General features: G+C 48.3%; 56 protein-coding genes, 1 riboswitch and 1 other annotated feature (1 of these 58 running past the window's edge). Of the genes, 10 read left to right on the top strand and 46 right to left on the bottom strand.

All coding sequences use genetic code 11. The annotated features are described in order from the left end of the window. From mtaB to hemW, 8 genes are all read right to left on the bottom strand, one after another. Window positions 1–1,065 carry the 5' portion of a tRNA (N(6)-L-threonylcarbamoyladenosine(37)-C(2))-methylthiotransferase MtaB gene (mtaB, locus tag C7R92_RS17065; protein ID WP_106835072.1) on the bottom strand. Its footprint begins 294 nt before the window's first position, so only the first 1,065 of its 1,359 coding nucleotides appear in the window; the start codon lies at window positions 1,063–1,065; its stop codon lies off the left edge, out of view. A gap of 101 nt (window positions 1,066–1,166) precedes the next feature. Continuing rightward, window positions 1,167–1,925 carry a 16S rRNA (uracil(1498)-N(3))-methyltransferase gene (locus C7R92_RS17060; protein WP_106835071.1) on the bottom strand — a complete coding sequence of 253 codons (759 nt, stop codon included), beginning with the start codon at window positions 1,923–1,925 and terminating at the stop codon, window positions 1,167–1,169. Window positions 1,926–1,943: 18 nt separating this feature from the next. Continuing rightward, entirely contained in the window at window positions 1,944–2,885 is a 942-nt protein-coding gene (prmA, locus tag C7R92_RS17055; protein WP_069850298.1) for a 50S ribosomal protein L11 methyltransferase, read from the bottom strand. Window positions 2,886–2,984: 99 nt separating this feature from the next. Continuing rightward, window positions 2,985–4,112, bottom strand: a complete 1,128-nt coding sequence (gene dnaJ / locus C7R92_RS17050; RefSeq protein ID WP_106835070.1) for a molecular chaperone DnaJ — start codon at window positions 4,110–4,112, stop codon at window positions 2,985–2,987. A gap of 150 nt (window positions 4,113–4,262) precedes the next feature. After that, the gene (dnaK, locus tag C7R92_RS17045) at window positions 4,263–6,089 is read right to left on the bottom strand and encodes a molecular chaperone DnaK (protein ID WP_017247716.1); all 1,827 of its coding nucleotides are present in this window, start codon (window positions 6,087–6,089) and stop codon (window positions 4,263–4,265) included. 51 nt (window positions 6,090–6,140) lie between these two features. Then, on the bottom strand, window positions 6,141–6,683 hold the full coding sequence (gene grpE / locus C7R92_RS17040; RefSeq protein WP_106835069.1) for a nucleotide exchange factor GrpE: 543 nt from the start codon (window positions 6,681–6,683) through the stop codon (window positions 6,141–6,143). Window positions 6,684–6,741: 58 nt separating this feature from the next. Continuing rightward, window positions 6,742–7,767 (bottom strand): heat-inducible transcriptional repressor HrcA, encoded by a 1,026-nt coding sequence (gene hrcA, locus C7R92_RS17035; RefSeq protein WP_069850302.1) that lies wholly within the window; start codon window positions 7,765–7,767, stop codon window positions 6,742–6,744. A gap of 152 nt (window positions 7,768–7,919) precedes the next feature. Continuing rightward, complete coding sequence (gene hemW / locus C7R92_RS17030) at window positions 7,920–9,062, bottom strand: radical SAM family heme chaperone HemW (protein ID WP_106835068.1); 1,143 nt, start codon at window positions 9,060–9,062, stop codon at window positions 7,920–7,922. A gap of 394 nt (window positions 9,063–9,456) precedes the next feature. Between hemW and ycaC the strand changes: the two genes are divergently transcribed. Then, window positions 9,457–10,089 carry an isochorismate family cysteine hydrolase YcaC gene (ycaC, locus tag C7R92_RS17025; protein ID WP_069850307.1) on the top strand — a complete coding sequence of 211 codons (633 nt, stop codon included), beginning with the start codon at window positions 9,457–9,459 and terminating at the stop codon, window positions 10,087–10,089. 158 nt (window positions 10,090–10,247) lie between these two features. Here ycaC and C7R92_RS33160 read toward each other — a convergent pair whose 3' ends face one another. Together C7R92_RS33160 and lepA are read right to left on the bottom strand one after the other, a co-directional pair. Beyond that, a complete protein-coding gene (locus tag C7R92_RS33160; RefSeq protein ID WP_279629820.1) occupies window positions 10,248–10,376 on the bottom strand; it encodes a hypothetical protein in 129 nt (42 codons plus the stop codon). Window positions 10,377–10,635: 259 nt separating this feature from the next. Next, window positions 10,636–12,453, bottom strand: a complete 1,818-nt coding sequence (lepA, locus tag C7R92_RS17015) for a translation elongation factor 4 (protein WP_017247703.1) — start codon at window positions 12,451–12,453, stop codon at window positions 10,636–10,638. Window positions 12,454–12,741: 288 nt separating this feature from the next. Between lepA and C7R92_RS17010 the strand changes: the two genes are divergently transcribed. Continuing rightward, window positions 12,742–13,620: a GNAT family N-acetyltransferase gene (locus C7R92_RS17010; RefSeq protein WP_106835067.1), complete on the top strand. Its 879-nt coding sequence runs from the start codon at window positions 12,742–12,744 to the stop codon at window positions 13,618–13,620. Between the two features lie 54 nt (window positions 13,621–13,674). On the opposite strand, the gene C7R92_RS17005 is transcribed toward C7R92_RS17010, so the two are convergent. From C7R92_RS17005 to C7R92_RS16955, 11 genes are all read right to left on the bottom strand, one after another. Further along, complete coding sequence (locus C7R92_RS17005; protein WP_106835066.1) at window positions 13,675–14,679, bottom strand: hypothetical protein; 1,005 nt, start codon at window positions 14,677–14,679, stop codon at window positions 13,675–13,677. Next, the gene (locus C7R92_RS17000; protein WP_106835065.1) at window positions 14,649–15,197 is read right to left on the bottom strand and encodes a sigma-70 family RNA polymerase sigma factor; all 549 of its coding nucleotides are present in this window, start codon (window positions 15,195–15,197) and stop codon (window positions 14,649–14,651) included. The genes C7R92_RS17005 and C7R92_RS17000 overlap by 31 nt, the downstream gene beginning before the upstream one ends. A 14-nt stretch (window positions 15,198–15,211) precedes the next feature. Next, complete coding sequence (locus C7R92_RS16995; RefSeq protein WP_244195765.1) at window positions 15,212–16,267, bottom strand: methyltransferase domain-containing protein; 1,056 nt, start codon at window positions 16,265–16,267, stop codon at window positions 15,212–15,214. A 6-nt stretch (window positions 16,268–16,273) separates the two neighbouring features. Continuing rightward, a complete protein-coding gene (locus C7R92_RS16990; RefSeq protein WP_106835064.1) occupies window positions 16,274–18,448 on the bottom strand; it encodes a CocE/NonD family hydrolase in 2,175 nt (724 codons plus the stop codon). Between the two features lie 24 nt (window positions 18,449–18,472). Beyond that, entirely contained in the window at window positions 18,473–19,516 is a 1,044-nt protein-coding gene (locus C7R92_RS16985; RefSeq protein ID WP_106835063.1) for a dipeptidase, read from the bottom strand. A gap of 22 nt (window positions 19,517–19,538) precedes the next feature. Then, the gene (locus C7R92_RS16980) at window positions 19,539–20,189 is read right to left on the bottom strand and encodes a helix-turn-helix transcriptional regulator (RefSeq protein WP_106835062.1); all 651 of its coding nucleotides are present in this window, start codon (window positions 20,187–20,189) and stop codon (window positions 19,539–19,541) included. Window position 20,190: 1 nt separating this feature from the next. Then, the gene (locus C7R92_RS16975) at window positions 20,191–20,658 is read right to left on the bottom strand and encodes a RidA family protein (protein WP_106835061.1); all 468 of its coding nucleotides are present in this window, start codon (window positions 20,656–20,658) and stop codon (window positions 20,191–20,193) included. A gap of 179 nt (window positions 20,659–20,837) precedes the next feature. Further along, window positions 20,838–21,653 carry a heme ABC transporter ATP-binding protein gene (locus tag C7R92_RS16970; protein WP_106835060.1) on the bottom strand — a complete coding sequence of 272 codons (816 nt, stop codon included), beginning with the start codon at window positions 21,651–21,653 and terminating at the stop codon, window positions 20,838–20,840. After that, on the bottom strand, window positions 21,650–22,708 hold the full coding sequence (locus C7R92_RS16965) for a FecCD family ABC transporter permease (RefSeq protein WP_167403218.1): 1,059 nt from the start codon (window positions 22,706–22,708) through the stop codon (window positions 21,650–21,652). Before C7R92_RS16965 ends, C7R92_RS16970 begins: the two co-directional genes overlap by 4 nt. A gap of 24 nt (window positions 22,709–22,732) precedes the next feature. Further along, window positions 22,733–23,752, bottom strand: coding sequence for an ABC transporter substrate-binding protein (locus C7R92_RS16960; RefSeq protein WP_106835059.1), 1,020 nt, complete (start codon window positions 23,750–23,752; stop codon window positions 22,733–22,735). Between the two features lie 171 nt (window positions 23,753–23,923). Continuing rightward, window positions 23,924–24,123, bottom strand: a riboswitch (cobalamin riboswitch). Window positions 24,124–24,136: 13 nt separating this feature from the next. Next, window positions 24,137–25,231 carry a M24 family metallopeptidase gene (locus tag C7R92_RS16955; RefSeq protein ID WP_244195766.1) on the bottom strand — a complete coding sequence of 365 codons (1,095 nt, stop codon included), beginning with the start codon at window positions 25,229–25,231 and terminating at the stop codon, window positions 24,137–24,139. 118 nt (window positions 25,232–25,349) lie between these two features. Between C7R92_RS16955 and C7R92_RS16950 the strand changes: the two genes are divergently transcribed. Then, on the top strand, window positions 25,350–26,126 hold the full coding sequence (locus C7R92_RS16950; protein WP_412679005.1) for an alpha/beta fold hydrolase: 777 nt from the start codon (window positions 25,350–25,352) through the stop codon (window positions 26,124–26,126). 58 nt (window positions 26,127–26,184) lie between these two features. Here C7R92_RS16950 and C7R92_RS16945 read toward each other — a convergent pair whose 3' ends face one another. The 8 genes from C7R92_RS16945 to gpr form a co-directional block, all read right to left on the bottom strand. Continuing rightward, a complete protein-coding gene (locus C7R92_RS16945) occupies window positions 26,185–27,081 on the bottom strand; it encodes an ABC transporter permease (protein WP_106835058.1) in 897 nt (298 codons plus the stop codon). A 16-nt stretch (window positions 27,082–27,097) separates the two neighbouring features. Next, window positions 27,098–28,108 (bottom strand): ABC transporter permease, encoded by a 1,011-nt coding sequence (locus C7R92_RS16940; protein ID WP_106835057.1) that lies wholly within the window; start codon window positions 28,106–28,108, stop codon window positions 27,098–27,100. 92 nt (window positions 28,109–28,200) lie between these two features. Next, window positions 28,201–29,856 (bottom strand): ABC transporter substrate-binding protein, encoded by a 1,656-nt coding sequence (locus tag C7R92_RS16935; protein ID WP_069850333.1) that lies wholly within the window; start codon window positions 29,854–29,856, stop codon window positions 28,201–28,203. A 129-nt stretch (window positions 29,857–29,985) separates the two neighbouring features. Beyond that, a complete protein-coding gene (locus tag C7R92_RS16930) occupies window positions 29,986–30,957 on the bottom strand; it encodes an ABC transporter ATP-binding protein (protein WP_069850335.1) in 972 nt (323 codons plus the stop codon). A gap of 18 nt (window positions 30,958–30,975) precedes the next feature. Beyond that, complete coding sequence (locus C7R92_RS16925) at window positions 30,976–31,944, bottom strand: ABC transporter ATP-binding protein (RefSeq protein ID WP_017247685.1); 969 nt, start codon at window positions 31,942–31,944, stop codon at window positions 30,976–30,978. A gap of 313 nt (window positions 31,945–32,257) precedes the next feature. Next, window positions 32,258–32,566, bottom strand: coding sequence for a YqxA family protein (locus C7R92_RS16920; protein WP_007727739.1), 309 nt, complete (start codon window positions 32,564–32,566; stop codon window positions 32,258–32,260). 5 nt (window positions 32,567–32,571) lie between these two features. Beyond that, window positions 32,572–33,750, bottom strand: coding sequence for a stage II sporulation protein P (gene spoIIP, locus C7R92_RS16915; protein WP_017247684.1), 1,179 nt, complete (start codon window positions 33,748–33,750; stop codon window positions 32,572–32,574). A 141-nt stretch (window positions 33,751–33,891) separates the two neighbouring features. Next, a complete protein-coding gene (gene gpr / locus C7R92_RS16910) occupies window positions 33,892–34,992 on the bottom strand; it encodes a GPR endopeptidase (RefSeq protein WP_069850339.1) in 1,101 nt (366 codons plus the stop codon). A 177-nt stretch (window positions 34,993–35,169) separates the two neighbouring features. On the opposite strand from gpr, the gene rpsT reads away from it, so the two are divergent. Beyond that, window positions 35,170–35,445: a 30S ribosomal protein S20 gene (rpsT, locus tag C7R92_RS16905; protein ID WP_005833151.1), complete on the top strand. Its 276-nt coding sequence runs from the start codon at window positions 35,170–35,172 to the stop codon at window positions 35,443–35,445. A gap of 64 nt (window positions 35,446–35,509) precedes the next feature. Here the strand turns inward: rpsT and holA are convergent, their stop codons facing one another. The 4 genes from holA to C7R92_RS16885 form a co-directional block, all read right to left on the bottom strand. Beyond that, complete coding sequence (holA, locus tag C7R92_RS16900) at window positions 35,510–36,547, bottom strand: DNA polymerase III subunit delta (protein WP_017247682.1); 1,038 nt, start codon at window positions 36,545–36,547, stop codon at window positions 35,510–35,512. Between the two features lie 241 nt (window positions 36,548–36,788). Next, on the bottom strand, window positions 36,789–37,652 hold the full coding sequence (locus C7R92_RS16895) for a hypothetical protein (RefSeq protein WP_106835056.1): 864 nt from the start codon (window positions 37,650–37,652) through the stop codon (window positions 36,789–36,791). Further along, window positions 37,652–38,197: an RNA polymerase sigma factor gene (locus tag C7R92_RS16890; RefSeq protein ID WP_012685711.1), complete on the bottom strand. Its 546-nt coding sequence runs from the start codon at window positions 38,195–38,197 to the stop codon at window positions 37,652–37,654. The genes C7R92_RS16895 and C7R92_RS16890 overlap by 1 nt, the downstream gene beginning before the upstream one ends. Before the next feature lie 53 nt (window positions 38,198–38,250). Then, complete coding sequence (locus tag C7R92_RS16885) at window positions 38,251–40,653, bottom strand: DNA internalization-related competence protein ComEC/Rec2 (protein WP_106835098.1); 2,403 nt, start codon at window positions 40,651–40,653, stop codon at window positions 38,251–38,253. A gap of 204 nt (window positions 40,654–40,857) precedes the next feature. Here C7R92_RS16885 and asnB point away from each other — a divergent pair, with 204 nt between their 5' ends. From asnB to comER, 3 genes are all read left to right on the top strand, one after another. Beyond that, on the top strand, window positions 40,858–42,783 hold the full coding sequence (asnB, locus tag C7R92_RS16880; protein WP_017247679.1) for an asparagine synthase (glutamine-hydrolyzing): 1,926 nt from the start codon (window positions 40,858–40,860) through the stop codon (window positions 42,781–42,783). Window positions 42,784–42,901: 118 nt separating this feature from the next. After that, window positions 42,902–43,606: a helix-hairpin-helix domain-containing protein gene (locus C7R92_RS16875; RefSeq protein WP_106835055.1), complete on the top strand. Its 705-nt coding sequence runs from the start codon at window positions 42,902–42,904 to the stop codon at window positions 43,604–43,606. A gap of 74 nt (window positions 43,607–43,680) precedes the next feature. Further along, window positions 43,681–44,514, top strand: a complete 834-nt coding sequence (comER, locus tag C7R92_RS16870; RefSeq protein WP_017247677.1) for a late competence protein ComER — start codon at window positions 43,681–43,683, stop codon at window positions 44,512–44,514. A 93-nt stretch (window positions 44,515–44,607) separates the two neighbouring features. Here comER and leuS read toward each other — a convergent pair whose 3' ends face one another. The 9 genes from leuS to C7R92_RS16825 all read right to left on the bottom strand — a co-directional run bounded on the left by leuS (window position 44,608) and on the right by C7R92_RS16825 (window position 52,562). Continuing rightward, entirely contained in the window at window positions 44,608–47,025 is a 2,418-nt protein-coding gene (gene leuS, locus C7R92_RS16865) for a leucine--tRNA ligase (protein ID WP_106835054.1), read from the bottom strand. 68 nt (window positions 47,026–47,093) lie between these two features. Further along, window positions 47,094–47,339: a binding site (T-box leader), on the bottom strand. A gap of 38 nt (window positions 47,340–47,377) precedes the next feature. Beyond that, window positions 47,378–48,127: a class I SAM-dependent DNA methyltransferase gene (locus tag C7R92_RS16860; protein WP_106835053.1), complete on the bottom strand. Its 750-nt coding sequence runs from the start codon at window positions 48,125–48,127 to the stop codon at window positions 47,378–47,380. A gap of 6 nt (window positions 48,128–48,133) precedes the next feature. Beyond that, complete coding sequence (rsfS, locus tag C7R92_RS16855) at window positions 48,134–48,490, bottom strand: ribosome silencing factor (protein WP_017247674.1); 357 nt, start codon at window positions 48,488–48,490, stop codon at window positions 48,134–48,136. Then, window positions 48,490–49,080, bottom strand: coding sequence for a bis(5'-nucleosyl)-tetraphosphatase (symmetrical) YqeK (gene yqeK, locus C7R92_RS16850; protein ID WP_069850351.1), 591 nt, complete (start codon window positions 49,078–49,080; stop codon window positions 48,490–48,492). The genes rsfS and yqeK overlap by 1 nt, the downstream gene beginning before the upstream one ends. Beyond that, window positions 49,064–49,657 (bottom strand): nicotinate-nucleotide adenylyltransferase, encoded by a 594-nt coding sequence (locus tag C7R92_RS16845; RefSeq protein ID WP_106835052.1) that lies wholly within the window; start codon window positions 49,655–49,657, stop codon window positions 49,064–49,066. Before C7R92_RS16845 ends, yqeK begins: the two co-directional genes overlap by 17 nt. A gap of 14 nt (window positions 49,658–49,671) precedes the next feature. Continuing rightward, window positions 49,672–49,962, bottom strand: coding sequence for a ribosome assembly RNA-binding protein YhbY (gene yhbY / locus C7R92_RS16840; RefSeq protein ID WP_007727776.1), 291 nt, complete (start codon window positions 49,960–49,962; stop codon window positions 49,672–49,674). Between the two features lie 30 nt (window positions 49,963–49,992). After that, window positions 49,993–50,844 carry a shikimate dehydrogenase gene (locus C7R92_RS16835; protein WP_069850353.1) on the bottom strand — a complete coding sequence of 284 codons (852 nt, stop codon included), beginning with the start codon at window positions 50,842–50,844 and terminating at the stop codon, window positions 49,993–49,995. A 75-nt stretch (window positions 50,845–50,919) separates the two neighbouring features. Then, a complete protein-coding gene (yqeH, locus tag C7R92_RS16830) occupies window positions 50,920–52,041 on the bottom strand; it encodes a ribosome biogenesis GTPase YqeH (RefSeq protein WP_017247670.1) in 1,122 nt (373 codons plus the stop codon). Then, a complete protein-coding gene (locus C7R92_RS16825; protein WP_017247669.1) occupies window positions 52,038–52,562 on the bottom strand; it encodes a YqeG family HAD IIIA-type phosphatase in 525 nt (174 codons plus the stop codon). The genes yqeH and C7R92_RS16825 overlap by 4 nt, the downstream gene beginning before the upstream one ends. 214 nt (window positions 52,563–52,776) lie before the next feature. On the opposite strand from C7R92_RS16825, the gene C7R92_RS16820 reads away from it, so the two are divergent. The 3 genes from C7R92_RS16820 to C7R92_RS16810 all read left to right on the top strand — a co-directional run bounded on the left by C7R92_RS16820 (window position 52,777) and on the right by C7R92_RS16810 (window position 55,092). Further along, the gene (locus tag C7R92_RS16820; RefSeq protein WP_017247668.1) at window positions 52,777–53,325 is read left to right on the top strand and encodes a TetR/AcrR family transcriptional regulator; all 549 of its coding nucleotides are present in this window, start codon (window positions 52,777–52,779) and stop codon (window positions 53,323–53,325) included. 106 nt (window positions 53,326–53,431) lie between these two features. After that, entirely contained in the window at window positions 53,432–54,649 is a 1,218-nt protein-coding gene (locus tag C7R92_RS16815) for an MFS transporter (protein WP_106835051.1), read from the top strand. Further along, entirely contained in the window at window positions 54,646–55,092 is a 447-nt protein-coding gene (locus C7R92_RS16810) for a GNAT family N-acetyltransferase (RefSeq protein WP_106835050.1), read from the top strand. Before C7R92_RS16815 ends, C7R92_RS16810 begins: the two co-directional genes overlap by 4 nt. Window positions 55,093–55,143: 51 nt before the next feature. Here C7R92_RS16810 and C7R92_RS16805 read toward each other — a convergent pair whose 3' ends face one another. The 4 genes from C7R92_RS16805 to C7R92_RS16790 all read right to left on the bottom strand — a co-directional run bounded on the left by C7R92_RS16805 (window position 55,144) and on the right by C7R92_RS16790 (window position 57,411). Continuing rightward, on the bottom strand, window positions 55,144–55,332 hold the full coding sequence (locus tag C7R92_RS16805) for a hypothetical protein (RefSeq protein ID WP_048032230.1): 189 nt from the start codon (window positions 55,330–55,332) through the stop codon (window positions 55,144–55,146). 13 nt (window positions 55,333–55,345) lie between these two features. After that, window positions 55,346–56,398 carry a DNA polymerase IV gene (locus tag C7R92_RS16800; protein WP_017247664.1) on the bottom strand — a complete coding sequence of 351 codons (1,053 nt, stop codon included), beginning with the start codon at window positions 56,396–56,398 and terminating at the stop codon, window positions 55,346–55,348. A 73-nt stretch (window positions 56,399–56,471) separates the two neighbouring features. Then, a complete protein-coding gene (locus C7R92_RS16795; protein ID WP_106835049.1) occupies window positions 56,472–56,912 on the bottom strand; it encodes a peroxiredoxin in 441 nt (146 codons plus the stop codon). Between the two features lie 22 nt (window positions 56,913–56,934). Next, the gene (locus tag C7R92_RS16790) at window positions 56,935–57,411 is read right to left on the bottom strand and encodes a hypothetical protein (protein ID WP_106835048.1); all 477 of its coding nucleotides are present in this window, start codon (window positions 57,409–57,411) and stop codon (window positions 56,935–56,937) included. Between the last annotated feature and the right edge of the window lie 260 nt (window positions 57,412–57,671).

Below are 57,671 nucleotides of genomic sequence, written 5' to 3'. Positions count from 1 at the left end.
ACGCTCGTTCTTTTTCTCTTCAGGAATTTGATCCGTCATACGCGCTGCTGGTGTACCTGTACGCATGGAGTACGGGAATACGTGCATCTCGGCAAAACCGATTTTCTTCATAAACTCGTATCCGTTCCAGAATTGCTCTTCGGACTCACCCGGGAAGCCTACGATGACGTCTGTTGTAATCGCTGCTCCTGGCAATGCTTCGCGTACTTTGACCATTCTTTCGTAAAACTCAGCCGTCGTATACTTGCGGCGCATGCGTTTCAACACTTCGTCATCGCCCGCTTGCAGCGGTACATGCAGATGGCGCACGACACGATCGGAATTGTTGATGACCTCGATCACTTCATCGGTGATTTGGCTCGCCTCGATCGAACTGATACGGATGCGCTTGAGGCCTTCTACTTGATGAAGGTCAAGCAACAGCTTGGCCAAATTGTAGTCTTCCAAATCCTCGCCGTATCCACCCGTATGAATCCCAGTCAAAACGATTTCCAGATAGCCCGCTTCCACCAGCTTTTGGGCCTGTTCGACGACGCTTTCCGGTTTGCGGGAACGCATCAGACCGCGCGCCCAAGGAATAATACAAAACGTACAAAAGTTGTTGCAGCCCTCTTGAATCTTGAGGGAAGCACGTGTGCGATCCGTAAAGTTAGGAACATCCAGCTCTTCGAATTCGCGGGCTTTCATGATGTTGCCAACTGCATTGATCGGCTGGCGCTCTGTACGAATTTGATCCACGTACTCGATCAGCTTCTCGCGCCCTTGTGTACCTACTACGATATCCACACCGGGAATTTGCGCAATCTCACTTGGAGAGGTTTGCGCATAGCAGCCAGTTACGGCTACGATCGCCTCAGGATTACGACGAATCGCACGACGAATCACTTGGCGACTCTTCTTATCTCCCGTGTTCGTCACGGTACAAGTATTAATGACGTAAACATCTGCATCATCTTGTTCAAAGTCGACTCTCTCGTAGCCGTCTGCCTTGAACAATTGCCAGATGGCCTCTGTTTCATAGCTGTTTACTTTGCAGCCCAATGTATGAAAAGCAACGGTAGACATTGCCATTCCTCCTTTTCCGTGAAAAACGTCTCGATGTTTTTCATAAAAGTGGATGTGACCGCTTGCGGTCAACCAAACGGTCATAACCGTTTGATTCCTGCTCATCCTTTGCGAAGTGATGAAGCCTTTCGTTCAAACTGATAGGAAGCGCAGGCCAAAACGTACTGGCTTGCCGTTTCCGTGCGCAAAATGCGCGGGCCGAGAGAAACTGTCAGGAACCCTTTGCTCTCTGCTTGTGCCACTTCCTCAGGAGAGAAGCCTCCCTCCGGTCCAACGAGGACGAGAAGTGAATCGTCCACAGTCATCTCTTCTAGCACTTGATGAATCGTCGTACTGCCTTCTTTTTCATAGGCAATGGCGCAATGCGTATAAGACTGGCCAGCTTGAAGTATCTCACGAAATGAAACAGGAGATAAAAGCTCTGGCAAAACAGTGCGATGAGACTGTTCAGCAGCCTCTTTGACAATCTTGCGCCAACGCTCCAGTTTTTTTGCTTCTTTTTTGGCATCCAGCTTTACGATGGTTCGCTCAGAAGAAAACGGGAAAAAAGAGTACGCCCCAAGTTCCGTCCCCTTTTGCAAAATCCACTCCAGCTTCTCGCCTTTTGGAAGCCCCTGACCAATTGTGATCCGGATCGGCAGTTCTCGTTCTTCTTGAAGCATTTCCATTACTTCTGCCCGCACTTCCTTGGCAGAAAGGTAGACAAGTTTGGCCCGTGCAGACCTGCCCGCTCCATCAGAAACGATGATTTCTTCGCCTTCCCGAGCACGCATTACATTTACGATATGGTGTACATCGTCTCCGACAATCGTTAGCTCATTCTCACTAAAGGAATGTGGCTCGACAAAATATCGTTGCATCTCGCCAACCCCACTATTCTATCGTTTTTTTGCTACAATTGCTACCCAGTCATCGATGAAAATGGTTTCCACGACCTCAAGACCTGAAGCCGCCAACGCCGCTTTTACATCCGCTTCACGTGCAGCAATAATACCTGAAGAGATAAAGGTACCACCTGGCTTCAACACGCGGAATACATCGTCGGTGAAACGCACGATGACTTCTGCCAAAATGTTAGCCACGACCACTTCCACCTGCTCCTCGATGCCGTCGAGCAAGTTGTTTTGTCTCACGTTGATATGCTCATGCACACCATTCAGTTCGGTATTGGCCTGTGCAGAGCGTACGGCTACTTCATCCAAGTCCATCGCCAGCACATCTTTTGCTCCGAGCTTGATAGCAGCAATACTCAAAATAGCTGTGCCTGTCCCAACATCATACACCTGATCGCCTTTTGCCATGTACTTCTCGAGTGCACGCAGACAAAGGATGGTCGTCGGATGTGTACCTGTTCCAAATGCCATGCCTGGGTCCATCTCGATAATAATCTCATCGGAATTCTTCGGTTCGTACTCTTCCCATACTGGCTTGATGGTCATGCGATCAGACACATGAACCGGTTTGTAATATTTTTTCCAGGCGTGGGCCCATTCATCTTCGTGGACATCGTTTACAGCAATCGATGCCTTGCCGATATCCAGACCATACTCGATCAACTGCGCCAATTGCTCTTTCAGCTCTTCTACTACATCAAGCAGCTCGCTGCTGTCAACCGGCAGGTATGCTTTAACGAATACGCCCTCGGCTGGAAAATCATCAGGAGAAAGCTGGTAGATTTCGCCAAAGGGGGTATCCCACTCACGATAAAGCACCTCCGGGTCTTCAATTACGACACCATTGGCACCCAATTCATACAAGAGGCTCGACACCGCCTCCGTAGCCTCCGCTGTAGTATGGATACTGATTTCTGACCATTTCACGAATCTACCACTCCCCACATAAGCTCCCAATCGGGCTTTTCATTTAATCGACTTCGCTACATGAAACTTTAGGCAGAAAGCGGACAAAACCGCGACGGATTACTCGCCGCGGAATGCCCGTTTCATTTTTTCGAAAAAGCTTTCGTCTTCTCCCCCATGCTGCCCTGGCTTTTCTCCAGACAGTTCGGCGAGCTCACGCAACAATTCCTTTTGTTTATCGCTTAGCTTGGTCGGTGTAATGACGCGCACTTTCACATGCTGATCACCACGGCCGTTTCCACGCAAATGCGGAACACCTTTACCACGCAAGCGGAAGAATGTTTCTGTTTGGGTACCCGCCGGGATCTTCAACTTCACGCGACCATCGACAGTCGGCACTTCGATCTCATCTCCAAGTGCTGCCTGTGCGTAAGTAAGCGGAACCTCACAGTAAATATCATTTCCTTCACGCTCAAAAAACTCATGACTCTTCACACGCAATACGACGTACAAATCTCCAGGAGGTCCACCGTTTGCGCCCGGTTCTCCCTCGCCTGTTACGCGCAATTGTGCTCCATCGTCCACACCTGCTGGGATGTTGAGATGAATTTTGCGGCGTACCTTGACACGTCCATTGCCACGGCAAGTTGAACATTTTTCTTTGACGACTTTCCCTTTTCCTTCGCAAGTCGAGCAAACACGGCTATTGACGATTCGGCCGAATGGCGTGTTCGCCACCACTTCTTGTTGTCCAGTTCCGCTACAAGTCTTACATGTATCTACACCGGAACCAGGCTTCGCGCCAGAACCAAGGCATGTATCGCATTCTGCTTCTTTTGGAATTTCCACGTCGGTTTCTTTTCCAAAAATCGCGTCGATAAAGTCAATGCTGAGGCCAAATTGCAGATCAGATCCTTTGCGTGGTGCATTTGGATTCGAACGTCTGCCGCCACCACCGAAGAACATATCAAAAATATCTCCGAAGCCGCCCATGCCTGATCCATCAAAACCTCCGCCACCGAAGCCCTGATTCGGGTCTTGGTGACCAAAACGGTCATACTGCGCACGCTTTTGTGGCTCGGACAGGATGTCATACGCATCCTTTACTTCTTTGAACTTTTCTTCCGCGTCAGCCTCTTTATTTACATCCGGATGGTACTGGCGAGCCAGCTTGCGATACGCTTTTTTAATTTCATCAGCGTCCGCGTCCTTGGCAACGCCTAGAACCTCGTATAAATCACGTTTCATCTCCTACATCACTCCCATGACAGTCAACTGTTATCATAGCATGTGACAGACTTGAAAAAAAGTCAAAGTCAGCATTCCGTGACTTTGACTTTCATGGGTCACATCGTGGGAAGTGAGGGAAGAAATCTCTCCCCTCACAGTTCCAGCGTGTTACTTTTTATCGTCTACCACTTCGTAGTCAGCATCAACAACATTGTCTTTCTTCGGCTCTTGACCTTCAGCGCCGCCTTGTGCTGCTTGCGCTTGAGCAGCCTGCTCGTAGAGCTTCACAGAAATTTGTTGGATGATCTCGGACAGTTCATCTTTCGCTGTCTTGATCTCTTCGATGTTGCCGCCTTCCAGAGCAGCTTTCACTTTATCTTTCGCAGCGTTAGCGCGGTCGATTTCAGCTTGATCGATCTTGCCTTCTACTTCTTTCAGTGTTTTCTCAGTCGTGAATACAAGCTGATCCGCTTCGTTACGAACTTCCACTTGCTCTTTGCGTTGTTTGTCCGCTTCTGCATTCAACTCGGCATCTTTTACCATGCGATCGATATCATCGTCGGACAGGCCGGAGTTGGAAGTAATCGTGATACGTTGCTCTTTTCCTGTACCCAGGTCTTTTGCACGTACATTTACGATTCCGTTCGCGTCAATATCGAAGGAAACTTCGATTTGCGGGATGCCGCGTGGCGCTGGCGGAATATCAGACAGGTTGAAGCGACCGAGAGATTTATTGTCGTTCGCCATTTGACGCTCCCCTTGGAGAACGTGGATTTCTACAGATGTTTGGTTGTCAGCAGCTGTAGAGAACACTTGGGATTTGCTTGTTGGGATCGTCGTGTTACGATCGATCAACTTGGTGAATACGCCACCCAATGTTTCGATACCGAGGGACAGTGGAGTTACGTCGAGAAGAACGACGTCTTTCACGTCACCAGTCAGTACGCCCGCTTGAACAGCCGCTCCCAGTGCTACTACTTCGTCTGGGTTTACACCTTTATGTGGTTCTTTTCCTGTAAATTTCTTGATTGCTTCTTGTACCGCTGGGATACGAGTAGAACCACCAACCAGGATAACGCGATCCAGTTCGCTTGGAGTCAGACCAGCATCTTTTAGCGCTTGACGAGTTGGGCCCATCGTACGCTCTACCAAATCAGCGGAGATCTCTTCGAATTTTGCGCGAGTCAGGTTCATCTCCAAGTGTTTTGGACCTGTTGCATCTGCTGTAATGAACGGCAGAGAAATGGTCGTAGTCAGAACACCGGACAGGTCTTTCTTCGCTTTTTCAGCAGCGTCTTTCAAACGTTGTTGTGCCATACGATCCTTGGACAAGTCGATGCCATGTTCTTTTTTGAATTCGCTCACCAGGTAGTTCATCACTACATCGTCAAAGTCGTCTCCACCCAGCTTGTTATCACCGGAGGTCGCTTTTACTTCGAAGAAGCCATCGGACAATTCGAGAATGGATACGTCAAAGGTACCGCCACCCAAGTCGAATACGAGAACGGTTTGATCTTCTGTTTTCTCCATACCGTATGCAAGTGCAGCTGCGGTTGGTTCGTTCACAATACGCAGTACTTCCAAGCCAGCAATTTTACCAGCATCTTTTGTTGCTTGGCGTTGGCTGTCATTGAAGTATGCAGGAACCGTAATCACTGCCTGCGTCACAGGTTGACCAAGGTAGCTTTCCGCGTCTGCTTTCAGCTTTTGCAGAATCATAGCAGAAATCTGCTCAGGGGAGTATGCATTACCTTCAAGCGTTTCTTTATGAGCAGTACCCATGTGGCGCTTGATTGAGATTACGGTATTGTCTGGATTTGTGATAGCTTGGCGTTTTGCCGCTTCCCCAACGATGCGCTCGCCGTTTTTGAATGCTACCACGGATGGTGTAGTGCGGTTACCTTCCGCATTGGCAATAACGACAGGCTCTCCACCTTCCATTACTGCTACACAAGAGTTGGTTGTTCCCAAGTCAATTCCGATTACGCGACTCATACAAAATGTCCTCCTAACACTATGCTTCTAGTGAATTTACGTTTTTTGAGATTACTCGTTCACTTGAACCATCGCCGGACGAACGACGCGGTCTTTGAACATATATCCTTTTTGCAGCTCGGCTACCACAACACCTGATTCAAACTCAGGGTCTTGTGTTTGCATAACCGCCTGGTGGATGTGAGGGTCAAATGGTTTTCCTTGAGCCTCGATTGCGGCCAAGCCTTCTTTATCGAAAACTTGGACCATCTGACGATATACCATGTTTACGCCCTCCAAGAGGGAGTCTACCGTCATGGAATCCTTGTCAGCGGCAAGTGCTCGCTCGAAGTTATCGAGAACTGGCAGAAGCTCTTCCACGATTTTAAGAGAAGCGTATTTAGCCAGATCTTCCTGCTCTTTGCGAACACGGCGGCGAAGGTTATCCATATCGGCCATGGCGCGCAGCATGCGGTTTTGATGCTCTTCGGCCTGAGCCTTCCAGTGAGCAGCTTCCTGCTCCCCGTTCATTTCGGTTGCAGTCGTTTGGTCTGCATCCTCTGCTACTTGTTCTTCTTCGAGAGTCGGGTCTTGCGTTACTTTTTCCTCGCTCAACGTCACTACCTCCTGGCGGCCTTTCCCAGTCAAAAGACTGTTTAGCCATTCACTCCATTTATTTCTCAAACTGCGAAGTCAGCATGCGCGATAGGCCTTCCGCCAAATGGTTGAGCACTGTAATGACCTTGCCGTATTCCATTCGCGTCGGACCAAGTATCCCTACCATTCCCACCGGCTTGCCTCCAAGCGAATAAGAAGTGGTAATAATACTGCATTGCTTAATCGCGTCTAGCTGGTTTTCCTGTCCGATGCGTACCGTTAAACCATCACCCTGCATGCCGATCACATTCAGCAATTGATCGTGCTGCTCCAATAGCTCCAGAATATCCTTGACTTTATCCACGTCTCGGAATTCCGGCTGGTTCAAGATCTTGGTCGCACCGCGTAAGTATACTCGTTCTTCTTCTTGTGTCAGCGAGTTGTTGAGGAACTGAAGAATTTCTTCATACTGCTCCGTATGACGTTGCATTTCACCCGAAATCTCTTGATAAAGACGTTGCCGCAGCTGCCATAGTGGTACATCGGTCAGCTTTCCATTCAACAGATTGACGAGTCTCTCGATTTCCCCGGCACCAATGCCTTCTGGAAGATCGATCAGCTTGTTCTCCACTCGTCCGGTATGCGTCACCACAATCGCCACAGCCTGTGTTTCATTCAAAGGAACGATTTGAATATGTTTTAACCGATGCTCAAAAATCTCTGGACCCAAGACAATCGCCGTGTAGTTTGTCAGCTGAGAGAGAATCTGGGCAGTGTACTCTACCACTTGTTCAGAATGGAGAATACGTTCGGCAAACAACTGCTTTAGTTTACCCAATTCAGCTTCCTCCAAAAGATGAGGCTGAATCAAGTTATCGACGTAGAAGCGGTATCCTTTTGTAGAAGGCACACGTCCCGCCGATGTGTGGGGCTGTTCTAAGTATCCCAGCTCCTCCAAGTCAGACATCTCGTTGCGTATCGTTGCCGAAGAGAATCCGATGTCGTCCCGTTTGGAAATGGTTCGGGAGCCAACAGGTTCGGCAGAATGAATGTAATTATCGACAATCGCGTTTAAAATCATTTGTTGACGATCTGATAACATGGATGTCGCTCGCCTCCTGTTGGATTGTTAGCACTCATGCTTATCGAGTGCTAAATCTATATACTAAGGTATCAATAGTAGAAGGATTTGTCAACGAACTTGAGCGAGTTCCGGAGACAAAAAATCTCATTTTTCGCGAGTTTCCTTTGTACTTAACGGAGAAAGCGCGCAAATACCTCATTTCCGAGCGGAAGCCCCTGTTTCGTCAGCTTCAAAAACCCATCCTGTTCTTCCAGCATTCCTTTGGTTACCTCCTCTTCTATTATTGTCCCAAAAACATCATGAACAGTTGCACCAAAACGGGATGCAAACGCCGAAAGGTCAACTCCTTCTCTCAACCTCAGCCCCAAAATCATCTGTTCCTCCATGGCATCCTCGCGCGGCACCTCGAATTGTTCAACACGCGGCAGCCCTTCCTTGCACTTCTGCATGTAAATCGCAAGCGGGCCAGCATTCACATGTCGATGGCCGCACACATAGCCGTGGGCACCTGCACCCACCCCATAATATTCACGATTGAGCCAATAGGTTTTATTATGTTTGCTCTCGAAGCCCGGTTTTGCAAAATTGCTGATTTCATACTGCTTGTACCCGTGACGCTCCATCTCTTCTATTAATACCATGTACATCTCAAGCTCCGTCTCTTCCGATGGCAGTGGCAGCTGATCCTTCTGGTAGAGCGTGTGGAACAGCGTGTTCTCCTCCACCTTGAGACTGTACGCGGAGAAATGGGTGGTACCTAGCCCAAACGCCTTGTCCAACGTCTGGCGGAAAATGTCTAGTGTCTGATCCGGCAATCCAAACATCAGGTCGATGCTGAAGTTGTCGAAGCCTACTTTTTTCGCATTATCGATACTGCGGTACACGGCTTCCTGGTCATGGATTCGTCCCAAACGTTTTAAGAGCGCGTCGTCAAAGGACTGCACACCAAAACTCAGACGATTGACACCCAGCTCACGCATGATTCGCAGCTTTTCCACGTCTGTCGTTCCCGGATTCGCTTCCATTGAAAACTCGATATCATCCGCCCAGTACTTGCCCAATTGCTTTTGTACGATTTCCAAAAACGCGCGCATTTGGGCATGATCGAGAAACGTAGGCGTCCCTCCGCCGACAAAAATCGTTTTCACCTGCTCGATCGGTTGCTGGCTAAAAGTAAGCTCCATCTCGCTTTTCAATGCGTCTAAGTAATCCCAAATGAGCTGCGGATTGCTCGTCACAAATGAGTTGAAGTCACAGTAGTAGCATTTATTTGTACAAAAGGGAATGTGAATGTAAACCGATTGTGGCATCATGTCCCTTTCCCTCCTTTTATAATTGAGTTGTTCAAAAGACAACTTTTTTGACAACCTCTTTAATGGAAAAGACCTGACACAAGGTCAGGCCTACTTCTTATCATCCATGCGTAAAACAGCCATATACGCCTTTGATTGACCTCGTTAATTTTATTGTAACACAGTAAATAAGAGAATCGACTGCAAACATTGATACAACAAGCATTTGTAACAGCTTGATTATCATAGTGTATTTTTCTATATCGAGTCAAACATGACTTCTATGCTCCTAAAAGTAGTCGTTATTCAGTGGAGAGATTTACGCGAAAAGTCGGTTGTTCAGATTCGTGAATGAAACGTTTCATTTCGAATAGACATGTTAGAGTTGTTACTTGTTTTTGAGGAGGATTATGAAATGACTGATCTCTATTCCCGTATTTCTCAAAATGATGCTGCTGTTCTTCTGATTGATCATCAAACCGGCCTTATTTCTGGACTTGTACGTGATTACGGGGTTGATGAATTCAAGAACAATGTCATGGCTCTAGCTAAGACCGCGAAATTTTTCAATTTGCCTGTCATTCTTACCACAAGCTTCGAGAGTGGCCCAAACGGTCCATTAATCAAGGAACTTGTCGAACTCTTTCCAGAAGCTCCCAAGATTGCTCGTCCAGGACAGATCAATGCGTGGGATAATGAGGATTTTGTAAAAGCAATCCAGGCAACCGGCAAGAAGCAACTTATCATTGCCGGTGTGGTTACCGATGTCTGCGTAAGTTTCCCTGCACTTTCCGCTCTTCATGCGGGGTATGAAGCATTCGTTGTCACCGACGCTTCTGGCACTTTCAGCAAACAGGTAGCGGAGGCCTCGTTAATGCGCATGGCACACGCTGGCGTGCAACTCATGAACTGGTTTAGTGTAGCGTGCGAGTTACAACGGGATTGGCGCAACAACGTCGAAGGTTTTGGTGATTTACTAGCCAGTAACCTTCCCGGCTATCAACATGTAATCGAAAGTTATCGAGCGCAGAACGAACTTGTCAAATAGAACCCACTTGGGGTACCTCCATATTGTTGGCGGTACCCCTTACTATTACTTGCTTCCCTAATCCATTTGAATAATGTCTCCTCCATTACTTGATACTACAAACAAGTAAAGAAGGTAGTTCTGATTGTCACCAACCAATAACGATTCCCAAGCAAAATCTAATTGTCCACCAGATTGTAACTTACCAAATCCAGAATTTCCGCCATCGAGTGAAATCCCTCATCCACCAACTCCTTGGCCACCACACAGCCTCGATCCTCATCCTCCAACTCCTGTACCACACCCACCAGCGATACCACCTGTAACTAATCATCCCCAACCACCACATCCTTGGTGACCAATCGATCCTCCCCAGGGTCGAGTTTTCATGTCAACAGAACGGAATCTGCAAAAAGAAAGACGACAGAAGCAGATTTGAAAATTCTGCGTATGTCGTCGCATTCTACATCCCATTTCATGCCGTTAACCTTCGGGTAAATTATGTATGAAGGTAAATAAATCCCCCACCATTTCGCCAATTTGGTGGCAGTACGGTGGGGGAGAGTGCTACTTCTTATCATCCATGCGCAATACAGCCATAAATGCTTCTTGTGGTACCTCTACGGAACCGACAGACTTCATGCGCTTCTTTCCTTCTTTTTGCTTTTCGAGCAGTTTGCGCTTACGTGAGATATCCCCACCGTAACATTTGGCAAGAACGTTTTTACGCAACGCACTGATCGTTTCACGAGCTACAACCTTGTGCCCGATCGTCGCTTGAATCGGCACCTCGAATTGCTGGCGAGGAATCAATTCCTTCAGCTTTTCGCAGATGACCTTACCACGAGCATAGGCTGTATCTTTGTGTACGATAAACGACAGAGCATCCACCACTTCGCTGTTGAGGAGAATATCCATTTTCACCAGCTTGGAAGCTTTGTAGCCACCCAGTTCGTAGTCAAAGGACGCATATCCTTTTGTTCCCGACTTCAGCATGTCAAAGAAATCGTAGACGATCTCGGACAATGGCATGTCGTACTTCAGCTGCACGCGATTCTCACCTAAGTACTGCATGTCAAGAAACTCACCGCGCTTACCTTGGCACAGCTGCATAACATCGCCGACGTATTCTTTTGGCACCATGACCGTCGCAGTAACGTAAGGCTCCTCGACCATTTCGATCTTTTGCGCTTCTGGCATTTTAGACGGGTTGTCGATTTCGAATACTTCGCCGTTCGTTTTGGTAATGCGATAAATAACGCTCGGCGCGGTAGTAATCAAGTTAATGTTGAATTCCCGTTCGATCCGCTCCTGGATGATCTCCATGTGCAGAAGTCCCAAGAAACCACAACGGAAACCAAAGCCAAGTGCTTGGGAAGTCTCCGGTTCAAACTGCAGAGACGCATCGTTGAGCTGGAGCTTTTCCAACGCATCACGCAGATCGTTGTACTCGTTTGTTTCGATTGGGTACAGACCGCAGAATACCATCGGGTTAATCTTGCGGTAGCCAGGTAGCGGTTCAGGTGCAGGGCGATTCGCATCTGTAATGGTATCCCCCACACTGGTGTCTCCCACCGTTTTAATGGAAGCTGCTACGTAACCTACGTCTCCAACCGTTAACTCTTCAACTTGTGTTTGGCGTGGTGTAGAGGTACCGATTTCTGTTACCTCAAACGACTTGCCTGTTGCCATCATCTTGATTTTCATACCCTTTTTCAAGGTCCCGTTGATGACACGGATAGAGGCAATAACGCCACGATACGCATCAAAATAGGAGTCAAAAATCAAAGCTTGCAGAGGTGCATCTGGATCTCCCTCTGGAGCCGGTACTTTTTGCACAACCGCTTCCAGCACTTCTTTAATCCCGATACCTGCTTTGGCAGATGTCAGAACCGCGTCGCTGGCATCCAGACCAATTACGTCTTCAACCTCTTGCTTCACGCGCTCAGGCTCTGCGCTCGGCAGGTCGATTTTGTTGATAACCGGAATGATCTCCAGGTCGCTGTCCAACGCCAAATAGACGTTTGCCAATGTCTGGGCTTCGATCCCTTGTGCCGCATCCACGACGAGAATAGCCCCTTCACAAGCAGCCAAACTGCGGGATACTTCATACGTAAAGTCGACGTGTCCAGGGGTGTCAATCAGGTGGAGAATGTATTCCTCACCGTCATCTGCTTTATAGTTCAAACGCACGGCATTGAGCTTAATCGTAATCCCGCGCTCTTTTTCCAGCTCCATCGTGTCAAGAAACTGGGCTTCCATCTCACGTGCAGTCAAAGCACCGGTCAGCTCCAAAATACGGTCTGCCAGCGTCGACTTTCCATGGTCAATGTGGGCGATGATGGAAAAATTTCGTATCCTTTTTTGTCTTTCACGACGATCCATGTGTTGTTCGTTCCCTCCCACGCGAATCCATTCAAACGTTCAGATTGCGCCTCACAAAAAATACACTAACAGTAATTATAACAAACCGATGATATAAAGAGCAACCAAAGAGAATCGGGCATTTGCCTCCTTTTTCTCGTATCCAAACTTTTCCTGTGCTAAAGTGGTAAATAGCATGGAGTGATCCGCTGCATGAGCATGGAGCTGCGAAACGCCTGGACGCTACACGTAAAAAAGTTGCGGAAGCATTAGGCGATACCGCCGTGAACACAACGAAAGAAACGGAGAATGATCAAAGTGAACAGCGTTGACTCTTGCTTGCATTGCTTGACGATAGTAGATATTCCCGGACTCATTACCTTATCTGATTCCGTAGGCTGGGATTACGACGAACCTGAAATTCACACAATTCTGTCTATCGGCACCGTATTCGGTCACAAAGACGCGAGTGGCACCCTCCTTTCATGTGCGGCTATCATCCCGTACGATGACAAGCTTGCGAGCATCGGTATGGTGATCGTCCATCCCTCGTCACAAGGCAAAGGATTTGGCCGCCAGCTCATGCAGGCTTGCATGACGTCTGTTTCTACCGATACAACGATCATGCTCATTGCAACTCCAGAAGGAGAGCCATTGTACAAAAATCTCAGGTTCCAGACAGTGGATCGTATTCGAAAGTTTATAGCTGAACGCTTTGTGCCTGAAGCACCTCTGCAAAACGAAGCCATTGACGAATTCGAAATGGTACCAATGGATTTGGACGATTTCTCGAGTGTGGTTGAATTGGACAAAGCAGCACTGGGTAGCAGACGCACTCATTTTCTCGAGACACGCATGAGACAAGCCACCACCTGTCTGGTAGTCAAAAATCGCTCCAGCAAAATCATCGGGTATGGCTTCGCCGTCCAAGGCCCAGTCAACCTTATCGCGGGACCGATCGTCGCAGAAAATGCGATCATGGCTGAACACATCCTGTACAAGCTGACACAAAATCATACCGGACGTGTGCGGATAGACGTACCAGATGAGCAAACAGCATTTCACACTTATTTGGAGCAAAACGGCTTCATACAGGTTTCTCATCCCCCAGTGATGGTTGCGAATACTGATAGCCTGCCACGCCGGGCTGGGACGTACTGGGCGATAGGAGCTCAAATATACGGATAAACATGAACAGCTAAAAACGGACCTTCTTTTAGGCAAAGGTCCGTTTTGTCATTCTTACTTTGTTTTTGATCGATTGTGAACTTGCTCTAGCACTTTAGGTGGAAATAGTTTTTGCAGACTGCCCTGGTAGTTGCTGCCATCTCCGGGCATTTGGAAGTCAGTTACCCGATACTCATTCCCATTGTAGGCGATTTGAAAGACCATTGGTGCACTGAGCGCGGAAGAATTGCTTCCCGCTATTTTCACCCAAGCGTATACCGTTCGTTTTTCAGCATCTGGTGCTTCTACGCCGAGGAGCTCGACGTTAATCTCGCGGTGTTTTCCCAGCCACCCCAGCTTAATGCTTTCCGTCTGCAAAAACTGATGAATGATAGGCCCAACTAGTTGACGGTTCGCAGGTGCTATCCCTTTTTTCACTTCGACAAAAACTTGTCCGAGATGTTTGCCTCCTGCTCTTACTTCCAGCTTCCATTTTCCCGGTTCAGGTAACACGATCCCTGATGGAAAATGACCATCCGCATCGTATAACGGGTCCATAGCCTCGTAGCTGCCCAATGACAGCCGGCTCCCATCGGTGTTGTAAGCAGCGATCTCTACTTCTTGTGTGTAGTCCCCATTCAACAGCCAAATCACCCGCTGCATCTGCCCTTCGTAGAAACCGTCCTGATCTGTCATGATGCGGACAGGCTTTTCTCCCAAATAAGAAAAGGACTGATTTTTGTAAGTGGAAGAAAATGAAGGCGACAGCTTCCACAAATCCGCTTCAACGATTTGGCCCCCTGGCAACAAGGAGGGTACTTGTGTCTCTTGTTGTAAAGGTCTCACCTCATGCAGTGCAGATTGTCTCTTCTCCTGAATGGGGAGCCCGAACCACAATAGCAAGCCCATAGTCAGCACAACGCCCGGCAAGGCTAGCTTCCTCCAACCAGTCATCCACCCAGTCCCAGGCCTCACCCTCTGCCGCACTCGCTCTTCCATCGATGCAGTGAACTGTACATCACGAAAAATAGTTTGATCTGCCCGTTCCTTTAAGTCCTTGAGCCATCGGTTTTCGTCCATTCCCAGTCCCTCCCCTCTCCCATACTCTGCCGAAGCTGCTGTCTGGCCCTATGCAACCGGGTTCTGACTGTTCCTTCCGTTACCCCAAGCACATCCGCTACCTCTCCGATGGATAAATCCGCATAGTAATGAAGGGCAATCGCTTGACGATAGAGCGGAGGAAGATGCAATACTTCTGCTACGAGCTGGTCCCTTTCGGCTTGATCGAGCACAAGACTTTCTGTTGAAAGCTCCCCATCCTGTCTAATCCACGAGCGGGGAAGGATATGACGGAACGACCAAGAACGTAAATAACCTTTGCACTCATTAACCGCGATTCGATACAACCACGTGTGCACGCTGCTCTCCTGCCGAAAGCGGGGAAGATGCCGATACACTTTAACAAATACATCTTGCGTAATATCTTCTGCCAAGCTGCGATCTTTGACCAGAAAAGTGACGAGTCGAAGCACGCGGGTCCCATATTCCCTCATGATTTGCTCTAACGCAGCATCTGTCGTCGGCTGCAATTTTTCCAAGGGCGCGACCTCCTTCACTCGCATTCATACTGGTTAGATGCAGTAGCAAACTTTTTGTTACAAAGTGGAGGAAGAAATTTTTTCGCCAAAATCGTCCAGCGAGTAGCGCCACCGGGTGTCCCGACAGGTTCAGCGAATGGATACCCACCATGCTGCCAACGATCCATATCATAGCCCTCGTCCGCTTGACTCAGCTCGAAGTCTTGCTTGTGGAATACATTCTCTTTGCTATAGGTGACATGAAAGCCTGATCCTTCCAATAACAGCTCAAGCTCTGTAGGCAAAAGCAACGCCATCTCGCGCTCTACGCGATACCTTGGTTGCTCAATCTGATCAAGAAAAGTCTCATAAGTAAGCGTGTAGCGGAACTTTTGATCCAAGAGTGAGGTTTCCCCCTCCACCTTTTGATACACCATGCGGTCCGGGAAAACGAATTTGCGTTGCATCGTTGTCCATTGATTTTTTACTGGCGGCAAGAGTAAGTCAATTGCCACAGTTCCGTCCTCCGTTATGTAATCGAGGATAACCGAAAGCAATTGACGTTGTTTGTCTCTACAGGTGGCCTGCTGAAAAATCCCTTCTGGAAGAAGCACATGCGTAAATTTCCGTTCAAGCTCCAGCCCCCACATATTTTGTTCGACCAGCTCTAGCAGATCTTCTTTCCCTTTTAGCATGCGCCGTTTCTTTTTTGCGGCCATCTCTAGCATATCCGGGCTCCAATCTATCCCGCAGACTGACAAGCCATTCCGTGCCAGTTCAATGGCAATTCTCCCTGTTCCAACCCCCAGCTCCAGTACGGAGACTGATGATTGCTCCGCTTCCCGCACCAACCAGTTTCGATAAAAAGCGATGCTAGCCTTCCCCGCAAACTGATCGTAATACGTAGCTTCTACGTTCGTGTACTTCGTTTCAGGAAGCGGCAAGTGCCGACCTTCCTCGTCCATCCCACAGTCGGTACACACAGAACCTGCTAAATGAGGAAAAGGCACCCCGGGCGGTACGCCATTTTTCGTATCACCTAACCACTCGTCGTAACGGAACTTGCATATTCTACAACTGTAAACTGTCATATTGCTTTAGATACCTCCTGAAGATTGCTTACTTCTCCCAGAACGCAAGAGAGGGAGCTTAATATGACTCGGATACCGGCTGTCATGATAGACACGTTGCACGGCGATGAGAGTCTCCGTTTCCGTTGCCAGATCATTGCCTGTATTCGGATTGGGGAACGAGAAGTTCTCGGCGCCAGATGTAACCGAGACGCGAATGCGGTGACCTTTTCGGAAAACATTGGCGATCTTGGTCATGCGAATCTCATAGCATTCGATTTGTCTGGGAACAAGTAGCTCGGGCTCTTCGAATGAGTGACGGTAGCGTGCGCAAATAATCCCGTCCGATAGACGAATCGAATTGCCTTCCTCATCTACATCACACAGCCGGACTAACCAATCTGTATCACGCGCTGAGCTGGATGCATAGATTACAGCCGAGATTTCTCCCGCGATGACGACTTCCTCTTCCAATGGCTCTGATGTGTAGACAAGGACATCTGCCCGCTCTTCCACATCCCGATAGTTTTCCGGAACGCTGTTTTCATTCTCGGACAAATCCAGCAGATACGGAGCTGCGTCTAGCGGATCATAGCTGTATGTATCCACCGCCTGTTCACCTGGGATAGAAAGGGTCAGTGTTCCATCTCCGCCACTCGTATTGGCGTTTCCCCCACTATTCAGATACAGATTCGTCAGCGTCACCTCCGCTGGCGGCCAAGTCTGCGAAGTCTTCCATTCGTTTTCTCCCACCATATAGTACTCAACACGAGGCTCTTGATCGACGCCATTTTCCACTCCTTTTAAATAGCGGTCAAACCAGCGGAGCTGTGTCACATCCAGATCGTAGCGGATGGCATTGTTTCCAAATGGCACATGGTGGATTTCTCGGGTCGTATTCGCCTTGTGATACCACGGCCCCAAGATGAGTCTGGCATGCTCTGGCACATTTCGGGAGATGACCTCCCACGATTCGCTCGTCCCCATCCCGTTGTCGTCATACCAGCCTGATACAAGGGTAGCAGGCACCTTTACCTGATCCGCATGCCGCTTCCAGTCTGACATCGCCCAGAATTCGTCTCCGTCCTGATGTTCCATCCATTTTTTCCAAAACGGGATTTCTTTTCCCAGCACTTTTTGCGGGATTTCCTTGATCGGGCGCACCTTGATGACCTCACTCCAGTCATTCCGGGAGAGAGCCGCGACATTTCGCCGCTGATCTGCCATCATGAAAATCCATGACAGACCACCAAGAATCGTTCCCCCTTTTCGTGGGATGTCCACGTAAGGCGTCCCTACTGTCACGTAGCTAAAAATCGCCTTCAGATGCGGATTGCCGCTAGCGGCCGCAGCCCACTGCACATAGCCCACATACGAGCCGCCGAGCATCCCGATGTTGCCATCCGACCACTCCTGACTCGCGATCCAGTTGAGGCTATCGTCTCCATCATTGCGCTCGTGAACGAGCGGAATCCACTCTCCCTCGGAATCTTCACGTCCTCGCGTATCCTGAACTACCAGTGCATATCCGCGAGCTACAAAGGGTAATCGGCGAAAGATGGCATCTATTCGTCCATAGGGAGTGCGCATGAAAATCGTTGGAACTCGCTGGTCTTCCGCCAAACCCGCAGGTAGCCAGATCTCGGTCGCCAGACGAACGCCATCTCTCATCACGACATCATGCCTACCCAAGTGGTGTACGCCGTAGTTTACTTCAGACAGCAGAGGGTCCTGCCACATCGTAAGCGGGGTCAAATCCTCCCACCCTGTTTTCGCCAATACAACGCTATCGCCACGACCTGTCAGCACAAAAGCGATGACTTCGTTCTCACAAATGATCAAGTCAATTGGCTGCGCTGCTTCGCGCACCGCCCAGATCCACGCTTGCTTTTGCCCTGTGGGACCTGTTCCTTCGATGGATAGGTGGCGTTGGTAGTGCCCTCCGCTTTCCGGAAACACGACTTGTTCGCTCTCCCAGTCGATTTGCTCCCATTCCGGTAGCTTTTGTGCCAGGGTGAGGAGAGGCAATTCGTAGACTGCTTCCCCTTCAGCCAGTTGTGCAAATAGACCGTCCGCCGCTCTGCCCGTATCCCATCCTGTACTCCGATGCCGAACTTCCCCATCCTCAAAGCGTATATCAGCTACCTTGATGCCAGATTGATAATAGCCAAAAGAAGCTAGTTTATGCTCTGTCAGTACCATCCGCCATTCCTCCTGTTATCTGATCTACTTCCACACTTCCTGATACACTCTGAGGAAATTACCACCCAAGATTCCTTCGATTTCTGCATCCGTGTACCCGCGCTTCATTAGCTCACGCGTAATTTCCGGAAGTGACGCATGGCCTTTCACTACATCAAATGGCATCTCTTTGGTTTTGGCAATCTTGTCCAAGGGCAAATATTTCGTCAAATCATCGCACAGGTCAAGGCCTATACCGATGTGCTTTGCTCCAACAAGCTTTTTCATATAGTCAACATGATCAATCAGTCTCTCAATAGTTGCATTAGCACTGTTAGCCGCTGTAAACATGCTAAACGCATTCAGCCCGACAAGTCCGTCCTTTTCCGCAATCGCTTTGATTTGCTCATCTGTCAGATTGCGCATCGTCGGCACGACTGTTCGGCTGTTGGAATGAGATGCAATCACGGGCTTTTCAGCAATTTCCATCACGTCCCAGAACCCTTCGTCATTCAAATGGCTCACATCGATGACAACGCCCAGCTTTTCCGCTTCCTCGATGAGACGCACACCGAAATCGGTGATGCCCCCTTTTTTCCCTTCGCGAACCGGTGCAAAAAAGCTGCCGTCCCCAACGAAGTTGCGCCGACTCCAGACCAGCCCCATCATCCGTACTCCGAGCTCATAAAAGACACGCAAGAGACTCAGGTCGTTATGCAGTGGCTCTGCCCCTTCCAACGACAGAATGAACGATACTTTTTGCTCCGCTCTTGCCCGCTGCAAATCATCCAGATTTTTGGCGATTACGATGTGCTCGGGAGACTCTGCCGCTTCTGCATGCATAGCGCTGATCTGGTTGAGCGCCTTGCGCAGACTCATCTCCGGTACAAACGCATCCTCTACGAACACTGCTGCTACGATGGAATGCACGCCACCCTGCTGAAACCGTGGCAAATACTCTGTCTCGATCATTTTGGTTCGACCGTATCCACGCTGAATCTCCACATCCATCAGCAGATCAAAATGCCCATCTAGAACGTGAACACCGTCATGAAACTTGCGCGCCTGTTCTCTCGTTACTTCCGTCATACGGGTCATCTCCCATCTTGTTCTATGGATTTTTCTTATCGAGATAGTTGTAAACCGTGAATTTGGATATATCCAACAAATCCGCGACGTATTGCACGGCTCCTTTGATCAAAAAGAGTCCCATTTCATCCAACTGGTGGATAAATTGAATCTTCTCTTCTTTTTGCATCAGGGCGATTGGTTTGCCTGTTCGTTTCAAGCAATCGTCTATCATTTGCTCCATTAAAGTCCCGACAGTCGGGGCGAAGTTCTCTTCCGCTTTTTCTGCCTCACGCTTGTCTTGGATTACCATCATCGATTCGATGAATGATTGTGCCATTGCGAGATGAGTGATATCAAGATTGATGCACAGACTGCCAATGACTTCTCCTTGCTCATCCTTGATGTAAATGGAGCTCGATTTGATCTGTTTGCCTTTGATGGTGTCGTTGCGGTAGTTGAGGTCAAAAGCTTCTTCACTGACCTTCGCCGTACGTAAAGCTTGCAGTGCCAAATTCGTTACCGGCGAACCGATTTGCCTGCCACTGACATGGCCGTTGGAAATGGCAATGATCGATGAGGAAATATCGCCTGTCAGATCATGTAACACCACTTCACAATGCTCGCCAAATGTCCGTGCCAGTCCCTCTACTACCGGAATGTAGCTTGCTAATATCGGATGTACGTTTTTCATATTACCCCTCGTTCACTTCCACAATCATCTCAATTTCGATCGGATTGTTAAACGGAAGAACAGATGTCCCAGCTGCCGCTCTCGCATGCTTACCCGCTTCACCAAAAATTTCGATGAGGAAATCAGAAGCTCCATTAACTACCCGCGGCTGCTCGTAGAAATCAGGGGCGCTGCTGACGAGTGCGAACAGCTTGACAATCCGTGTGATTCGATCCAAATCACCAATCTCGCTTTTCAAAATGGCTAGCAGATTCAGAACCGTGACCTTTGCAGCCTCGTAGCCCTGCTCGATCGTCACATCCAATCCGAGCCTGCCTAGATACATCGGGTTTCCATTTACATAGCACCCAGCACCGGATGTATAAATGACATTGCCAGTCTGTACACATGACACATAGTTCGCCATGGTTGGAGGAACTGTAGGCAACTCATACCCTAACTCTTTTAAACGCTCCTCTACTTTGGACATAAGGACATCACCTCGTCATCAATTTCATCCCTTTCTTTAACCATACTATTCTGTAAATTCTTCTTCAACAATTTTTTGTATGATAAAAAAATTATTTGAATCCATATACTGTAGCCTTAACAAAAAAGGACGCCGACTAGGCATCCCCTTATGAAAATCACAGAAACTCAACTCCGCCCCTATCCGTTGGCTCCACTCATTACCTTCTGGATAGATGGTTTCACACAGATCGCTTCCGAGTAGAAATACACATGTTTTTTGCCTGTAATGGGATGGGTCGTCACTTCTGTCTCTACGCCGAAAACATCCCGAATAAGCTGGGGTGTCAAGACTTCCTCTGGCGTCCCTGAGGTAACGATTTCCCCCTCACAGATCACGTACAGACGATCACAGTACATCGCTGCGATATTGAGATCATGCAACGAAGACAAGACCGTAATTCCCAGCGTTTTGACCAGATCCATGACCTGCAATTGGTATCGAACATCCAAATGATTCGTCGGTTCATCAAGGACAAGAAACTCAGCTTGCTGCACCAACGCTCTGGCAATCAGCACCCGCTGCTTCTCCCCACCCGATAAACTGAAAAAGCTGCGATCGGCATATGTATGCATCCCTACCCGCTGTAGCGCATCTTCACAAATTCGAGCGTCTTCTGCGTTATCGGACTGAAACAGCCGTTTATGCGGAGCACGTCCCATATTCACGATTTCGGTTACCGAAAAATCGAATTCAACAGAGGACTCCTGCCGTACTGCCGCCATTCGCTGAGCGTTTTGACGTGAGGTTAACTTATACACGTCGTCGCCATCAAGCGAGATCCATCCCGAACGCGGCTTCAATACGCGATAAATGCTTTTTAGCAATGTGGACTTCCCACTGCCATTCGGCCCGATCAACCCCACAAACTCTCCAGAGCGCACCTCCAGACTGACGTTGCGAAGGATTCCCTTTTTCTCCAGCTCGACCGATATATTCTCCACCAGCAAATTCATCGTCCGCTACCTCCAAAGGAATAAGAACTCCGCAGCATCAACCAGATAAAGAATGGACCTCCACACAGCGCTGTCAAAATACCAATTGGCAGCTCTTCCGGTGCAAATGCGAGTCTGGCGACTACATCAACCCAGATTAGAAATATCGCGCCAAATAAAGCGCTGACAGGAAGAACACGTCTGTGATCTGATCCGACCATCACACGGACGATGTGGGGCATCATTAATCCGACAAAACCGATTGATCCCGCGATGGACACGATTACCCCCGTGAGAAGTGCCGTGATCACCAGGAGAAGCTTGCGGAATTGTACCGTATTAACCCCCAATGTCCCCGCTGACTCCTCGCCCATCAGCATCGCATTCAACGAGCGGTATTGGGCCATTAAGACGATGAGACAGATGACGACAATCAATGTAGGGATCGTCAGGTACTCCCATTTCCCGCCAGCCAGACTTCCACTTAACCAAAACAGGACCGTCCCAATTCCATGCTCATTCGGCGCTGAAAAGACAAGGAGACTGGTAATGGCAGACAAGATTGCAGATATCGCAATTCCAGCCATGAGCAGGCGTACCGTCGAGTTTTGTCCTCCGATACGGGATAGCGTAAAAATGAGAATGATTGACACAAGGGAGCCTGTAAAAGCGCCAAAGGATAGCGCATACTGCCCATACATGCTGAATGCTCCGAATATAATGACCGAGGTAGCTCCAACCGAAGCACCTGAAGATACACCTAACACATACGGGTCCGCCAGGGAGTTGCGTACCAAGGACTGGATCGCTACTCCCACGACAGATAGACCTGCCCCGACAATCGCCCCCATGAGCACACGAGGAAAACGAATATCCCAAATGATAGTCTGCTCCCCTTTGGACCAGTCTACCTCAATCCATTGGGTGAACATCGGGATTTTCGACAAAGCAATTTTCCATACGGTGGTCGGTCTGATTTCAACCGACCCCAATGTAATGGCAAACGTAATCGAGAGAAAGAGCCCGACCAGTAAAGCAATGATGATATAGGGTAATTTAATCTGCTGCAGTGCCATTCCCTCCCTTAAAAAGGGCTTACTTTATTTGAAGTTATCTGGATAGAGACCTTCCGCCAAAATTTTCAGCGCGATGGGTGCTCGAACGCCCTCAGAAGCAGCAGACAATGGCAATACGATCAGGTGTTGATTTTTAATGGCTGGAATATCTGCCAATTCCTTTTTGTTCAAAAGAAAATTGCGTTTTTGATCAACTGTTTTGTCACCGTAGTCTACGATAATAATGACGTCAGGATTGCGACTCAATACTTCTTCCCAGCTTACATCTGCCCAACCCTTTTGAATGTCGTCAAAAATGTTCTTGCCGCCAGCAGTCTTGATTAAGTCTGTCATGTAATTGTTTGCTGCTGTCAATGGTTTGTCTTCCCCACTGTCGTACACGAACACCTTCAGAGGCTTGTCCACTTTCCCAATTTTACTAATCGTTTGATCCATTTCACTCTTCATTTTATTGATCAAAGCATTGGCTTTGTCTTCCACACGGAAAATGCGTCCAATATTCGTAATGTCCGCAAACACATCGTCGATTGTCGGGCCAGGCTTGCTAGACGATTCTTGCAGGTACGATTTGATGCCGATCTTCTCCAAATCCTGCATCGACCCTACGCCCTTTTCACCGAATCCGCTTTTCCATCCGGCGTACACGAAGTCTGGGTTCGCTGCCATCAACACTTCTTTCGTAGGATACTTGTCAGACAGTACCGGAACCTTGTCGTAGTCCGCTTTTAACTCTGGAAGGATTTGATCGTCTAGGTAAGCGGTTCCGACCATTTTATCAGCAAGGTCCAATGCCAGCATGATCTCCGTGACGTGTTGGTTCAATGTCACTGCACGCTCAGGTGCTTTTGGATAGGTCATTTCGATGCCATTATTAACGAGTGTTACAGGCTTGCTCTCTGCTGCAGGGGCAGCCGCTTGTTCTGTTTGGGCTGGAGCCGGTGTTGTCGTGGTGGAGCCGCATGCCGACACCAAAAGCATTGCAGCTGTCATGATACCGAGTCCTAGTCCTTTCATAACGGAATTTGTCTTGTTTGTCTTAAACATCTGTAATCCCCTTTTCTGTATGTGAATTGTGAAGTGAAACCAAATGCTCCCACAAAAAAGCACCCCCCATTTCCAATCGGGAGGTGCATGACAAACGCAGGTATAGCTATAGGAGAGCACAAACGCGCCCATTATAGACTACTTCCACATCTGCCCCATCCTCGTGGGTCGATTGTATATGATCGCATGGCAGGTCTCCTGGCTTACGGATCAACACACCCAGCTACCTTCCCATTTTTTGTCTCGCAAAAAACAGTGGCTATTCGCTAGTTGCTCCTCGTTACAGTGGCGGGACCGCGCCGGTTTCTCACCGGACTTCCCTTTTAAGCTGACGGCATATGCCATCCAGCACCATTCGATACGTATTCAATTTTTACGATTTATTCATTCATTGATAGAAGTCAGTTTTTTCGGGAACTGCGTGAGAATTTCAACGCCCGTTTCCGTAACCAATACATCGTCTTCAATCCGCACTCCACCTACACCTGGCAGATAGATGCCTGGCTCGATCGTAAAGACCATCCCTGGACGAAGCACTTCTTGGTTCTGGCTATGAACAGATGGATATTCATGTACATCCATCCCAAGTCCATGCCCAAGACGGTGCATGAAGTATTCTCCGTAGCCTTTTGCGGTGATGACATCGCGAGCGGTTTTATCCAAATGCGCAAAAGTCACACCCGGACGAATCTCAGCAATGGCCGCTTCGTTGGCAGCCAATACTGTCTCGTAAATTTCTTGAAGCTGAGCTCTGATCTCGCCTACAGCAAAGGTACGGGTAATATCGGATACATATCCGTTGGCTGCTACCCCGATATCAAACAAAAGCAAGTCGCCTTCTTGCACCTGGCGCGTTCCTGGTTTCCCGTGTGGCAGTGCCGACTTCTCCCCTGCCAATACCATGGACGTAAAGGACGGACCTTCGGCACCCAAGCGCTTCATCTGGAATTCCAGCTCAGCTACGATTTCTGTCTCCGTCATGCCTGTCTTGACTTTTTTCAGGGTCTCCCGCAAGGACTCCTCGACCAACTGAACAGCGTGCTTCAAACGCTCCACTTCATCCGCCGATTTGATCAAACGCATTTCACGCAGTGGCTCTTCCACATCCACATAGCTCGACGCCAGAACAACTTGTCCAAGTGCTTCATAGCGCTCGACAGTCATATGACTTTTTTCAATACCGAGCTTCGTCAAGTTCGCTGGCAACACTTGCTTGAGGATTTCATAGGGGTTTTGGATATCCGTATGTGTATGGATATCTTGAACGAACGAAGCCTCTGCGGCTGCCTCACGATCAAGAGCAGGTACAATCAAAGAAGGTTTTCCCTCAGCAGGAATAACGAGACCCATAAAACGTTCATGCGGGTCTGTAAAAAATCCGGTCAAATAGTAAACGTGCTTAGGGGAGGTAATCAACACCGCGTTCAGCTCTTGCTCTGTCAAAAACGTGTGGAGCTTCGAAATGCGCTCTTGAAACAACTTCTTCACCCTGCTTTCACCAATTATTCTATTGCGAGAATACCACTTCCCCATCAAAAAAAGAAGAGTTCAAATGAAAAATCTACTTCATATCGGACAACCTAAGGGTGGGGTGAAAATGAAAATGGAACAAATACTCGTCCATCAGGATGGCAAGCAGTTTGCTTTTCACATATCGGGAAAAGGCCAGCCGTTATTGTGTATCCATGCGCCATGCATCGGCTCTATCAATTTTGTTTATCAGCAAACACTCGCAGATACATATCAGATCATTGTCCCTGATTTGCCCGGACATGGCGACAGTTCACCGGCGCAGACGCCTTTTTCCATTGGAGAACTGGCAGAGCAGCTCCATAAGCTTGTCCGGTCACTCGGCATTGAACGTCCCTTTATTTTGGGGTACTCCCAAGGTGTTTCCATCGCCCTTGAATATTGTCTTCGCTATTCGGATGCTGTAAAAGGCGCCATACTCGTAAGCGGCTTTTCCGAAGTGAATGACCTGTATTTACATGGACGATTTTGGATGGCACAGGCAATGTCGATGCTTCACGGAGTCCCTCTTCTTGCCCGTTCGATTGCTTCCTCACATGTCGCTGACCCAGAAATGCGTGAAAAATGGACAGTACACGCCTCCAAAACAGATCCCACTAGCCTGAAATACCTTTACGCTGCCGGACATCGTTATCATTGTACGGAGCGTCTGGGCAACATCCAGCTTCCGATTTTACTTGCTTATGGCAAACAAGATCAACGGATGCACCATTATGCGCAGATGCTTACCATGAAATTGCCAAAAGCAAAACTCGAAATGATCCCTAACGTGAAGCATCAAGTCATCACGAAAGCTGCTCCTGCTTTCAATCAGTTGTGCCGCACCTTCATGGAAGAAGGATAAAAAAAGAAAAGACAGAAGGACGGGTACCTCCAGCCCCTTCTGTCTTTTTGCGTTTTGACTAGCTCTTCATACGCGGGTCGAGTGCATCGCGCAAGCCGTCCCCGATTAAGTTAAAGCCGAGAACTGTCAGCATGATAGAGAGCCCCGGAAAAATAACAGTCCATGGTGCTTTCTGAATGTACTGACGTGAATCAGCAAGCATTTTTCCCCACTCCGGTTCTGGCGCTTGTGCTCCCAGTCCAAGAAAGCCAAGTGCAGCTGCTTCGATAATCGCAGTTGCGATCCCCATCGTCCCGGTCACAATGATTGGTGCGAGGCTGTTTGGCAAAATATGCTGCATGATAATCCGGGAATTTTTCATCCCAATTGCCCGTGCGGCCATAACGAATTCTTCTTCCTTCAAGCTCAATACGCGGGCGCGTACTAACCGTCCAAATGTCGGAATGTTAATAATCGCAATCGCAATTAAGGCGTTTTGCAAGGAAGGACCCAAGATGGCAACGACAGCGATTGCCAACAAAATACTTGGAAAGGCAAGCATAATATCAAAGAGACGCGAAATGATCGTATCGATCCATCTGCCATAGTATCCTGCCAAAAGACCGAGCAAGGTTCCCGCGAGAACGGAGCCAATGACAGAGAACGTCCCTACCCACAAGGAGATTTGTGCCCCATAAATAACGCGACTAAATACATCGCGACCATTGTAATCGGTTCCAAACCAATGCTCTTCGGAAGGTGGCTTGTTTTTCATCACGAGCTGGCCTTCGTAGTACGGATACGGAGCAATCCATGGAGCTAAAACCGCCACAACAATGAAAAACAAAATAATCCCAAAGCCCACCAGCGCCAGCTTATTTTTTCGTAGCGTCCTCCATGCATCCTTCCAAGGAGAGACGACTTCTTCTTGCTTCACTTTTATAGGTGCTTGTGGTTGTAATTGTGGTTGTGCCATGTCTCTTCGTCCCTCCTTAGCGATATTTGATGCGTGGATCGATATAGGCGTACAGAAGGTCGACCAAGAGGTTGATCAGGACAAAAATCGTCGCGATCACAAGGATACCGGATTGGATTACCGGATAGTCACGGTTTCCAATGGCGGTCACAATATAACGACCGACACCTGGCCATCCGAAGATCGTTTCTGTCAAAACAGCTCCACCCAACAGCAACCCTATTTGTAAACCAATTACCGTCAAGACAGGGATCATCGCATTTTTCAGTGCATGCTTGTACACCACCCAAAACTGTGCCAGCCCTTTTGCACGAGCGGTTCTGACATAGTCGGCACGCATGACTTCCAACATGCTCGATCGAGTAATACGCGCAATGATCGCCATCGGGATCGTACCTAACGCAATTCCTGGCAGGATCAAATGCTTGATGACTTCCCACAGCTGATCCCAACTACCAGCGATCATCGTATCCAGTATATAAAAGTGCGTAATGGCCTCTACGGGATTACGCGAATCGTCGCGACCAACTGATGGCAGCCATTTCAGTTCTTGGGCAAACACCCACTGCTCCATCAAACCTAGCCAAAAAATTGGCATGGATACACCAACCAAGGCGATCAACATCGCACAGTAGTCAAACCAGGAGTTTTGCTTCCACGCAGAAAGAATTCCTGCATTTACACCGATAAACACCGCAATCAGCATACTCACAATCGTAAGTTCAGTCGTCGCCGCCAAATAAGGCAAGATTTCATCTGAAATCGGCGCATTCGTTTGTAACGATTCCCCAAGATTTCCGCTCAAAATATCTTTCATATAATCGAAATACTGTATGTACCACGGATTATTTAAACCCAATGCCTCTCGTATGTCTGCAATCGCTTGTGGCGTTGCCTTTTCTCCCAAAATCGTCAAAGCCGGATCACCAGGGATGGCACGAATAATGGAAAAAACGATGATTGACATGCCCACTAAGACAGGAATGAGCATTAAAATTCTTCGAATGCTGTAAGCTAGCAATGCCATCTCCTCGCCTTCCTGCATAAAATAATCGCCAAATAATGAAAGAAGGGTAAGAAGAGGTATGCACTCCTCTTACCCTTTTACGATGAATCAGCTTACTTGAAGTCTACTTTTTCTAAACTTTCAGTCCCTTTTGGATGCGGGCTGTAGTCTATGATATTCGCTTTTCCTGCCAATGCTGGTGTAGAGTGTGCAAGTGGAACCATTGGTACGTCCTTGAAGATGATCTCTTGTACTTGTTTGTACAGTTTTTCGCGCTCAGCTTGCACTGGAGTAGATTGAGCTTTCATCATCAATTCAGAAGCTTCGTTGTTTGCCCAGCGTGTATAGTTGTTGCTACCGATGCTGTTTTTGTCGAGCAACACAGCCAGGAAGTTGTCAGGGTCGCCATTGTCACCTGTCCAACCAAGCATGAACATTTCTTGCTCACCCAAGCGAGTTTTTTCCAAATACGTTGCCCATTCCATCGTCACGATCTCAGCATCAATCCCGATTTTCTTCAGGTCTTGCTGGATTGCCTCTGCAATCTTCACACCTTCAGGCATGTATGGACGCGGTACTGGCATTGCCCAGAATTTGATTTTGAAACCGTTTGGATGTCCTGCTTCTGCAAGCAATTGTTTTGCTTTATCGAGGTTGAACTCACGATCTTTAATATCGTTGTTATGTCCCCACATGGTCTTTGGCATTGGGTTGACTGCTGGTTCTCCAACGCCATCGAAGAAGGCCGTTACGATTTCAGGTTTGTTAATTGCATAAGCAATGGCTTCACGAACTTTTGGATTGTCGAGTGGCTTCTTCTCTACGTTAAAGCCAATGTAACCAATGTTATTAGTAGGACGGAGGAATAGTTGCAGGTCTTTGTTGTCTTTTACTGCTGGGATATCATCTGTGTTCAGACCATCCATCAAATCAATCTCACCTGATGCCAAAGCAGTCAGACGTGCCGTATTTTCTGGAATGACCTTGAATACCAATTTATCCAATTTCGGGAACCCTTTGTTCCAGTAATCAGGGTTTTTCTCGAGCGTGATGGTGTCGTTACGTTTCCACTCAACGAATTTGAATGGTCCTGTACCAATTGGGTGCTCATTGAACTTTTTAACATCTTTTTTCAATGCTTCAGGCGAACCGATTGCAAAAGGAGACATAGCCAGGTTAGCAAGGAATGGAGCGAGTGGACGAGTCAGTGTGAATTTTACAGTCGTTGGATCTACTGCTTCCACGGATTTGATTATGTGATTCGCATCGCCTTTGTAGCCACCAAACTGGCTAATGTAATACTCGAAGCCCTCTGGCGAATGCTGTGGATGGCTCTTGTCGCTCCAGCGCTCAAAGTTGTATTTGACCGCCTCTGCATTAAAATCAGTACCGTCGTGGAACTTCACGCCAGATTTCAGTGTCAGCGTATAAACAAGACCATCAGGAGATACTTCCCACTTGTCAGCCAACGATGGAGCGAGCTCTGTTGAGCCGTCAGCGAAACCGATCAAAGTATCCATGATGTTCTCTGTTACTTTGAAGGTCTCACCATCTGTTTGGGTGATTGGGTCAAGCCCCTTTGTGTCTGCACCGCGACCGACGATTAATTGCTTCGGTCCAGTTTTTGCAGGCTCAGTTGCAGGTGCCGGAGTTTCTGTCTTTGGTTTTTCTGCCGGCGCTTGTGTCGTTGGAGTGCTAGCGCATCCAGCAATCAGCATGGCCAGCGCCACTAGGCTGGTCATGGTTGCGGAGAGAACTCTCTTCTTCATGAAAACATCCCCCTTTTTCTAAATAATGTTCGCATGTTCCTTTTTGGTAGATGGTCGATACAATACCTATTGCTTTGCATCCCCCCTTTACAAGACTTCCTATTCGGCAGGCAGACTCCCTTTTGTCGATTAGGACTTGTATAAGTGACAAGCAACAAAGTGTCCGTCGCCTGCGTCCATAAATTCTGGTCGCACAGTACGGCACTCCTCTGTTACATGGGGACACCTCGTATGGAATGTACAGCCACTTGGAGGTTTTGCAGGGCTCGGCACATCTCCCTGGAGGATGACTCTTTCTCGTACAGCATCAGGGTCTGGCGAAGGTACCGCCGACAGCAATGCTTTCGTATAGGGATGAAGCGGATTGGAATACAATTGGCTGCTCGTCGTCAGTTCGACAATTCTGCCAAGGTACATCACGCCTACCCGATCACTGATGTGACGCACTACACTCAAATCATGGGCAATGAACAAGTATGTAAGGCCGAATTCGCGTTGCAAATCCTGCATGAGATTGAGCACCTGTGACTGAATGGACACGTCCAGTGCAGACACGGGCTCATCCGCAACGATCAATTTGGGCTTGAGCATCAGCGCTCTCGCAATACCGATCCGCTGCCTCTGTCCTCCGCTGAATTGATGCGGATAACGGCTCGCATGATAGCTGCTCAGACCAACGATCTCCAGCATTTCCTGCACGCGCTTTTTTCGCTCTGCCGAAGAACCCAAACCATGTACAATCAAGGGCTCTTCCAAAATTTTCTCAATATTATGTCTAGGGTTGAGTGAAGCAAACGGGTCCTGAAAGACAATTTGCATGTCACGTCTCATCTTTCTCATCGCATCTGTGGAAAGCGACATGACATTGGTCCCGTCAAAGGTGATTTCACCGGAGGTCGGTTCAATCAGTCGCAGCAAGGAACGTCCCGTCGTGGACTTTCCACAGCCGCTCTCACCTACCAGCCCCAAGGTTTCTCCACTCTTAACGGTAAACGATACATCATCTACCGCCTTTACTACACCTACTTCCCCTCCAAGAACACCGCCTGTGATTGGGTAGTATTTTTTCAAATTTTTTACAATCAGAAGATCTTCTGCCACCTGCATGCTCCTCTCGGGTTATTCGGTCAGCCAGCAGCGGGAAAGGTGATTGTCCCCTACCACTTTTAATTCTGGCATCTCACTGCGGCATCGGTCTGATACTTTATCGCATCTAGGTGCAAAACGGCATCCGACAGTAAGCGAACCCGGAATCGGGACGTTGCCTGGAATCGAATAGAGACGCTCCTGTGATCCTTCTAGCTTCGGCAACGAATTCAACAAGCCGATCGTATATGGATGCTTCGGATTTTTTAAGATCGTACGAACATCGCCTTGTTCAATCACGTTTCCTGCGTACATCACCACGACGCGGTGACACATTTCGGCAACGACCCCAAGATCGTGGGTAATGAGGAGAATGGCTGTGTCTGCTTCCCGGTTGAGTTGGCGCATCAGGTCCAAAATCTGCGCTTGAATCGTCACGTCAAGCGCGGTAGTAGGCTCGTCTGCAATCAAAAGCTCAGGATTGCAAGCCATTGCCATCGCAATCATGACACGCTGCCGCATGCCCCCAGAAAGCTGGTGCGGGTATTCATCGACGATGGCTTCCGCTCGAGGAATTCCGACTTTTTTCAACATCTCAATGGCACGTGCTCTTGCGTCCTTTTTGCTCGCCTTCGTATGTAATCGGACTGATTCTCCTATCTGGTCTCCAATCGTAAACACCGGATTTAACGACGTCATCGGCTCCTGAAAGATCATCGCAATTTCATTTCCGCGGATGTCTCTCATTCGCTTTTCGTCGACAGATACGAGGTCCTCCCCCTTGAATTTAATCGAGCCTCCCACGATTCTCCCTGGGGGATTGGGTACTAGCTTCATAACGGAAAGGGAGGTAACGCTCTTTCCGCAGCCGGATTCGCCTACGATACCGACTACTTCTCCTTTTTGTACCGTGATCGTCACGCCATCAACGGCAGGGATTTGGCCGCGGTCCGTGAAAAAGTGCGTTTGCAGGTTTTCGATTTGTAGGACAGGATGTGACACGTGGCTCACCTCTCTCACCGATATATACTTCCAAAATAGACCTATCAGTAGACATTATGCCATTTATTCAATTTTTTCGCAACACAATAAATTCAAACTATTATCTCTTTACTGATTAAAAAGAATATTTGACTTGCGTTTTAAAATTATGTAAAAAATTTTTATGATAGCCCTTTCATTGTTGATGTAGCCTCACTTGCACTGTTTTAGCAGATCGAATGAAGCATCTGTGGTCGCATGCAAAAGACCCGCCTGTACGGGCCTTTTGTCACTGGGGCTTTCTGCACCCCTTCTTTTTGCGCATAAACCATTTTCACGGTTCAAAAAAACTCCCTACCCAATCGACAAAACTCTGCGCCCCACTTTTAATGCTTCCACCCAAAGTCAAACCGATCCGACTGACGTAGTTGACCATTTCCTTCGGGTTGGCGGTCTGAACCTGCTTGCCCATTACCGCGATCTCCACTTGCCCTTGATCCACTTTTTTGATGGAAAAGGTTTGAGCCTGCCCCTCAGGCACTCCACTTACCTTGGATATTCCACGCTCAGCCGTTTGCAATCCCAAAACTACCCCGACCAGCAAGATGATTAACAGTCCAGTCAGCTTCATCGTCACGTTCATGCCCGTCACCTCTTTGCAGGCTCGTCAGAAACTGTTTTGCCTACTTTTTCAGCTTGCTGATAATAGGCTGCGAAAACATCAGCCAATGCTTCTGCCGTATTCATGCTTTCCTGCACGCTGTTTTCCGTACCACCTATTTCTATTAACAGACTTCCCGGGGAGAGGGACTGATTATACTCGCCATGATCCGTTTTTGCGCCTTTTTCCATCACGCCACGCGAAAGCTCTGGGTACATTTTTTCCATCAACTCATGAAGCTCCGTTGCAAACGCCTCATTTTTCTCGTAGCTTTTGTTTCTTTTCCCGATGACGAACAATACTCTTCCATACGTTTTTCCTTTGATCGTGACCGTTGTACGCTCTCGTGGCGCTGTGTCTCGATGCAGATCGAAAAAGTAGTACAGCTCCTTGTTTTTCACCGTTGCTGATTTGACTACTTGCAAAGATTCCGCGTAGGAGAAGGAGTAGTGCATTTTTTTGTTCAACAGCTGCTGATAGATGTCGTCGGTGCTCACGTCCGAACCAATTCCTCTGTCATTCAACGCTTCTGATAAATACTTGCTGATTAACGATATATTTCTCGTAGGATGATCGACGGAGGTTCCCACTGGCTTCGTCTCACTGAACCACGATTCCCGATTGTGCGAGTTGTAGACGTAAACGATTTTTTTGCCGTTCGTGATGGAATTGGGCACAGGAACTGGCTTCGTTTCGCCTGACTTCGTGGTATCCTCCGGCTTTGGCTCTACGATCGGAACTACTTGCGATTGATCCTCTACCTGTCTCGGATGAGCGGGGTACTCCAAATAAAAATCTGCGAGAGAAGCTCCTTTTCCCTGCACGACAAACCTGGCATCCTCTGTCGTTACCATCCCAGGGAGCTCCCTGCCTAGTAAGCTACGCAAGTCTCCTGGCTGTATATTGGTTGCCAAGCGAAAGAGAAAACCCGTTACGCTATTCGTGCGATCATCAGCCTGTGCTTGCACCGTTTCGGACAAAACCGGAATTTCCTGCCCCATCCACCCCAAAATCGCCAGACTAGAAATATGAGAAGCGGCCTGTTGAATGGCGGAGGAAGAAATTGCGATTCGGTTCCCGCCGAGCGAAAGCACACCTGTCATGACAAACAGGAAGGCGGTTATAAATGAAAGAACAACGAATTGGCGTTGAATGAGGGTCGCCATCTGTCTCACTCCTCTAGCTGTAGCATGTTTGCACGTCGGGAGAACTTCCCCCTCGCGCTTGTCTATGCTTTAGCTTATGAGGCTCATAGAGACGATAGAACCCTTTTCTAGCTTTTCTCTCTCACTCTAGCTTTTTACGACTTAGTGGGTATACGAGCCGCTATTTTCTTCATTCACTGCACTGTGCAAGGCGCGATTCAGACCTGTTGCGATCACATTCGCCACCCCTTCAATAAAATCGTCCACTTCTTTTGGGGTGACGACCAGATCCTGTCCCAGCGGTCGGAGGACCTCATGAATCAGTTGTCGTTTCTCTTCTTCCGGCAGTGAACCTACCAATCCCATGAATGTCTTACGTGATTCCATGTCGGGCAAGTCCTCTTCCGTATACGGTTCCTTACGCTCTGGCAGCGTGCTCATTGCCAGTTTGTTAAACGCCCGCTTGCTCTCCACCATCGATTGTCCAAAATGCCCCATCAAGTACGTAATTGCATCATTTACAATCGTGGAGGCAAAAACGACCGTAGGGACCCCTATCGCAATCACAGGCACACCAAGCGTCGCCTGATCAATCGCTTTGCGCTTGTTTCCGACCCCTGAACCGGGATGAATCCCTGTATCCGATATTTGAATCGTCGTGTTGACCCGGTGCAGAGCGCGGGACGCAAGAGCATCGATACAGATGACAAAATCGGGTTTGCTTTTTTCCACGACACCAAAAATAATCTCACTCGTTTCTATACCCGTAATCCCAAGGACACCCGGTGATAGCGCACTGACTTCCCGATAGCCTTCTCCAACGGTTTCAGGCGCCAGCGTGTACAGATGACGTGTAATCAACAAATTTTCCACAACCATCGGCCCCAGCGCATCCGGGGTCACATTCCAGTTGCCGAGACCAACGACGAGAGCCTTTTTGTCTTCAGTGATTCCCAGTTGTTTGAGAAACTTGGCAAATTCGACAGAGAATCGCTTGGCCACCTGCTCTTCGATCGAGGTATCATTATCCCGCAGCTTTGGCACTTCAATCGTAAGGTAATGCCCCGGAAGCTTGCCGATTTCCTTCCCCGCTCCCTCTGTTTCCACATGTAATCTCGTTACTTTCACATTGGGCTCGCTGTCGTCAGCTTGCAGCCAAACGCCCTCAATATCGCTCTGGTTTTGTTGCTGGGCAAGCTCGTGGGCCTCCACTGCAAGATCCGTACGAATGGAATAACCAGACAAATCAATGTTATGTGCCATGTTCATCAGCTCCTTTGATCCGAAGTGAAAAAAGTACTGACCATTTTGTTCCTGCTACTAGCTTGCTTGAATCCTTCATTTTTATTCCGAATCCTTTCTTGCAAATGGGTTCGCCCCATGCTAGAATTACTTTGTTGTATGACTGTATGTCTATGGTCGTCTAAGGAGGTGACACACATGCCAAATATTAAATCCGCGATTAAACGCACCAAAACAATCGAAAAGCGTCGCGCACACCGTGCTTCTCAAAAGTCTGATCTGCGTACTTCCATCAAGAGCTTTGAGAAAGCTGTCGCTGCTTCCGATGTAGCATTGGCGAAATCTACTCTTCTGGTGGCTGTGAAAAAGCTGGACAAGGCCGCTTCGAAAGGTCTCATTCATAAAAACGCAGCAAACCGTCAAAAGTCTCGTTTGATGAAAAAGCTTAACGTTCTGAGCGCTCCTGTAGCGTAAGAGACCAAGCGCAAAAAAACCCCGTGAACAACTTGTTCTAGGGGTTTTTTTACTGTAATAAACGTCATGACCGTTTTGTTCGTTCGTCATGTGCACGTGCAATGAATAATTCGAGGGCGAGACGTTTGTCTACCTGCCCTGACTTCATCCGAAAATCTTCTTCCGCCAGAATGCCCAGCAGTTTTTTCAACGACTCCTCAGAAAAATGACGCGCTTGCTCCATTGCTTTTTTCACCGCGTAAGGATGCATCTTAATCATACCTGCCATCTGTTGCTGCGAATAACCACGCGGCGCCAATTGCTTGACATGCAACAGCATGCGGAACTGCCTCGCCAAGAGAGCCAGCAGCTTAATCGGCTCCTCTCCTGTTTTCATGCAGTCGTACATCATCCTGAGTGCCTTGTCCAATCTCCCCGAAGCGACCTGTTCAATTAGCGCAAATACATCCTGCTCCAGCGTACGTGCTCCAAGCAGCTCGATGACGTCGTCCGTGATGCTTTCACCCACCCCGACAAACAGAGCCATCTTTTCGATTTCCTTGTCCAGAAGCCGCAGCTCGGCTCCTACTCGCTCCACAAGCCTCATGGCTTGCTGACGATCGATTTTCGCCTGGTATTTACCCGCATGCCGCTCTACCCAGCCATACAAATCTCCGTCTTTTAACAACGGAAAAGGGATCACTTTCGCTTTCTGCTGCAGCGTTTTGACCAGCTTTTTTCGTTCATCGAGCTTGTCAGCTTCTGTATGTAAAATAAGTGTGGTGTAGGGAGGCGGATTTTGCAAATAATCGAGCAAAGCATCCGGGTCGCTTTCTACCTTAGTCGAAGGCTTACTTCCTGTTAAAAAGTAGGCTTGTCTGGCAATCACCAATCGATGCTCGCCCATAAACGGCAAGGTTTCCGCATCCTGTAGAATTTCACTCAATCCTATTTCAGTACAATCATACACACTCATATTCAAATCCGTAAATTCTGGATCAATCATTTCTTTACGAGCCAACGCCAAAAAATCTTCGGCCAGAAAAGACTCCGGCCCGTATAAGACGTAGATCGGCGAGAATTGTTTTTGCCGTATTTCGCGAATAGCCGATAGGAGTGGCATACGTTTTCTCCCCTTTCCTTCTTCTTACCTGCGTTATTATAGCACATGTTGCTCAGAACAAAGCGAAAAAAAACCGCCACCAGTGAATCGGTAGCGGTTTTTTCATCCGTTGGCACCTCTATGTAAACGTTTAGGGAAAAGCCCCGGGATTCCTCCTCCCCAAACGGTAAGCAGGGGGTGCTTGATAATGTACTATACGCAAAATCCTCGCAAGCGGTGCCGGTCCATACGTGGAAAAAAGTTAGTCATTATCATCTTTATCTTTTTTCTTTTCTTTATTTTTTCCCTTGTTTTTCTCCTCTTGCTTGTCCCCACCGTCGTCCTTATCGTCATTAGCAGGTTCTTTGTCTTCTCTGTCCGGATTCTCCTCCAGTCCGATCGGCCATACCGGTGGCTTATCATCTGTTATTACTGGCGTTGGAGGTACAGGCTTCTTTTGTGGTGGTGGCGGCGTTTTCGTTTTCTTCGGTGGCGATGTTTGCTTTTTCTCGGTCTTTGCCGGTGGCCTTTTACTCTTCGTCTGAGTAGTTGCTCCACTTGACTTTTTTGCCTTGTCCGTTTCCTCTTTTGAATTCGATGGTATTGGATTATTGCTTGGAGGAGTCGGATCATCTGGCCCAGGGGTTTTGGGTTGTTTCACGACCGCTGGCGTCATGTCCGTTCCGTTCTGGAACGAATCGACTTCTTGCTTCTTACCATCACCGCCCGAAAACAGCATGCCAACCAATAAGCTAGCAGCGACGGCCGTACTACCAAGACTGGCCATCCACACTTTCATCCGCTTCCACTTTTTTGATTCCGGCAGTGAAGACGACTCACGCTTAACTTCCAGAGTGGGCAGGATTTCCTCGTTCATCGTAGATGTCACCGCAGCAGGCTTTGCAGCGGCTGATTCCAGCTTGGGCAGGATAGAATCTACGATGCTGAACGGAGGTACGACAGGGGGCAGATGTTCCAATTGTTGTGACACATCTTTCAAACGGTTGTACATAAGCTGCAGATCAACATCTTTCTGAATCAAACGATGGAGCAATTGCTGCTCTGACTCCACCAGATCTCGATCCAGATCCCGCTGCATGAGTTCAAAAATCTCTTCGTTGGTCATCAACCGATCCCCCCTTTCTGGTAGTCGTACAACAGCTCCTGTAACTGTTGCCTAGCCCGAAATAAATACGACTTTACCGTGTTAAGCGGCAAATCTAGTGCCTCCGCTATTTCTTGATAGGACAAATCCTCTAGATAGCGGAGTACTACAACCATCCGGTATTGCTTTGGCAATCTTCCGATGGCTTCCTGGATGTCATTCGACAGCCCGGTGAGAAGGATTTCTTCTTCTACGTTGTTTCGATCAGGAATGATCAACTCGTGCTCGTCAATTGAGACCGTTTCCTTCTTCGCGCGAAATTTATCCATACAGACGTTGCTGACAATGCGTTGTACCCAGGTTGAGAACTTTGCTTTTTCCTGATAGGTGTCCAACTTTCGATAAATACGAATGAGGACTTCCTGGGAGGCATCTAGCGCGTCTTGTTCGTTCCCTAGAATGTAATAAGCGCTTCGGTAAACGGAGGTCTCAATAGATCGAAGCAGTTCGACTAGCGCGTCATGATCCCCGGATTGCGCCATCCTGATCAACTCTGCTTCATGCATATTCTCTTCTCCCCCCTACAGACGGTTCGCTCATTGAAAAAGTTGCAAACAGTTTATGTATCCAATATTTGGGTCTGCCAATATAATCCCGTAGGTGTAATAACCAGCGTAATCGCTCCATGAGCATCAGTCCTGTACACGGCGGAACCCGATTTTTTTAAGCGATGCAGTACTTCGGACGATGGATGCCCGTACCGATTTTTCACCCCGGCAGAGATTACAGCAACTTTTGGTGCTGTGACTGCAAGGAGCTCTTCGGTGCTCGAGGTATTGCTTCCATGGTGGGCTACTTTCAAAACATCCACAGAAGTCAAACCGTTTTGAACAAGCTGGCTTTCCCCATCCTTTTCAATGTCACCCGTAAACAATACAGTCTTGTTATAAGCAGTCAGCTGGAGTACTACGGATGCATCATTTCCTGAGAAGGTCGATTCCCCCGGGTGCAGCCACTTCCACTCGATTCCCGGCCCATCTGACCAAGATTGACCCGGGAGCCCAGTTACAATCGGAACCCCTTCTTGTTGAAAAAGCTGGACAATCTCGCCCTCCAATTTGGAAGGTGCTGTCCCATTCACCAATACCTCTCCAAAAGAAAAATGAGGAATAAGCGACTTTACTCCCCCGATGTGATCCAGGTCACCATGCGTCATGACGACGCGGTCGATTTTCTCGATTCCTCTGGCCATCAGAAACGGCAGAACGACGTCTTTCCCCACCTCAAATGGGTCACGCTTTTCCATCCATGGTTCAGCAGCTGGGAACCGCATTGTCCCACCTGCATCCATTAAGTATACCTTCTGATCACCAATTTCGACAACGATGGAATCCCCTTGTCCGACATCAAGGAAGGTAATTCGCACTTCTTCGACTCCTGAAAACGGCTGTCTAGCTGCTACAATAAACATGAGAAATATAACGAAAGTAAGCATTATATCACGCTTTCGATGATAGCCCAACTTCCATGAAATGGGCAGAACACCCAAAAAGCAGGTATACAAAACAAGCCAGCACCACGAAGGATGCGGCCAATATGTGAAAGGGAGCCTCATTTTTTCGATAGCAAACAGCGGGAGATGAATCCATTTCAGCATAGCCGTTGATACCCAAACAGGGATCACGGCCAAAAACGGATGGACGAAATCGAGGACAACCGCGATATACCCGAACGGTAGCGCTATAGCCGAGAGAATCGGTGTCACTACCAAATTGACCAGCCAAGACACTGGTGAAAACAAATGAAAATGATAGATGAGAAACGGGAAAGAAACGAGCTGGGCTGACAAAGTAACCGACACAAGTGTACGAATCCAGACGGGTACCCGCACAAACACATGCAAGCTGTATGGCACAAAAATAATCAGACCAAGTGTCACCGCAAAGGAAAGCTGAAAACCGACATGCCACAGCTGATACGGATTCAACACCAGCATAAGAATGAGTGCACCTGCCCAGACGTCCTTGCCGTCCAACCTCTTTCCAAATACTTGACAGAGAAGACCCACACTCCCCATCAGTCCAGATCGGATCGCGGACGCGCTGGCTCCCACCAGAAGCACATACCCGATCAAAAACAAAATCGTTACGACAAATGCGAGTCTGCGTCTGATTCCAATCCGTTCCAAGCACCACATAAACATGGAGCTAACCAACGTCACATGCAAACCGGAAATCGCGAGGATATGACTTAAGCCCAAATTCGAATACATCGCCGCAAGCTCAAGGTTCACCTCTTGTCCAAGACCAAGCAGCAGCGACTTCATGTAACCCGCTGTTTCTGGATCAGTAAATAATGATTCAATTCTCTTTGCACCCGAGTCCTGCCACTCTTGAAAGCTTGCCGACACGGAAAAAGCAGGTATCACATCAATCGCTTGATAGTTTGTTTCTCCTGTAACAGGGACGCCTTGCCAATACAAGTAGCTGGCGTAGTCGAAGGCATGAGGATTACGCGTAGGAGCTGGTAAGGATAATCGGATTGGAGCCACGATAACACTGCCACGTCTCCACTGCTCTATTTGTGTTGCTTCCTGGAAAGAAGCAAGTTTAACACGAAGCGCGATTTTTTCGAGAGACCGATGCACGTTCTGATCAGGTTGATTTTCACCCCAGGATGTTATCGTGACAAAAAATCGTGCTACATCCCCGTCCCGTCTCACAGGTGAATCAATGACGCCTTCTATCCAGATGCTCTGCTCCCTTTCTGCCAGTGGTTTCACTTCAGAGCTGTGGAGAATCTCGTACCCACAAAAAAAGAGACCTGCTAGAATAATAATCAGTGAGTAGCATGCAACGAATTTGCGGTATGGTAACGGGATACATGCAACGATTGCCCATGATACGCCTGTAGCCAACAGCAGCCAAGCAGGATGTAAATAGGCGGACAAAATGAGGCCGATCATCATCGCTAGGCTTGCTATCCATACTGACACTGCAATTCCCCCGTCCTGTTCTTTCATGAACCGTTTTGTCGAACGAATCATGGTCTCCTAAGGGAGTATATCTAACCGAATGGGGACAAAAATAGAAAAGACGAAAGGCTAATTCCCTTGTAGAATCAGCGTTTTCGAGGTCAATTACTGGCACTCATAAGAGATTGCGCTGATGGTCGATACATGATAGAGTTAGCAGGAGCAATCCAGTGAGAGGAAGAGTCATTTCTTATGTGCGGAATCGTATCACTCTATAACAAGCGGCAAAAGCCTGTTCAACAAGAAGCGATTAGTGCAATGACGGGTGTCATCCTGCACCGTGGTCCAGATGACGATGGTTTTCACCTTGAAGACAACATCGCCCTGGGCTTTCGTCGTTTAAGCATCATTGACGTGGAAGGCGGACATCAACCGCTGTTTAACGAAACACGTGACATCTGGATTATTGGTAACGGTGAAGTCTACAATTACAAAGAGTTACAACAATGGTTAAAGGACATCGGTCACGTTTTCCATACCGATTCTGATATTGAAACCATCCTCCACCTTTATGAAGAGGTAGGAACAGATGCACCTAAGCATTTGCGTGGGATGTTTGGCTTTACGATCTACGACTCCCGTAAAAAACGTCTGTTTGGGGCACGCGACCATTTTGGAATCAAGCCTCTCTACTATGTCGAGACAAATGATTCGATCGGGGTTGCCAGCGAGATTAAAAGCTTGCTGGAGCTGCCAGGATTCAACCGCGAAGTGAATCCAACCGCTTTTTATCACTATTTGACGTTCCAATATGTACCCGATCCTGACACGATGTTTGCTGGCATTTACCGTATACCGCCTGCTCACTCGTTTGTGATTGAAAACGACCAGATCAAGCTGGAAAGGTACTGGGATGTAGAATTCAAGCCAGATGAAAGCAAGCCGTTCTCTTATTTTGTTGAGGGTACGCGCAGTGTCATGCTCGAATCTGTCGACAAACACCGGATTAGCGAAGTTTCTCGTGGAGCCTTCTTGTCTAGTGGGGTTGACTCTAGCAGTATCGTTGGGATGTTGCGTACATTCGAGCCAGTCAAATCTTTTTCTGTCGGCTCAGATATTCCTGGTTACAGCGAGCTCGATTATGCGAAGCGAACCGCCGCATATTTGGGATCGGAGCATTTCGAGCGCGTGATAAACGCCAAGCAGTACATGGATGAATTGCCGCGACTTATCTGGCATCAGGACGAACCAGTAGCGGATCCCTCTGCCATCCTGCTCTATTTTGTAGCGCAGATGGCGAGTGAACACGTAACCGTCGTATTGTCCGGTGAAGGTGCAGATGAATTTTTTGGCGGATACAATATTTACAGAGAGCCTCATTCTCTCAAAATGTTTTCCGGGATGCCTGGCTGGATGCGTCATTCCATCGGATATATGGCAGAACGCCTCCCCGATCAGGTAAAAGGGAAAAACTTCCTCATCCGCGGATCGAAAACAGTTGAGCAACGCTTCTTCGGAAACGCACTGATTTTCAGCGAAGAGATGAAAAAGCGTGTCGTCATGGAAGATATCACCCGTTCGGAATCGTATGTATCTCCTTTCACCATCACAGAAGAGATTTACAAACGCGCTTCCGAATATGACGATGTGACCAAGATGCAATACTTGGACATTCACACTTGGCTCAGAGGCAACATTTTGATGAAGGCCGACAAGATGACGATGGCCAATTCTTTGGAGTTACGAGTACCTTTCATTGATCTTAAGGTATTTGAATTCGCCGCTACCATTCCAACGAAGTACAAAATTGCCAACGGCACGACCAAGCACGTGCTTCGAGAAGCGATGAAAGACTTCCTGCCACCTGAGATCCAAACGAGAAAGAAGCTGGGCTTCCCTGTTCCGACTCGTCACTGGCTCAAAAACGAATTTTACAAATGGGCAAAAGAGATCATTTTTGAATCCAAGGTGGATAATTTGATCAATAAGGCCTATGTGCTGTACTTGCTCGATGAACACCGCGAAGGAAATGCGGATTACAGTCGCAAAATCTGGACGATCCTGGTCTTCATGTTGTGGCATCAAATCTTCATTGAGCAAAAGCACAATTTTGAGCCTTTTGTCAGCCCAAATGTAGACCTTCGCCGCAAAAAAAATTCGTTGCTGCATATCGGCTAACAGCGGCAACGCAATAAATAGATTTGCAGACCCTCTCTTACTTTTCGTAGCATCGTTGATAGAGAACAAGTTCACTCTATGAACGTATCGCTATGTGAAGGACGGGAGGGTTTTTGTTATGGTGCTGGAGTGGTGGGAGCGTTATCGTCGTATCATCTTGCTGACTGCGGCTGTTCTGTTTGTCGGTTGTAGCTATTGGATCTATCAACGCGATCAATCACATAAGACTGACGAACTACCGTTGCATTCTCCTGCTTATGCAGCATCGAATCTTGAAACAAAAGAACTGACAGATGATTCAGCAGCTGCTCAACCTGCCAAATCTGTAAAAGCGACACCGGAAAAAGATAAGGACAAGGAACCACTCCTCTCTCCTCTCTATGTCGATGTGAAAGGGCAAGTGAAAAATCCTGGATTATACCAATTCGAACCAGGTACGCGTGTCGCAAATGCCATCGAGAAAGCAGGAGGAGCACTTCCTGATGCTGACCTTGTCCAGATCAACTTGGCAGCGCCGCTCACAGATGGAGCTGCTCTTGTCATCCCGGCTAAAGGGGCCACCGCGCCAGTCTCCGCATCCATTGGCCTTGTACAATCTGCTTCCAGCGTATCCACCACTGGTGCCTCCTCAGCCATTAATCTCAACATGGCAACTGTCGAAGAGCTCATGAGTCTTCCCGGGATTGGAGAAGCTCGTGCCAAGGCAATCATGGAGTACCGGACAAAACAAGGGCCATTTCGTTCAGCGGATGACCTGAAACAGATTGAGGGAATTGGTGAGAAGATGTTTGCACGGATAAAAGATCGGCTGGTGGTAAAATGAGTGCTCAGCATCCGGTCATGATCATAGGCACTCCTACATAGAATGGGAAAAGAATATCGGAGGGAGGTATGCCCATGAATAGAATTGGGTTTATTGGTACGGGCAGCATGGGCAGTATCTTGATTGAATCATTGCTGTCAGCCAAGGCGCTGACTCCTGGTCATGTCATTATCAGCAACAGAACCCTTTCGAAGGCGCAGCAACTGGCAGAAAAACATCCCGGGCTCATTGTCGCGCACAGCAATGCCGATTTGGTCAAAGAAGCTACAACGATCGTGCTGTGCGTCAAGCCACTGGAATATAGCGTGATGCTCGAACAAATTGCTCCTGCCTTAACGCCAGACCACCTATTGATTACGATCACCAGTCCGATCAAGCTTGCGGATTTGGAGACTCAAGTTCCATGTGCGGTTGCCAGAGTCGTTCCTTCTATCACAAATGCCGTAATGAGTGGTGTCAGCTTATGTGAATTTGGATCACGAATCCAAGAGGAACAACGTCATTTTATACGAAGTTTGTTTGCCCACATTAGCTCCCCTATTGAGATTTCGGAGCCTTTTTTACGAATTACTTCTGACATTGTGAGTTGTGGGCCAGCTTTTATCAGCTATATTTTGCAGCAAATGATTCAAGAAGCTGTTGAAGAAACTGGCATTTCCGAAGAAGCTGCTACCTACATGACCACGCAAATGCTAATTGGGATCGCAGATCTTTTACGAGAAGAAGCGTTCACCCTTCCTACTCTGCAAAAGAGGGTCTGCGTGCCCGGTGGAATTACTGGGGAAGGTCTGATTCCTTTGCAAAACGGTATTCCCGGTCTTTTCGCCCAAGTATTTCGTCGTACACAAGCAAAGTTTGCCGAGGACCAGGAACTGGTTGCACGAAATTTGAGCAATCAGCCACATTAGCGCAAGACGAAGAAGCGTTGATTTACGAAAAAAGGAGTGGATACCTGTCACTCACAGGCTCCACTCCTCTTCTTATTTCTTGCCGTCCTTTTCTTAACGAACGACGATATTCACCAGTTTGCCTGGAACAGCGATGACTTTGACGATCGTTTTTCCTTCGATCAGTTCTTTAATCATCTCATTGTTTTTCGCCATCTCTTCCATCTGTTCTTTCGTCGAATCAGAAGCGATGAGCAGCTTCTCTTTGTTTTTGCCGTTAATTTGCAGGACGATTTCTACCTCGTCTTCAACCAGCTTCGCTTCGTCATACGTAGGCCATGCTTCGTATGCCAGGCTCTCGCTGTGGCCTAGTTTTTCCCACAGCTCTTCACCCAAGTGCGGAGCGATTGGAGACAGCATTTTTACCAAGTCCTCCATGAATTTCTTCGGCAGAACTTCAGCTTTGTACGCTTCGTTAACGAATACCATCAACTGAGAGATACCTGTATTGAAACGCAGGCCTTCGTAGTCTTCTGTTACTTTTTTCACCGTTTGGTGGTACACGCGCTCCATGCCAGCCACGTTGGAGGTTTCCACGATTTTTCCGTTCAGCTCACCGTTGTCACCTACAAACAGACGATATACGCGATCCAGGAAGCGGCGTGCGCCATCCAAGCCTTTTGTCGACCAAGCGATCGAAGCATCCAGTGGTCCCATGAACATTTCGTACATGCGCAGTGTGTCGGCACCATGGCTGTCAATGATATCGTCTGGGTTTACGACGTTACCTTTGGACTTACTCATTTTCTCGTTGTTTTCACCCAGGATCATTCCTTGGTTAAACAGCTTTTGGAATGGTTCCTTGGTTGGTACGACACCAATATCATACAGGAACTTGTGCCAGAAGCGAGCGTAGAGCAAGTGTAGCACCGCATGCTCGGCACCGCCAATGTAAATGTCGATTGGCAGCCATTCTTTCAGTTTGTCTGGATCAGCCATTGCCTTATCGTTGTGCGGATCGATGAAGCGCAGGAAGTACCAGCAGCTACCCGCCCATTGTGGCATCGTGTTTGTCTCACGGCGTGCTTTCATACCTGTTTCCGGATCGACGGTGTTTACCCACTCCGAGATGTTTGCCAATGGCGATTCACCTGTACCGGATGGTTTGATTTCTTTTGTTTTTGGCAATACGATTGGCAGTTCGGATTCTGGAACGACTTTCATCGTGCCGTCTTCCAGATGGAGAATCGGAATTGGCTCACCCCAGTAGCGTTGACGGCTGAACAGCCAGTCGCGCAGACGGAATGTTACTTTGCGATTTCCTTTGCCTTCCGCTTCCAGCCACTCGATCATTTTGGTGATCGCCTGTTCTTTGTTCAAGCCATCGAGCATACCGGAGTTGATGTGCTCTCCATCGCCTGCATACGCTTCTTTGGAGATATCTCCGCCAGCGATTACTTGTTTGATTGGCAGATCGAATGTTTTTGCGAACTCATAGTCGCGTTCATCATGCGCTGGAACCGCCATGATGGAGCCTGTTCCGTAGCTGATCAGCACGTAATCTGCAATCCAGATTGGCAGACGTTCGCCGTTAACCGGGTTGATCGCATATGCTCCGGTAAATACTCCTGTCTTTTCTTTCGCCAGATCAGTACGCTCCAGATCGCTCTTGTGCTTCGCTTGATCCAGGTACGCTTCCACTGCTTCTTTTTGAGCTGGTACGGTAATTTGCTCAACCAGCTTGTGCTCAGGAGCCAATACCGCGTAAGTTGCTCCGTAGAGAGTGTCTGGACGAGTTGTAAAGACGGTAAAGGATTCGTCATGACCTTCGATACCAAAGGTTACTTCTGCCCCTTCAGAACGACCGATCCAGTTGCGTTGCATTTCCTTGATGCTCTCTGGCCAATCCAGTTCATCCAGATCAGCCAAGAGTCTTTCCGCATACGCAGTAATTTTCAAGACCCATTGCTTCATTGGGCGGCGTTCTACTGGGTGTCCGCCACGCTCACTTTTTCCGTCAATGACTTCTTCGTTCGCCAAAACCGTTCCCAAAGCAGGGCACCAGTTTACAGCTACCTCATCAATATAAGCCAAGCCGTGCTCATACAGCTTCGTAAAAATCCATTGTGTCCACTTGTAGTAATTCGGATCGGTCGTATTGATTTCGCGATCCCAGTCGTAGGAAAATCCGAGTGACTTAATTTGGCGACGGAAGGTGTTGATATTGTGCTCGGTGAATTCCGCCGGATCGTTTCCTGTATCGAGAGCGTATTGCTCCGCTGGCAAACCAAACGCATCCCAGCCCATTGGATGAAGAACGTTATATCCTTGCATCCGCTTCATGCGGGATAAAATATCAGTAGCCGTATAGCCTTCCGGATGTCCTACGTGCAGGCCAGCTCCAGATGGATACGGGAACATGTCGAGTGCGTAAAACTTTTTCTTGCCCTCATCCTCGGAGGTTTTGAAGGTCTTGTTCTGCTCCCAATATTGCTGCCACTTCTTTTCGACATTTTGATGACTGAATACCATGGTAAAGCACTCCCATCTTAAAATAGGTGAAAAAACAAAGAAAACCCCTCATCCCAGATCGCTGTTGCGAAAGGGACGAGAGGTTATTTAACATTCCCGCGGTACCACCCAGATTGGCAAATGACAAGCATTCACCCACTTGTTTCATCCGTAACGGGGATAAGCCGCTCACCCTTACGCAGTCATTGCTTGAATGACCTTGGGGGCAAGTGCTGGGAGGTGAGTTCAGATAGATTCGGGTTGACTTGCACCATCCGTCAACTCTCTGTGAATGCTCGAATCCTATGCCTACTATTCCTCTTAAACGCGTCGAATCTGTAGTTATAACGCCATTATAGTCAATCCGAACCAATCATGTCAAACTTTTCGGCTTGCGGGCTGAAAAAAATAGGCGCTCACTCGCTTCTTGTGGCGGCATATCCGAGTAATCAGCGGTGATGACAATGTCTGTGAAGCCGGCATCTGTCAGCCAGCGCATCAGTTGGACAGGCTGGTAAGCCCGTTGCCAATGCTCTTCTTCCATCCGCTCGTACAATCCGTTTGGCTGACGAATGAAAAACGTTAACTGATGCTCTACCTCCAGACGCAGCGGGTCGCAAAAACATTGCCAAATGTACGAAACTTCATCTTCTACATGTGTGAACGTCTCGTCTCCGAAAATGTGCAGCATCTTGTACGGACTGTGCACATCAAACAGAAAGCTCCCACCGGGCGCGAGATGAGCGAAAACGCGCTTGAACGTTTCCTGCACATCCTCTTCCTCTGTAAGGTAGCTCAATGAATCACACAAGGAGATGACCGCATCCGCTTCGGGCAAGGACAGCTCGCGCATATCCTGCTCCACCCACGCTACATCCACTTGTTCCTGCCTCATTTTGTCATAGGCGATCGCAAGCATTTCTGTTGAGAGATCCACGCCCGTAACACGGTATCCCCGCTTGGCGAGTGGGATCGCAATCGTGCCAGTCCCACAGCCAAGATCAATGACCCGCACAGGCTTCTCTCCCTTTGTCCAATGACGCTCGACCCAATCGAGCCACTGGTCATACGGAGTATCCGCCATCAGCCTGTCATATACAGCGGCCATATGTGCGTATGCCATCTGTCCTTATCCTTGCACGCTAAAGGAAACTTCCTCTGCGTCCTTCCACAGGCGCTCCAGATTGTAAAACTCGCGATCTTCGCGATGGAAAACGTGAATAACGATATCGCCCAGATCAACCAGTACCCAGCGACCTTCATCTGCTCCCTCGATACCGCGGACGTCAAAGCCGTTTTTGTGGGCTTGATCACGGATTTCGCGAACAATTGCCTGTACTTGACGCTCGTTGTTTCCGTGGCAAATCATGAAATAGTCTGCGATCACGGACAGCTTTCTAATATCGAGCACCTTCAAGTTCTCTGCTTTCTTGTCCTCTGCTGCCTTCACTACCAACTGTGCCAAATCTTCTACTGTTTTAACCATCAAAACCCTCCTTCTCTCCCTTTGCGGGAAACCAAATCGTTATATGCGGTCAATGTCAACGGGAAAACCGTCTTTTGCTTCTCTATCAAAAATTGAATCGTGCCTCCCAAGGCGAGTGCCAGGGCGGCATCCAAATCATGCATGGCTTTGCCGCGAATAAAATCGACACCCGGGTAAACCCGGTTTGGTTCTATATAGTCTGCCACACAGACGACTTTTTCTAACAGGGACATGCCAGCCCGACCCGTTGTATGGTAGCGAACAGCTTGTAAAATATCTGCATCCGTCACACCTAGATCAGTCTGGATCACAATAGCTGCTGCAAAGGCATGCCACAGCTCTTTTTCCCCTTCCAAAAGCTCTGTAGGCATATCGTGGCGAACGAGAATCTCGAACATTTTTTCCACAGGCCAGCACTTACAGTAATCGTGCAACAGTCCAGCAAGCTCGGCTTTGTCAGGATCAGCCCCGAATCTCTCTGCCAGCTCGCGAGCTGACGCAGCCACCCCAAGCGTGTGCTTGTAGCGTTTTTCATGCATTTGTTGCCGTACGCGAACGAGAAGCTCTTCCCGATTATCCAAAAGTCTCATAGATTCGGTTCTCCTTTATATAGCGCTCCACGGCATCAGGTACAAGATAACGGATGCTTTTCCTGGCAGCTGCCTTCTCGCGAATCATCGTGGAGGAAATGTCCCAAACAGGCATCTCCACAAATGTGACATCCTCGCTCGATTCTTGATCTAGTTCGGTTCCAGGCCTCGCTAGACCTATAAAGCGTACCATATGAATCAGCTCTTGGTACTGGTACCATTTGGGCAAGATTTTTACCATATCTCCTCCCATGATAAAAGAAAAACGGCAATCTGGGAACTGCCTGATGAGCTGAATCATCGTGTCATAGGTATACGATGGACCTTCTCTTCCGAACTCCACATCTGTTACACGAAACACCTCGTGATCAGACACGGCGAGCTGAACCATTTGCAAGCGGTGATTCGCCAGCGTCAGACTCTCTCTCTTTTTGTGCGGTGGAACGTGTGTAGGCATAAACCAGACTTCATCCAGGCCCGCTTGCTCTCTGGCTTGTTCAGCCGCCAGCAAGTGCCCGCAATGAATCGGGTCAAACGTTCCTCCCATGATCCCTACTTGCTTGATTGGCTGTCTCATTGCATGCAGATCACTTATGGCAGCTTGATCGTCTTGTTCTCCCGGGACTCTTTGTACAAGACAACCGTATGGCCGATCAACTGCACGAGCTCTGCTCCAGCACCTGCTGCCAGATCTTCTGCCACTTGATGTTTATCGTCGTTATTGTTTTGCAAAATCGCTACCTTGATCAATTCACGTACTTCCAACGCTTCTTTGATCTGAGTGATCATATTCTCGTTTACGCCGCCTTTTCCTACTTGGAAAATCGGGGTGAGATGATGTGCTTCTGCGCGCAAAAAACGCTTTTGCTTGCCGGTCAACATCGGCAATGCCTCCTTTTTCATCCTGCAAAATCAGGTTGTTTTCTTTAATTGTTGCAAGACGACCTCACGCATAACCCCAGTTGGTGCTCGTTCGCCCGTCCACAGCTCAAAAGCCAGTGCACCTTGGTTCACGAACATGCCGATTCCGGAATGTACAGTGGCACCGATGGCACGCGCTTCTTTGAGCAGACGCGTTTCGAGGGGGTTATAAATCAGATCGCTAACGGTTAAACCAGAATGAAGCCATTCTGCTGGCACAGGTGTCTCCTGTACGTTTGGCAGCATTCCGATCGATGTCGTATTGATCAACAGCGAAGAGTCTGCGATGGCAGCTGCCCCTTCGCCCTGTTCTACGATTTTCGTAGGTACAATCGTCCCGACATGCTCAGCCAATACCGCGGCTCTTTCCCGGGAACGATTGATGATGCGAATTTCCTTGACTCCTTGTTCAGCCAAGGTAAACGCCACTGCACGCGCTGCGCCTCCAGCCCCTACCATGGTTACCACTTGCTTTTCAAGAACGATTCCCGTCTCTTCCACAAGCGAACGAACATAGCCCATACCATCTGTGTTGTAGCCAATCAAGCGTCCATCACGAGAAACGACGGTATTGACGGCGCCGATTCGTTTGGCGAGCGGATCGATTTCATCCAGCATCGGCATGATAGCAACCTTGTGGGGGATCGTGACGTTAATCCCTTTCAAGCCTAACGCGCGAATACCCGCGACTGCATCTTCCAGATTTTCCGGTTCAACATCGAACGCAGCATAGGCAAACCCCAACCCGGTCTCTGAAAAAGCTGTATTGTGCATCATCGGTGATTGCGAGTGGGAAACTGGATGTCCAAACAGGCCAACCAGTTGTGTTTTGCTTGTAATCATGGAGCTTTTCCTCCCCGGACGTCTCTCTATAGCATATGGCAAGGGGCAAGGCTAACTCGACTTTTCTTGCTTAAGCTAGATCAGCCCTTTGCGCATCCCAACACTTACGCCTTTAGGTGCATGCACGACAACACTCGCTTCGTGTTTTCCTTGGATGCTGACCCAGCCCAAACCGGAAATTACGATGTCGGTCGTCGTGGTGGACTTGTTGATTTTAAAGGTGTGCTTCACAAATGGTGGAAGTGCTTTCGCAGCTTCCTCCCCTGTTGGCGGTACCAGCAGGGTTCCATGGTGCTTTTGCATCACCTCGTCTGCTTTCTCCAGCTTCGTCCGGTGGATGTACAGGTCGTTGTCGACATAGACGATCAACGGCTGTCTCTCTCCACGTGCGAAGTCGATACGGGCTAGACCACCCAAAAAGAGTGATTGTCCAGCATCGAGCTGATACACCTTGGAGTTAATCCGGCTGGTCGGGGTAATCTTTCGCAGATCAGTCGGGGATACCATATGTCCAATCTGGTCGCGATTAATGATTCCCGGTGTATCAAAAATGGAGCGGCCATCCTCGAGCGGAATCTCGATTTTGTCCAGCGTCGTACCTGGGAACGGCGAAGTCGTAATCTCCAGCTCAGCCGCACCGTAGTCATGCAAGATGCGGTTGATCATGGTCGACTTTCCTACGTTGGTTACACCGACGATGTAAACATCTCGACCTTTGCGCAGCTCTCCAATGCGATTCAACAGTTCATCGATATGAAGCCCTTTTTGCGCGCTGATAAGTACGACATCCTCTGGGCGCAGTCCGCGTTCTTTTGCTTCGTGCTGCATCCAGTTGCGCACGCGGTTCAGGTTGATGTTTCTCGGCAGCAGATCGACCTTGTTACCCACGAGCAAAATCGGATTTTTCCCGACAAAGCGCGGTAAACCCTTGAGCCAGGAGCCTTGGAAGTCAAAAATATCGACTACCATTACGACAAGAGACTCCGTAGAACCGATGCCATCCAAAATCTTGAGGAAATCGTCATCGCCCATTCCTACAGGAGCTACTTCATTATAATGCTTGATGCGATAACAACGCTGGCAAATGACTACCTTTCTGCCAAGCGCGGATTCAGGTGCATAGCCAGGCTTTTTTGCATCTGCTGTCTGAATGGCAATCCCACATCCAGCACAAGAGCCATGCATTTGTTCCGTCATGCTTTTCTCCTCCACGAAACCATTCCTTTCCTCTCCATCCAAATAAGGGCCACACGCTCCATCTGACGATTAAAGCGCGTCCAAAAACCATCCGTCTGGGCCACAGGAACAACCAGGATCGTATGAAATCCTAATCGATTCCCTCCCAGCACATCGGTAAACAATTGATCGCCAATGACAACAGTCTCAGCGATGGTTACATTCATCTGCCGCACTGCCTGCAAAAAGGCACGGTTTGTCGGCTTTTTGGCCGCATAAATAAACCCGAGATCTAATGGGGCACAGAAGCGGTCTACACGCTCCTTGTTGTTGTTGGAGACAACAGTGACCTGTATGCCTGCCTCATGCATGCGAGCAAGCCAGTTGATGACCTCCTCGGTTGCATGTGGCCTGTCCCATTCCACCAAGGTATTATCCAAGTCTGTAATCACCGCACGGATGTTATTTCGTTTCAATTGATCTATGTCAATGTGATGGATTGATTCGACGAACTGACTAGGCATCAGCTTCTCTAAAAACACGGGGCACCTCCAAATGATGTGAAGCAATCAACCGCGATTTCGGCACCTACTATACCATAATCGACCACTTGGTTGCAAAACAAAAAGCATGATCACTGCTTGCATTGCTCTGTCATCCTGTGTAAAATGACGTTACTAAGGAAACTGTTTTTGTTTTTTTGGTTTTCTGTTAGGTTGTTTTGACTGGGGGTCGATTGCAATTAAAAACCGGATCATGAAAGGTTTTATTGAAGAGATTCGCGATAAAGGCATGAAATTTTCCATGGATGATTTGGCGAAGCGGCTCGGGATCAGCAAACGCACGTTATACGAGCACTTCTCATCTAAGGTAGAAATTCTGGAAACAATCATTCAGCAGTCCTTTGAAGAGGGCGATGAAAAAACACAGCAAATTCTCGCAGATGACAGTCTCTCTCTTATCCATAAAATCAAAGGCGTCATGATGGTTTTACCGACACACTATGAATTTTATGATTTGCGCATCCTCGAACAGATGAAGCGATATTATCCTGAGCAATATGCCCAAGTCGAGGCTTCTCTATCCGAGGATTGGCAGACGCTTCGCGTCCTTCTCGAGCAAGCGATTCGAGAAGGACTCATCGTCAATATGGACGTCACGCTCATGCTGAAGGTCATTGTCGATGCCCTGAATTCTACACTCGACCAGCGTTTTTACATGAAAAACCAGATTACAGTTACAGAGGCGCTTTCCGCTATTGTAGATGTCCTCTTGTTTGGATTGGTACCAGCGAATAAAAGGTAACAAATGGCTCGTGGTCATTCCACTAACTTTGGTAGGCCACGATATCGTTTTTCGCAAGAAAACCGATAAAACAAAAATAGTTTTTATAGTTAAGAGGTGTTCCATCATGTCCATCTTTACAAAAATGACCAAACAACAACGAATAGGACTTTTGTTTGTCATCCTGATCCTTTTCATCGACATGCTGTTGTACAGCTTGTTGATTCCGATTGTTCCATATTTTACGGAAAAGCTTCAGCCCTCCTCCACCATGATGGGCGTGCTGTTTAGCAGCTATGCCGTCGCGATGCTCATTGCCACTCCTATTTTCGGGCCGATATCTGATCGGATTGGCAGACGGACCATGCTTTTGATCGGCTTGCTCGGTCTCGCCGTTTCCACGTTATTGTTTGCTTTCTCTGAGACAATGGCCATGTTGATTACCGCTCGTTTTGTTCAAGGTATAGCTGCTGCGGCTACTTGGCCAACTGCCCTTGCCCTCTTGGCGGATTTGTTCCCATCCAAAATGCGCGGAACTGTAATGGGAATTGCATTGACGGCGATTTCGACCGGTACATTGCTTGGAGCGCCGATTGGCGGATGGTTGTTTGAAATCAGTGACCATCGCATGCCTTTCTTGGCAGCAGCAGCCTTTACCGTGATCAACATTGTGCTGGTCTACTTGTTCTTGAAGGAAGACACGACGAGAACTGTCAGTGAAAAGCTTCATGTCGGTGGATTCATTCGCAATCCGCAAGTCATCTTTATTGCTGGAATCGTCCTGTTGGCTGAGATTTCCCTTTGTTTGCTTGAACCGACGTTGCCCGTATTTTTTACAGAGAAACTCAGCATGACGCCGACAACGATTGGTCTTTTGTTTGGGGTCATGACACTCGCATACGGACTGATCGCCCCAGTTGCCGGCTCTCTTTCCAGCCGCATGAATCCGTATAAGCTCATGTTTGTCGGAATCATTACGCTGGCTGTGTTTCTGCCATTTTTGGCGTGGGCGAACTCCCTCTGGCAGGCAATGCTCGCAATGGCATTGGTCGGGGCTAGTATTGGCTTTACCTTATCGCCTACCTTGGCTACGCTGGGGGCCATCATTGACCAAGGGGGAAGCGGCGCATACGGCACGGCATACTCTCTCTTTAATATGTTTCACGGAATCGGAATGGTTGCAGGCCCACTGGCAGGGGGAATTTTGACGGATTTACTGCCAGTATCCTCTGCCCTCCTGATCGTGGCAGCGTCCATCCTTGGCTTCGGCATTTTACTTTTTGTCCAATTAAAAGCAAGCAAATCCGCCCGTCTCATCACCAATGAAAGCGAGATGAAATTTTGAGCTTGTCTATTCGTGAAATTACGAAAAAAAATTGGCGCCAAATAGCCTGCTTGACTGTAACGGAGGGTCAACACTCCTTTATCGAGAGCAACGCTTTTTCCATCGCCCAATCAGGTTTTGAACCGGAATGGATATCATGCGGTCTGTATGACAAGGACATCGCTATCGGTTATGCCATGCATGGAATCGAAGTAGAGAATGGCCGGATTTGGCTGGATCGCTTTATGATTGATGGTAGCCATCAGGGTAAGGGGTACGCCAAAAGGTTCCTGCGCATGCTCGTTGAAGAAATGTGCAGACGCTACAGCTGTACGCGCATTTACTTGAGTATTCATCCTGAAAACGAGTTCGCTCGCAAGCTGTATGAGGCGATCGGCTTTACCTCAAATGGCGAAATGGATGGTCCGGAGGAAGTGATGGAACTCGACCTGACACATGAATAGAAAAGGCACCCCCTCTGTCGATACTGACGAAGGAGGTGCCTCTTTTTGTCGCTATCGTTGACTTTTACGCGCTTCCATCAGTCGCTTGACCTTCTCTGTCGGAGTCCAGCATTGGAATCGATAGTCCGGACGTGTCTCGTAGGTTAGACGAGAACATCGATAGCTGACTCCTCCCGTCCCTTTCTCCACGCGAAAATGAATACAGGTCGCACAGCAATGAAAGGCATTCTCTGTCTCCACGGCTCTCCCTCCCTTACTTCCCCAGCTTCCACGAAAACATGGAGAGCTGTTCGTACCGCTCCCCTTGCTGCTCGGCAAAATTCGAAAAGCCAACGCCCACCAATCGAACGCCCGCTGTATAGTCAAAGGCGTCGAGTAGATCGTCCAACAGATCCTGCCAATTGGCCCCGGCTACAGCCTTGAGCTGCTTGGTCCGCTGGGTAAAGTCCGCGTATTTAATTTTGAGCGTAATCGTCTGAGGCTCAACCCCTTCCTCGCGGATGTCCTCTTCGACCTCACGCAAAAGGGAGGTGGCAATCGGAGCAATCGCATCCCTGTCAAACAAATCAAAGGGCAGTGTCGTTTCGCGGCTCGATGATTTCGGTGCGCGGTCCATTTCGATTTCGCGATTGTCTTCTCCTCTCGCTCGGTAATAGAGGGAACGACCGAATTTCCCAAATAAGGTAGTAGCCTCATCGAGCGTAAGCCGCCAAAAATCCTCTACCGTCTCAATCCCCTTTTTCGCGAGCAGCTCCTGCGACTTTTTGCCGACTCCATGCAAGGTGCCAATTGGCAACGACCGCAGTACATCCAAAGCCTGCTCAGGTCGAATGATGACAAAGGCATCCGGCTTTTTCAAGTCACTGGCAATCTTAGCCAACGACATATTGTAGGAAAGTCCAATGCTGCAAGTAAGTCCAGTCTCCCGTTTGATTCGCCTCTTGATATCGCGGGCAATGGGCACCGCATTCTCATAGTGGGACACATCTAAATAAGCCTCGTCTAGACCCACTGTTTGATAACGCTCTGTATAAGAAGTAAATATCTGTCTGACTTCAGCAGATTTTTCGATATAACGGCTATAGCGGACAGGCAAATAAAAGCCTTGCGGACATTTTTTCCTCGCCATGGCGACAGGCATTGCGGAGCGAACACCGAACTTTCGAGCTTCGTAGCTGCAAGTCGATACGACACCGCGATTGCCAGTTCCCCCGACAATGACTGGCTTGCCCCGCAATTCGGGGCGATCTAATTGCTCTACACTCGCGAAAAATGCGTCAATATCCAAGTGAAGAATTTTTTTCATAGGGATACCCACCAAACATACATTCTCATTTCTATTATCCCTGTTTTGCTCCATTGACGCAAGCGAGAACGTTCTAGGCTTGGCTTTCGATTACCTGTAGCAGCTCAGACACCGGCGGATTGCCTTTTTTGGCGTAGATGATATTTCCGGTTTTGCCTATGATGTACACGATGCGTTGCTGGAAAAACAATCCAAGAACCTTTCCGACATCATATGCTTTTCGAATCGATTCGTCTTCATCCACGATTAATGGAAATTCATAGCGGAACTTATCAGCAAACGAGCGTTTCTTGTTCATGCCACCTGGATTCACGCCAAAAACAACGGTGTTTGCTCGTTCGATTGTCGTGTAATGCTCCTGAACTGCACATAGCTGTTTCGTACAAATCGGGGTATCATCTCCCGGATAGAAGACGAGGACGATATTCTCTTTGCCGATGTGTGCTGTAAGATCAATGGTTCCTTTTGTGCTCGTCGCCGTAAAGACGGGAGCCGAGTCTCCAACCTTTAACATTTCTCTCACCTCTATGCTCAGTTTACAGGGGAAAATTCATTTTCCCATCCCGATACTTTGTGAACGGATCTTCTTCCTCTCCCATAATCCATACCTTTCCTTCCCAAATATGTACGGTTTCAGCATATTGAAATTTTTGTCCATCATGCTCAACTTCAAGCTTCATTTCAAGAAAGGCGGTATGCCCATCTTCGTATCTAATCTTTTTGATCTCATAATCGTTCAGTTTGTACTGATGAGCTTTTAAGAAGGCGATCTTTTTCATGTAAAATTCTTTCGCTTCTTGTTCACTTAACGTCGTGCCATCAACTGGATGCTTATCCTCCGCAAAATCATAAAGATAAAGGGTGTTGAATGCTTTTTCATAGTCTTCATCGATAAGCGCTTGATAATAGTTTGTGGTTATCATTTTCATTTCGCGTTCTGCAAAATACTCCGTGAAGAGGAACCGTGGAAAAACGAGTAGAAAAAGCAAAATAACAACAATTATTTTCTTCAAAAACTCACCTCACGGAATCAATTCTCTTACGTGAAGTTCGATTCTGCCTGTCATTTATCCTTGTTTCACCACGCTAACACTGAAAAAAACCACGTATCCGCTGCGATACGCGAGGCTCTACCATCACCTTCATGTTTTACGCCTGCTTTTGATCGCCCTATATTGCCCTCTTAGTTTGGTTACAGTACTGCACCAGTCTGGTTGAAACGCCCTTTTTCACTAGATTAGAAAGCCCTCCTGCAATCGAGTAGGAGGGAGTG

This window comes from Brevibacillus porteri (assembly GCF_003013475.1).
Lineage (GTDB): Bacteria > Bacillota > Bacilli > Brevibacillales > Brevibacillaceae > Brevibacillus > Brevibacillus porteri.
Note: the sequence above shows the minus strand (reverse complement) of the source record. Positions and strands in the feature narration are given on the sequence as shown.

Bases quoted from the DNA above. Each gene is read 5' to 3' on its own strand.
- yqeH (WP_017247670.1), bottom strand. From the start codon at position 52,041: ATGACGGAACAAATGCATGGCTCTTGTGCTGGATGTGGGATTGCCATT.
- C7R92_RS16795 (WP_106835049.1), bottom strand. From the start codon at position 56,912: ATGTTAAAGGTTGGAGACTCGGCTCCCGTCTTTACGGCGACGAGCACA.
- lepA (WP_017247703.1), bottom strand. From the start codon at position 12,453: ATGGATCGTCGTGAAAGACAAAAAAGGATACGAAATTTTTCCATCATC.
- C7R92_RS16970 (WP_106835060.1), bottom strand. From the start codon at position 21,653: ATGAATTTGCTGGTGGAGAATATATCGGTCGAGCTGGAGAAAAAGGGA.
- hemW (WP_106835068.1), bottom strand. From the start codon at position 9,062: ATGATGCCACAATCGGTTTACATTCACATTCCCTTTTGTACAAATAAA.
- ycaC (WP_069850307.1), top strand. From the start codon at position 9,457: ATGACTGATCTCTATTCCCGTATTTCTCAAAATGATGCTGCTGTTCTT.
- C7R92_RS17060 (WP_106835071.1), bottom strand. From the start codon at position 1,925: ATGCAACGATATTTTGTCGAGCCACATTCCTTTAGTGAGAATGAGCTA.
- dnaJ (WP_106835070.1), bottom strand. From the start codon at position 4,112: ATGAAACGTGATTTATACGAGGTTCTAGGCGTTGCCAAGGACGCGGAC.
- C7R92_RS16860 (WP_106835053.1), bottom strand. From the start codon at position 48,127: ATGGCATACGCACATATGGCCGCTGTATATGACAGGCTGATGGCGGAT.
- leuS (WP_106835054.1), bottom strand. From the start codon at position 47,025: ATGGTATTCAGTCATCAAAATGTCGAAAAGAAGTGGCAGCAATATTGG.
- C7R92_RS16980 (WP_106835062.1), bottom strand. From the start codon at position 20,189: ATGAAAAACGTACATCCGATATTAGCAAGCTACATTCCGGTAGTAGAG.
- C7R92_RS16835 (WP_069850353.1), bottom strand. From the start codon at position 50,844: ATGATTACAAGCAAAACACAACTGGTTGGCCTGTTTGGACATCCAGTT.
- spoIIP (WP_017247684.1), bottom strand. From the start codon at position 33,750: ATGGCGACCCTCATTCAACGCCAATTCGTTGTTCTTTCATTTATAACC.
- C7R92_RS16995 (WP_244195765.1), bottom strand. From the start codon at position 16,267: ATGACAGTTTACAGTTGTAGAATATGCAAGTTCCGTTACGACGAGTGG.
- rpsT (WP_005833151.1), top strand. From the start codon at position 35,170: ATGCCAAATATTAAATCCGCGATTAAACGCACCAAAACAATCGAAAAG.
- C7R92_RS16845 (WP_106835052.1), bottom strand. From the start codon at position 49,657: ATGAGACAGCCAATCAAGCAAGTAGGGATCATGGGAGGAACGTTTGAC.
- C7R92_RS16960 (WP_106835059.1), bottom strand. From the start codon at position 23,752: ATGTTTAAGACAAACAAGACAAATTCCGTTATGAAAGGACTAGGACTC.
- asnB (WP_017247679.1), top strand. From the start codon at position 40,858: ATGTGCGGAATCGTATCACTCTATAACAAGCGGCAAAAGCCTGTTCAA.
- C7R92_RS16940 (WP_106835057.1), bottom strand. From the start codon at position 28,108: ATGGCATTGCTAGCTTACAGCATTCGAAGAATTTTAATGCTCATTCCT.
- C7R92_RS16920 (WP_007727739.1), bottom strand. From the start codon at position 32,566: ATGAACGTGACGATGAAGCTGACTGGACTGTTAATCATCTTGCTGGTC.
- C7R92_RS16950 (WP_412679005.1), top strand. From the start codon at position 25,350: ATGAAAATGGAACAAATACTCGTCCATCAGGATGGCAAGCAGTTTGCT.
- C7R92_RS16990 (WP_106835064.1), bottom strand. From the start codon at position 18,448: ATGGTACTGACAGAGCATAAACTAGCTTCTTTTGGCTATTATCAATCT.
- C7R92_RS17005 (WP_106835066.1), bottom strand. From the start codon at position 14,679: ATGGACGAAAACCGATGGCTCAAGGACTTAAAGGAACGGGCAGATCAA.
- holA (WP_017247682.1), bottom strand. From the start codon at position 36,547: ATGCCACTCCTATCGGCTATTCGCGAAATACGGCAAAAACAATTCTCG.
- yqeK (WP_069850351.1), bottom strand. From the start codon at position 49,080: ATGAGACTTTTGGATAATCGGGAAGAGCTTCTCGTTCGCGTACGGCAA.
- C7R92_RS17010 (WP_106835067.1), top strand. From the start codon at position 12,742: ATGATCAAAGTGAACAGCGTTGACTCTTGCTTGCATTGCTTGACGATA.
- C7R92_RS16985 (WP_106835063.1), bottom strand. From the start codon at position 19,516: ATGACGGAAGTAACGAGAGAACAGGCGCGCAAGTTTCATGACGGTGTT.
- C7R92_RS16800 (WP_017247664.1), bottom strand. From the start codon at position 56,398: ATGAAAAAAATTCTTCACTTGGATATTGACGCATTTTTCGCGAGTGTA.
- C7R92_RS16820 (WP_017247668.1), top strand. From the start codon at position 52,777: ATGAAAGGTTTTATTGAAGAGATTCGCGATAAAGGCATGAAATTTTCC.
- hrcA (WP_069850302.1), bottom strand. From the start codon at position 7,767: ATGTTATCAGATCGTCAACAAATGATTTTAAACGCGATTGTCGATAAT.
- comER (WP_017247677.1), top strand. From the start codon at position 43,681: ATGAATAGAATTGGGTTTATTGGTACGGGCAGCATGGGCAGTATCTTG.
- C7R92_RS16890 (WP_012685711.1), bottom strand. From the start codon at position 38,197: ATGCATGAAGCAGAGTTGATCAGGATGGCGCAATCCGGGGATCATGAC.
- dnaK (WP_017247716.1), bottom strand. From the start codon at position 6,089: ATGAGTCGCGTAATCGGAATTGACTTGGGAACAACCAACTCTTGTGTA.
- C7R92_RS16935 (WP_069850333.1), bottom strand. From the start codon at position 29,856: ATGAAGAAGAGAGTTCTCTCCGCAACCATGACCAGCCTAGTGGCGCTG.
- C7R92_RS16815 (WP_106835051.1), top strand. From the start codon at position 53,432: ATGTCCATCTTTACAAAAATGACCAAACAACAACGAATAGGACTTTTG.
- rsfS (WP_017247674.1), bottom strand. From the start codon at position 48,490: ATGGTTAAAACAGTAGAAGATTTGGCACAGTTGGTAGTGAAGGCAGCA.
- gpr (WP_069850339.1), bottom strand. From the start codon at position 34,992: ATGGCACATAACATTGATTTGTCTGGTTATTCCATTCGTACGGATCTT.
- C7R92_RS16895 (WP_106835056.1), bottom strand. From the start codon at position 37,652: ATGACCAACGAAGAGATTTTTGAACTCATGCAGCGGGATCTGGATCGA.
- C7R92_RS16885 (WP_106835098.1), bottom strand. From the start codon at position 40,653: ATGAAAGAACAGGACGGGGGAATTGCAGTGTCAGTATGGATAGCAAGC.
- C7R92_RS16875 (WP_106835055.1), top strand. From the start codon at position 42,902: ATGGTGCTGGAGTGGTGGGAGCGTTATCGTCGTATCATCTTGCTGACT.
- C7R92_RS16945 (WP_106835058.1), bottom strand. From the start codon at position 27,081: ATGGCACAACCACAATTACAACCACAAGCACCTATAAAAGTGAAGCAA.
- C7R92_RS16965 (WP_167403218.1), bottom strand. From the start codon at position 22,708: ATGGCACTGCAGCAGATTAAATTACCCTATATCATCATTGCTTTACTG.
- C7R92_RS16975 (WP_106835061.1), bottom strand. From the start codon at position 20,658: ATGTCCAAAGTAGAGGAGCGTTTAAAAGAGTTAGGGTATGAGTTGCCT.
- yhbY (WP_007727776.1), bottom strand. From the start codon at position 49,962: ATGTTGACCGGCAAGCAAAAGCGTTTTTTGCGCGCAGAAGCACATCAT.